We start from the raw sequence: 57,671 nt of genomic DNA, 5'->3' as shown, positions 1-57,671 counted from the left end.
ACCAGTCCGACGACCCGTCAGGGTCGGAGTCGCACCACTGCTTGATCAGCTTGTTGTCCGAGGCCCGGTAGAGAGCCTTGTGGATCGACTCGGTACCAACAGGCGTGTCGTACTTGAGGTTTCCCCACTCAACATCAAAGCCGAACCAGGAGTGCGGGGCAGCCCGCAATTTTGTCGGAGGGCCGATCGCTGCTGCGCCCGCCCGGCTGCCTACTGCGCCGCTCTGCACCTCGGCCTTGGGCGCTGGCTTACTGCTCCGCAAGACCTTGCGTCCGGGAAGGCTGATGACCGCGCCCGGCTCCTTGGGCGCACGCAGCGCATTGACTTGAGCCCGCCGCTCCTTGAGCGTCATCCGGCGCTCCGGCTTCAGCGGCTTCGAGGTGCGCACACTGTCTGCGGCCACGACCGCGGTCGGAGAGTCCGGTGCTGCCGAGGCCCGCTCCCCGGTTAAGCCGCCTCCTGCCACCAATGTGGCCATCGCGGCGACAACCGCTAAGGCGCGGCCCCCAGACAGACGTAATCGCACAGCATCCTCCCCAGTCGGCGCAACAAGCTGCTAGATCCTTCCAGAGATCGCCCATGCAGCAAGAGCCTTACAGGAAAGTGCATTTGAGATGACCCTCACAAGCTGGTGCGTACAACCTTCCGCGCGTCACCGGTGTCAAAAGAGATCGTCTTTGCCCGCTACGAGTGAGGAGCTATGAATGCGGCATGGCAACAAATCGGCCAGCGAGTGCCGACAGAGAAACCGATCTCAGGTCGCGCTGGGGGGTGTCCTGCTCGGGAGCGTCTGCTCCATGGGGATTGTTCCCGCGCACGCGGGGCCGGTAGGGCATCCGGACGGCGCCTCCCCCCGGCCGGCCCAGGTGCGCACCATCGAAATAGGCCACGGCACCGGGCCTGAAGGGGTGTTGCGTCCCACAGAAACCGAGCCCTTCTCGATTATCGGTGCAGCGTGGGCCGGCGAAAAGCCACTCGACGGCCAGGCCCAGGTACGCGTTCGAGACGCCGTGACAGGAACGTGGTCGGGGTGGAGCAATCTTCATGCCAATGCCCAGCAAGGCCCCGAAAGAAGAGGAGCCAAGCTCCCCGTTTCGGGACAGACAGCACCATTATGGGTCGGCTTGTCGAACGCAGTTCAAGCGCGAATCACATCGACAGGTACGGGGACAGGCAAGGAACTGCCGGAGAAGATCAGCCTCACCCTGGTCGACCCGGGAACTGCCGTTCCGCCTGAGCAAGGCCCGACGAGGGCCCGCCCAGCGGCGGGGGATCGGCCCGAGACAAACACCCTGGCGGCAGCAGCGGCTGTCGCCAAGCCCCCGATCACCAGCCGGGTCCAGTGGCAGGCGGACGAGAACACCACCCAGCCTCCCACCTTCGGCACCGAGACCAAGGCCGTCCTTGCCCATGCCGCGGGCGGCACGAATGACTACAGCTGCGCCGATTCCCTGGCGCTGGTGCGGGGGATCCAGGCGTACCACATGGCAGACCCCGATCACCTGTGGAGCGACATCGGGTTCAACTTCCTCATCGACAAATGCGGCACCATCTTCGAAGGCCGCGGCGGCGGCATGGACAAGCCAGTGACCGGCTTCCACACACCGGGCTTCAACACCGACACCGTCGGCGTCGCCCTGCTGGGCGAGATGGGCACGAGCCGCCCCACCCCCGCAGCCCTGCAGTCGCTGGCCCGGCTCGGTGCCTGGAAACTCGGCCTGTCCGGACACGACCCCGCAGGAACGGCCACGATGACGGCCACCGCCTCCAACGGCAAGTACGAAGCCGGCGAGCAGGCAACCTTCCCCGCTCTGGCCAGCGCCTCGGAGGCCATGACCACCTCCACACCCGATGAGAACCTGAACACCCAACTGCCTTACGCACGGGCATATGCGAAAAGCCCTGCTGCGAACGCAGCGGCTCCCACCGCCGATGTAAACCGCGACGGCGTCAGCGACCTGGCCGTCGGAGCCCCGCAGGCCACCGTCGGCACCCTCAAGACAGCAGGAGCGGTCACCGTCGTACCGGGCAGCAAGAGCGGCCCCGACAGCGCAACCAAGCACGTCCTGACCCAGAACGCGCCCGGCGTCCCCGGCACCGCCGAAACAGGGGACGCCTTCGGCGCCGACAGCGCCTACGGCGACCTCAACGGCGACGGCCACGCCGACCTGGTCGTGGGCGCCCCGGGAGAGAACGACGCCGACGGCCACAGCGACAGCGGCTACGTCACCGCCCTGTACGGCCCAGGCCTCAACAGCGGAGACGGCTACAGCCTGGACACCGCCGCCCGCGTCAACGACGCACGCCTGGGGGAAGCAGTCACGGTCGGCGACTTCAACAGCGACGGCAAAGCCGACATCTTCGCCCTCGCCCCGGGCACCCCCGCCACCTGGTGGGTGCGCGACAGCGCCACGGGCGCGGCAGTGAGCAACTCCCTGCTCACCGCACCCGGCACGATCAAGCACCCCGACGCCGCCAGCGGCGACTTCAACCAGGACGGCTACGCCGACGTCGCCATCACCTACCTCGGGCCCGACAGCACCGGACGCATCATGCAGTTCCAAGGCTCTCCAAGCGGCCTGAAACCGGGCGCCGTGCTCTCCGCCAAGGGCGGCCGCTCCATCGCCGCCGGCGACCTCAACGGCGACGGCTACACCGACATCGCCGTGGGCCAGCCCTACCCCGTCGAGTCCGGCTCCACGACAGGGGGACAGGTCACCGCCTTCTACGGCTCCTCCAGCGGCATCACGGTCAGTGGTGCCACCTCCAGCGACCAGAACAGCGCAGGTGTGCCGGGGGCAGCCGAATCCGGCGACGCCATGGGCTCTTCCATCGCGGTCGGCGACGCCAACTTCGACGGCAGTGCCGACGTCCTGGTCGGATTGCCGAATGAGGACATCACCCGGGCTGAGGTCGACCGCAAAGACGCCGGCGCTGTCCTGCTCCTTCCCGGCAGCACCAGCGGCCTGACCGGCACCGGCTCCCAAGCCTTCAACCAAGACACCCCCGACATCACAGGCGACACCGAGGCGGGTGACCGCTTCGGCTCCGCGGTCTCTCTCGCTGACTTGCGTGGCAACGCCTGGGCTGACCTCGTCATCGGCGCAGAAGGCGAGAACACGGGGGACGGCACCGTCCTGCACCTTGAGACCGCTGCCACCGGCATCAACCCTGCCAGCGGTACCTACTTTGGCCCAAGCACGCTAGGCCTGGCCGCCGCCGCACATGCAGGCCAGGCCCTGGCGCCCTGACCTCTCTCGCGCCGAGGTAGGGACGGGCCGACAGACAACACCGGACCCCGGCGGCCGCCGGGGTCCGGAAACGGGTCGTAGCGCCTCGTCCTGCACACTCCTGCAGCTGATCAGAGTGCCGGTCGGCGAGAGCCGCGAGAGGCCACTGCCCGTGCGCTTCGAGGCGTGCCGTCTGCCCTAAGGTCCTCTGGCGCGTGAGTGGGTGGCCGGTCTCCCTCGCAGCCGCCAGCAAACCGTGAACTGACAGTCATTGGCGCAGTGCGCGCGGTGTTTGTGGGCTGCCTGGCGGTCACGTCCAGGTTTCCACCGAGGTGAAGGGCGGTCCTGCCGTAAGAGCAATGTGTGCTGGGCCAGCGCCACGCGCAGAATCCGCCAACTCGTCGGCGGGCATGCCTGGGCAGCCAGTCGGCTCGTGCGGTGTGCTGCACGGTCTCGTCAGAGTTCTCACCGGCACGGCCTGTTGACTCGTTCACTTTTGGAACGTTGTTGACCTGTCCGTACGGTGATGCGCGGGTTGCGTACTGCGGGCGTGAAGGTTCTCGGCCACCCGATGACCCCGGCACCGGGCTGGGGAAACCCCTCGTGAAACCATCTACACCGTGGGTAGCGTGAGTTACCCCAGGCACTTCAGACCACCCAGGAGTTCAGACGTGAATCGCCGTTTCCTGTCCATTGCGGTCGCCATCACCGCAAGTACCACGCTGCTGCTGACGGGTTGCAGCTCGGGCAGCGGTGACGACGACACCTCCGACAAGATCAAGGGCGCCGGGGACGGAGACAAGGACGCCTCGGCGTCCGCCGGCCCGTCGGCGAAGCCTGACGAGGCCAAGCGGCCGGAAATCACGCTGCCCAAGTCTTTCCAGGTCGCCTTCGATGGCTGGACGAACAGCGATCCGAAGCTCCAGGCCATCATGGACGACGGCAAGCAGCAGCTCCTGGCGTCCTACGCAGCGATCACCGAAGGCAACCCTGAAGCCGAACCTCTGGCGTTCTACAACAGGGGCGAGGCCCTGGCCACCGGCAAGAAGTGGATCAGCGGGTTCACTGACGACGCCTTGACCCTCATCGGCAAGACACGAACGTACAAGCCACAGGCCAGGATCAGCCCGGACGGCTCGGGCACACTGTTCTACTGCTCCGACGAGAGCAAGGCATCCACACAGAACCGCAAGACCAAGAAGGTCACCGGAACGCCTGCCGACAAGGCACAGGTGCTGTACCGGACCAAGCTGCGCAAGAACAGCCAGGGCGTATGGCAGACCACCTTCGTCTCGACCACGCAGGGCGGTTGCCAGTGACGCTGCGGAGCAGAATCGTCACTGCCCTGAACGGGGCCGCTCTGGCTGTGGTGCTGCCCCTGGCGACGGCACACCCAGCGGCAGCGATCGGAGAGGACGACGGCCGCAACCCCACCAAGCCCGGTCACACCGCGGGGGGCGCCGCAGGGAAAGAGCTCTACTCGCAGGTTGGGCAGTCCAGGATCGTCATCAAACAGTCCGGCGGCGGCCCGGCGAAGTCTTCCACCGGCACGCTCGCGCCCGTGGACCCCAACTGGCGGCCTCCCGCGTGCTGGTACGAACCGGTCGCGACACCCGAACAACTCAAATCCGCGGTTGAGGACATGAAGGGCACGCACAAGTTACTGCCCGTCAACTCGCAGCGACGATGGTCCGAAGAGCTGCTTGCTGACACCTACGACAAAGGCGAGCAGACCTTCTCCGCCGAGGCCACGAAGAACTACAACCTCGGCAAGAAGGGGATGTTCTGGCGAGACGTGGTCCGCAAGGGGCACGAGGAGGACATTGAGGCGATGGACTGCTCACGGACGATGTTCTGGCAGGACGCCAACTCCGTCCCCGACGATCCGAACGCCCCCACCCCTGAAGTGCTCGCCGCCTACGCCTACGACAGGATCCGTGTCCCGGACACCAAGGTCGAGCTGAAGCCGCAGGGCACGTCGACGGTGAAGCTGCCCACCTGGATCTGGCTGGACAAGGCCGTTTTCAAGGACGTCACGGTGCGCGCCGAGCTTCCCAACACCCCGCTGTACGCGGTGACGACCGCGAAGCCGGTGGCCCTGCACCTGGACCCGGGCACCGAGGAGGCGGCAACCTTCCCCGCCTCCGGCGATTGCCCGGTCAACGAGGACGGTTCCATCGGCGCCCCGTACGCCAAGGGCGCCGCCAAGCAGGACCCGCCGTGCGGCATCGCCTACCGACGTGCCACGGACGCTGAGCCGTACCAGCTGAAGGCCTCAGTCACCTGGGAGATCGGCTGGAAGGGCACCGGTGAGGCGCAGGGGGAGCTGCCAAACGGGACCTTCGAGACCACCCAGGACATCAACGTCCAAGAGATCCAGTCCATCAACCGCTGAACAACGATTCACAGCAGGTGCCCTGATGACACAGGGCGGATACACCGGGGGATTTGAACCGTGTCCCATAGGCCGTCGGACTGGCATGTGCTGGATCTGGAGAAGGATCCGACGCCGGGTGATCCGCACCGGGTGCGGTCGCTGGCGAAGAACCTCCATGACTTCTCCGATGACGTCGGCAGGGTGTTGCGGGACATCAAGGGGATGGCGGGCGACGAGGCCATCCTGAAGTGGGTGGGCAAGACCGCGGACGCGTTCACGGAGAAGTTCGAGGACGCGCCGGACAAGCTGAAGAAGCTCAAGAAGAGCTACGAGATGGCCGGTGACGCGCTGTCCGCGTACTGGCCCGACCTGGAACGCGCCCAGACCCTGGCCGACAAGGCCCTGGTCAAGGGCCGCGAGGCACAGGCGGACTTGAGCAGCGCCAAGACGCGGCTCTCGTCTGCCGACTCGTGGGTGGACAAGGCGGGCAAGGAAGCCGACAAGTACAAGGACAAGCCCGGCGGCGGCAAGGACGTGCCCAAGCCGGATCCGGACAAGGTCAAGGCCGCCACCCGCAACGCCCACTCCGCCGAGAAGGCCCAGAAGTCCGCACAGGGTGATGTGGACTCCGCGCAGAGCGCGCTGGACGCGGCGAAGAAGATGGCCGACGACGCCCGCAAGATGCGGGAAGAGGCCGCGGGCACGGCGAAGAGGAAGATCGACGAAGCGTCCGACGCGGGGATCCAGAACCGCAAGTGGTGGGAAGAGGTCGGCGACTGGGTCTCCGACAACTGGGACACCATCGTCGCCGTCTGCAAGGTCGTCGTCGCGGTCGTGGGTGTGATCGCGATGATCATCGGCGGGCCGATCCTGGCCGCGATCGTTGTCGTGGCCGGAGCGATCGTGCTGGCCGACACCTTGAGTAAATACGCGAAGGGCCAGGCAGGCCTGATGGATGTCGCGTTCGCGGCACTGGACTGCATCCCGGGTATGAAGGGCATCACCACCGCCGCGAAACTCGGCAAGGGCCTGAAGGGGTTGAAGGGCGGGCTGAAGGGCTTCAAGTCGGCCCGTACCGCGCTCAAGGACGGCGCGAAGGGCGCCTTCGACCGGGTCAAGAGCAAGATCAAGGGCTGTGGCGACCCGGTCGACGTCGCCACCGGGCAGATGTTCCTGGCCCAGACCGACCTCACCCTGCCCGGCACGCTCCCGCTGGCCTTCACCCGCCGGGCCGCCTCGGGCTACCGCACCGGCGGCTGGTTCGGTCCGACGTGGACCTCCACGCTCGACCAGCGCCTCGAAGTCGACGAGGACGGCGTCGTGTTCGTCACCGAGGACGGCATGCTCCTCGCCTACCCGCACCCCGAAGGCCCCGACATGCCAGTCCTGCCCGGGACCGGACCGCGCTGGCCGCTGGCTCGCCTGGACGACGGCGGCTACCGCATCACAGAACCCGTCACCCGACACTGCCGGTACTTTGCCGCCCCCGTCGATGACGTGGCACACCTGACGCGAATATCCGACCGCAACCACAACACCATCGACATCGACTACGACGCCGAGGGAACCCCACAGGCCATCCGCCACAGCGGCGGCTACAAGCTGAACCTCACCGTCGACGCCGAACGCGTCACCGCGCTCAGCCTGGCAGGCGCGGGCGACGATGGCGCCGACACCGTGATCAAACGTTACGGCTACACCGACGGCAACCTCACCACCGTCACCAACTCCTCTGGCCTGCCGTTGCAGTTGACCTACGACGAGCGCCAGCGCATCACGGGCTGGGAGGACACCAACCACAGCCACTACACGTACCACTACGACGACCAAGACCGCTGCACAGCCCAGGGCGGTGAGGCCGGACACCTTGCCAACACCTTCACCTACGACGGCGTGGACCCTGCCTGGCCCGACTGCCGCATCACCCACGTCACCTCAAACGACGGCGCCACTTCCCGCTACGTCATCAACGACGCCTGCCTCGTCGTCGCTGAAATAGACCCCCTCGGCGGCACCGTCGTCACCGAATACGACGCACGCCAGCACGTCGTCGCCTCAACGGATCAGCTCGGGCAGACCACGAGACTCGAGAACAACGAGCTGGGCATGCCGGTGAAGGTCCTGCGGCCCGATGGCGGCACCACCCGCTTCGCCTACAACGACCTCCACCTCGCCACGGCCGTCCAACTGCCCGACGGCACGTGCTGGCAGTACACCTACGACGAGGTCGGCAACTGCACCGCCCTGACTGACCCCAACGGGGAGACCACGCGCTACACCATCGGGCCCCACGGCGAGATCCAGGCCGTCACCAGCCCGCTCGGCGAGCGTGTGGAGGCCACCAGCAACGCCGCCGGACTGCCCCTGAGCATCACCGACCCCTCCCACGCGGTTATCCACCACGCATACGACCCCTTCGGGCGCATCCAGGCCAGCACTGGCCCCGGGGGAGGGGCGACCCACCTGACGTGGTCGGTGGAGGGACAACTCCTGTCCCGCACCCGCCCGGACAACACGACAGAGACCTGGGCCTTCGACGGTGAGGGCAACTGCATCCGCCACACCGACCCGCTCGGCGCGACGGTCCGCTCCGAGTACAGCCACTTCGACCTGCTGACGGCCCAGACCAGCCCGGACGGCACGCGCCTCACGTTCGCCTACGACAGCGAACTGCGGCTGACCGCAGTCACCAACCCGCAGGGCCTGACATGGGCCTACCACTACGATCTGGCCGGGCAACTCGTCGGGGAAACCGACTTCGACGGCCACGCCAGGACCTACGCGTACGACGCGGGCGGACGGATCACCCGCAACACCAACGCCGCCGGGCAGACCGTCACCTATCGCTACGACACCACCGGCCAGATGGTCGACAAGGCCATTGAGGGCCAGGCCACCACCTTCGAGAATGACCTGTGCGGCCGCCTGCTCAAGGCCACCAGCCCCGACGCCACCTTGGAGTTCCGGTACGACGCTGTCGGCCGTCTCGTCTCAGAGACCGTCGACGGCCGCACCCTGGCCACCTCCTGCGACGCCGCCGGACGCCGCACCTGCCGCACCACACCCGCGGGTATCACGACCGCCTACTCCTACGACACCGCCGGCAACTACGACGCCCTCACCGTGGCAGGCCGCATCTTCTCTCTCCAGCACGACGCCGCAGGCCGCGAAATCCAGCGCAGCCTGGGCGACCGTTTCACCCTCGCCTTCACCTGGGACGGGCAGAACCATCTGGCCGGCCAGACCCTCACGGTGCCCAGTGCCACCCGCCCGCAAATCCAGCGGACCTTCACCTACCGCGAAGACGGGCACCTGACCGCCATCACTGACCAGGACAGCGGCCGTCGCACGTTCACGCTGGACCAGGCCGGGCGCGTCACCACCGTCAACGCAGCCAACTGGAGCGAGGCCTACGCCTACGACGACGCAGGCAATCAAACCCACGCCTCCTGGCCCGACCAGCACCCGGGAGACCAGGCCCAAGGCCCACGCGCCTACCGCGGAACACGCCTGACGAGCGCCGGCGGCACCCGCTACGCCTACGACGCAGCCGGACGAGCCATCCAGCGCCGCAAGCGCCGCCTATCCCACAAACCCGACCTCTGGCGCTACACCTGGGACGCCGAAGACCGCCTCACCTCCGTCACCACCCCCGACGGCACCCGCTGGCGCTACCTGTACGACCCCCTCGGACGCCGCATCGCCAAGCAGCGGCTCGCTACCGACGGACAAGTCACCGAGGAAACCCGCTTCACCTGGGACGGCAGTACCCTCACTGAGCAGTCGACCCAGGTCACCGGATCGACCGAACTGATCACCCTCACCTGGGACCATGACGGGCTGGCACCCCTGTCGCAAACGGAGACGAAATCCCTCGCCCAGGCGCCACAACAGGTCATCGACCAGCGGTTCTACGCCATCGTCACCGACCAGATCGGCACCCCCACCGAGCTCGTCGACGAGCAGGGCAACGTTGCCTGGCGTGCACGCGCCACACTGTGGGGTACCACCGCCTGGAACCAGGACGCCACGGCCTACACCCCGCTGCGCTTCCCGGGCCAGTACTACGACCCTGAAACTGGACTGCACCACAACTACTTCCGTCACTACGACCCCGAGACGGGCCGTTACCTCACCCTGGACCCCCTGGGCATCGACCCGGCACCGAACCCCGCCGTCTACGTCGACAACCCGCACACTCAGGCCGACCCGCTGGGGCTCTCGCCCTGCAACGAGGCCGATGTCACCTGGGGCGGCCGTGTCCAGTACGGCGCGCCCGGCCCGGGCGGCCGCGCCACCGGCATGCGTGCTCGCCTCGAGTCCGACATGACGGGCGGGACGACGAGCCCTCCCGACAAGGTGCCCGGCTACGAAAAGTACAAGAAGCTCAACAAGACGCATCTGCTCGGCGCCCAGATCGGCGGCTCCAACAAGGACCTGCGCAACTTCGTCACCATGCACCGCAACGCCAACTCGCCGGTGATGAAGAAGGTCGAAGACCAGCTCAGAACCGCGGTCGATGCGGGTGAGACCATCGACTACAAGGTCACACCCATCTACCGGACCAACGACCCCAGCGATGTCGTTCCCGTGGGACTCACCCTGGAGGCACAAGGCAACCGCGGCTTCTCCTTCACCCCCTACGAAGGCGGCAGCAGCACCAACAGCGTGACCATTTTGAACGTCCCCAAGCCCAAATAACTACCGCACAGCGAAAGGATGCCGACCCCGATGCACCCTGCCGTGGAACGCCTTGCCGCACTCGTTCCTCCCCCCGGCCCCCGCCGCCCGCGCGACTGGGCCGCCGCAGAGCAGCGCCTGGGCACCGCCCTGCCGCAGGACTACAAGGAACTTGTCGAAATCTACGGAGGCGGGGTCTTCGACGAGACCATCTGGCTCCTGGACCCCGCCTGTCCGGATGAGGACTACAACCTCCTCGACCAGGCCACGGAGCGTGCCGAGACCCTGGCCAACTTGTGGGAGACCGAAGCCAAGCCGGCGCAACTGCAAGACGGCGCTCAGGTCCTGCCCTGGGCCTACATCGAGGGCAGCGGCGCCATGCTGTACTGGCTGCGCCGGGCGGAGCAGAAGCCCGATGAATGGGCGGTCATGTTCAATGAGGGCCGGGGCCCGGAATGGGAGTACCACCCACATCAGTGCGCGCCGTTCCTGTTGTCCGTCCTGACGGGAGAGGCGGACACGGTGTACTTCCCCGACTTTCCCCCCGCTGAGCACCAGTTCGATTCCAATGACGACATCCTCTGAACCCGTGGGGCCGCACTGTGTCCGACGGGTGCAGCGGGGCCGCCTGCTGGGCTCATCGAGTGGAGGCTGACCGTCAGCCTCAGGGTGTGAGTCGACCGGGGCGACGGGATCACGGGCATGGGCCAGCAGGGGGCAGCGTCCGGAAGGCTCCCTGGGTAGCTCAGGGCTACTGCGGCAGTTGCCAGTACGTTTCGCCCGCCTCGAGATCGCGGCGCCAAGACGCCAGCGTGCGGGCGTGGGTGAGTTGGTCGAGAAGGTCCTCCAGGGATGAGGGGGCGCTCGCGCAGAGCCGGGCGAGGGTATCGGTATCGGCGCTCCCGTGGCCGGTCTCGGTGTGCACCGCCAAGACCAGAGAGGCGAGCTGAACAGAAGGCGGAGCCTTACGCGGGACTGCCAGGGGGGCAGGGCGCAGGGCCCAGTGGGCGGCACGCGCCCGCTGCTCACGGCCGGGCGCCTGGGCCAGGACCGCGACGTCCAACAGCTGCGCTTCCACGGTCCCGTGCCGACGGCGGATGCAGCGCAGCCAGCCGGCGTGCTCAAGTTCATGCCAGGGGGTCGCGCAGGAGGCCAGGCGCATGCCGCGCAGGAATCCCTCCGGCAGGCCGACGCGCCCCTGTCGATCGGTGCGCAGTGCGCATTGCAGGGCCAGGAGGCGGGCGCTGGGGGAGGAGAAGCGGGGCAGCGCTGAGGCCAGGTAGGTGAGCATCTCCCTCACGCGCACGCGTTCATCTGCCCCCGGTGTCCGGGCGATCGGGCGGCCACGCGGTCGGCGGGACGCCGCAAGGGGCGGGGCGACGGGGAGCAGGGCTTCGGGGACCACCGCGGCGTGCGCGGTCGCGGTCGCGGCCGCGCACGCATCGGCCAGGCGCCACAGGCGCCCGCCCTGGGCACGCATCAGCACCAGCCGCACGGAGCCGGAGCAGCCACGGTGGCGGGGGTGCCATCGACAGCCCTGCTCAAAGCACTGGCAGGTCTGCAGATGTGGCGCCAGCACGTCATGCCGGGCGTGCTGGGCCAGGTGGGCCAGCGCCGTCGAGCGTGCCGAGCCAGCCGCAAGAGGCCGCGGGCCAGGACGGCAGCGCGGGCACACCAGCACCGGGCCGCCCGCCTCGGGCCGCAGCTCCACGGTCCAGATGCGCCGCACCCTCACGTGCGTTGCGCCAAGCCTCATGGGTGCGTTCCTCCCGCCTGATCCGTGCTGGTCTCGGCTGACGACCGCACACGCTAGTGCAGACCTCTGCCCCCTCGGTGGATCGCCGACCTGCGGAAATAGGGCAGAGGTCTGCACTGACAGGGCAGGGTGCTGCACCTTCGGATGGTGGAGTGACGATCTTCCCGCCCGACCCGAACCTCACCGCGCTGCGCCTCGAGCTCGCGCGCCTGAGGGCCGAGCGGGGATTCACCTACGACTAACTGGCCGAGCGCAGCGGCCTGGCCCGCCGCACCCTCATCGAAATCGAGCAAGGCCGCACCGTCGGCAGCCTCAAGACCTGGCACGCGCTCGCCCATGCCCTCGAGGTCCCCGTCGACCGCTTGCTGGGCACCCTCTGCGACGGCCACACCCCGCCCGGCGTCTGACCCCGCAACCGGCTGCCGCACCCCCGCGAACGCCACCCGAACGGGTAACCACAACCGAACAAACACTTCATCTCTCGGGTGCATGTTCCCCTTCGCTGGGCCATTCGCAGGAGACACCGCCGACACCGACATGACCGCGGCGCGCCGCCTGGCACCTTCCCTCCCATGCACCCCCGCTCCACGGCCTCACCCCGCCACTGGGACGGCACGCCGCTCACGGCCCGCCCGCACCGCTCCCTGCGCGTCGCCGCCACCAGCACCAGCCGCCTGCTGCGCACCGGACAGAACAGCCGCTGCCGCGCCTGCGGCAACCGCATCGAGTGGTACCAGCGCGACGACCACCGGCCCATCGCGCTGCACCCGGCCGAGTTCACCACCGCCGACGTGCCCCCCTCCAGCCGCTGGCACCTCAGCTGCGGCATCGCCCACCGCCACGGCGACAACAGCGCCTGGTGCCGCACCCCGCACGCCGTCCTGTGCCCGCACCGCACCCCCACGACCCGGCTCACCCCCCGCCTGGCCCAGACCCGCTGCCAACTCGCCGTGCGCACCCGCACCCTGATCGACGCCAGCCTGTTCGCCCCGCCCGCCGCCACCCCCGGGCCCATCCCGCCCGAGCAGACCGCGGACAGCCACCCCGCCCGGCCCGTCGTCCAGCTCCTCTACACCCGATACCTCGCCGAAGGCCCCCTGAACGCCCTGCAGTGCGTGGCCCAGACCCGCACCCGCCACCGCTGCCCTCACCCCGTCCTGCACCCGGCAAGCCCGGCTGGCATCTGGGCCCTCCTGCCTGCCAACCCCAGCCCTCGCCACCGGCAACTGGCCCTGCCCGGCGGACTCATGGCCGTCTACGACCTCAGCCGCCTGCCTTACGCCGAACAACTGCGCTGGCGCAGCCAACGCTGTCCCGCCCATGCCGCCGTACACGCCGCCGCCGACCTGGCCGTGGCAGCCTGGCAGGTCTTCGACCCCCTCCTGCACCACCGCCACATCCACTCGCACCTGCCCGGCCCCGTCCATCGGACGGCACCACGGCGCGGCAGGGCCTGTCCGAAGCCGACCCGGCCGCCCCATGCCGGCTGAGCACCGCCCCGCAGCCAACAAACAGGACCGCAAAGACAGCGCACCCCCGCAACACCACCCCGCTCTCCAATCCTCCCCACACGGAGCACCACCGTGCTGACCCTGACCGACGAGCAGACCGCTGCCGCTGACGCCTTTCGTGCCGGAGACCACATGGTCCTCCAGGCCGGCGCCGGAACCGGCAAGACCACCACCTTGGCCCTGCTCGCCCAAGCCACCCGCCGCCGCGGCCGCTACCTCGCCTACAACCGGGCCATCGCCCGCGACGCCGCCACCCGCTTCCCGGCCACCGTCACCTGCAAGACCGCCCACGCCCTGGCCTACGCCGCCCTCGGCCACCGCTACACCCGCCGCCTGAACGCCCCCCGCCGCCCCGCCGGACAGATCGGCCACGCCCTCGGCATCACCCAACCCGCCCGCCTGGGCGACCGCGAGGTGACACAACGGACCCTCTCCTACGCCACTCTGCGCACCGTCACCCGCTTCTGCCACTCTGCCGACCCCGCCATCACCCGCCACCACGTACCCCGCCTGCGCGGACTGGAAGACCCCGCCCAGCATGCCCAGCTCGCCCGCACCGTTGTCCCCTTCGCCCACCGAGCCTGGGCCGACCTGCAGCACCCCGCCGACGGCGTCGTCCGCTTCGAACACGACCACTACCTCAAAATCTGGGCCCTCACCCAGCCCACCCTCCCGGCCGACTACCTGCTCCTGGACGAAGCCCAGGACACCAACCCCGTCGTCGAACAGATCTTCCTCAGCCAGCGCAGCCACGCCCAGCTGGTCATGGTCGGCGACTCCGCCCAGGCCATCTACGGCTGGCGTGGCGCCAAAGACGTCATGACCGGCTTCGACGGCACCGCCCTGACCCTCTCCCAGTCCTTCCGCTTCGGCCCCCGCCTCGCCACCGAAGCCAACCGCTGGCTCCACATCGCCGATGCCCCCCTCCGCCTGACCGGCACCGACACCATCCCCACCGAACTCGGCCCGCTCACCCGGCCCGACGCCGTGCTGTGCCGCACCAACGTCGGCGCCCTGGCACAGGTCATGACCTTCCTCACCTGTGGACAGCGCGTGGCACTGGTCGGCGGAGGAGAGAGCCTGCGCGCCCTGGCCCTGGCCGCCCGCGACCTGAAGGAAGGACGCCGCACCGCCCACCCCGAACTGGTCCTGTTCACCTGCTGGGGCGACCTGCAGGACTACGCCGCCCACGACCCGGCGGGCAGCGACCTGCAGCCGCTGGTCGACCTCGTCGACACCCACGGCCCTGAGGCCATCCTCACCGCCGTCGCCCAACTCGCCCCCGAGGAAAGCGCCGAGGTCATCGTCTCGACCGCCCACAAGGCCAAAGGCCGCGAATGGGCAAGCGTGAAGATCGCCGACGACTTCACCCCACCCAAGGACAGCGAGGAGCGCGATGACCAGGGCCAGCCCCTGCCCGGCCCGATCGACGACGGCGAGGCCCGCCTCGCCTACGTCGCTGTCACCCGCACGCGCCGCTGCCTCGATCTAGGCGGCTTGTCCTGGATCCACGACCGCACCGGTGCGCCGCGCGCGGGTGCCGGCGGCCCGACCGAATAGACATGCCTGGCATGCCGTGCACCAGAGCAAGGAGCCGTTGGTATCGGGCAGCGCACTGCCGAGCTTGAACTCGGGGGAGGCGTTGCCCGTCGCAGGGGCGCCCATTGCCCTCACTCCCGGAAGCTGGCTGCTAACTGTGCGGTTGCTTTTCATGGCCGGGCAGTTCAGGTCGCTGGCAGGTCGGGCCCGTTCCCATGTCCGCCGCCACTGCCATGCCCGGACAAGCTGAGGTTCCAGTGGTACCGGCGCGGGCGTTGCGCCGGGCAGAATCGCTGCATGCCTGGTGACGAAACATCGGCGCTGCCGACGATCTGGCGACTGCCCTTCGAGCTGGCGTGGGAGGCGTTTAGGGCTGGCAGCCGGCCTATCGGAGCTGTGCTGATCAGTCCTGATGGTGAGACGGTGGCCAGCGGGCGGAACCGCAGCCAGGAGGCAGTTGCCCCACCTGGGCAGCTTGCTGGGGCAGCTATTGCCCACGCGGAGATCAATGTGCTGGCTCAGATGTCGTACCGGCGCCGCTATGAGGACCACGTTCTGTTCACCACGCTTGAGCCGTGTCTGCTCTGTAGCGGCGCTCTCCTTCACGCGCATGTTGGCACTGTGGTCTACGCCGCCGCGGATCCGTTGTGGCGCGGGATCGAGCAGGTGCCCTCCGTGAGTGGTGCCATTGCAGCACGCTGGAATCGCCGGGAAGGGCCTGTGCAGGGGCCTCTCAGCGTGTTCGGCGCGGTGCTCATGCGCCTCTGGACTCTCCTTCACATGCCGGAGACGCGCGAGCCGGCACGCAGTGACGGATTGACCGCACTGGCGCGGCAGTGCCTTGCCACGCCCGGCTTCGCCGAGTCCGAAACGGTGGAGACCGCCTACCAGCTCGCTTTGGCGCGGATCGCGGACGTCGCGCACTAGTGGGTGGCCTTTTGCCCGAGGCAGTGGGGCCTTATCGGGTCAGGCGTCGGTGCACGGGACTGGACTGCGCCGATGGATACGACGGCCACCCGTATCTTGACCCGGCGGCGCCCTGAACGTGCCTGGCCTGGCCCGAGAGGGCGGCGCAGTCCCCCCCCCCTAGCAGGGGCGAGGCCAGGTGCCCATGTCGGACAGGAGAAGAGGGAGTTGGCTTTCCTCGTGTACGGCGATTCCGGCGCGTTCCATGGCTGGAGCGAGCGCCAGGTCCCAGTCAGTGGGGTGGGGGGTGCCGTCCAGGGGGAGTCGCTCTGATGCGGCCGGGCTGGTGAGGGCGGTGCGGTAGTCGGCGGCGGTCATGCGCCATGGGCCGATGCCAGCGGTGTAGATGCGGGTGGCGATGGCGAGGCCGGGCCAGTCGAAGTCCCCGTGGTAGATGACGTGGGCGCCCTCGATGATCAGACGCTCGAGCAGGATCCAGGCGGCGTGTGAGGGATTTCCGGACGTGCAGATCAGTGGCGACGTGGTCCCGTTGCGCACCGCAGCCTGGACAACTTGCGGGTTTTCGCATGCGAAGACGGTCACGCCCGGGCGGGTCAGAGGATCCCGTGTTGCGGGGGCAGAGCGGAGCTCTTGAACCGTCAGGTGGGTGGCGAGGCCCAGCTCGGTGCGCTGGCGCAGCATGCGGGCCCAGGGAGAGGCGCCGGGCGGGGTGAGGTGCCAGGTGAGCACGGTGGAGGACAGCAGATCGGTGGTGACGCCGGCGCGTTCCCTGCGCAGCACCCCCACCCCGGGAACCTGCTGCAGCAGCCGAGCCAGCCCCGCCGCAGCCGCCTGCGGCTCCGGACGGCCCCCCACCAGGACCGCCACCGGCCCGGGAACGCTGCGCAGCACCTCCGCCAACCGCTCCAGCGCGCCGGGGTACAGCCACCCGGCATCCACCGGCGCACAGAACACCACCCGCGGGTCGCCGAGCCGGCGCACCCGTGCCGCGGCCGCTTCCAGCACGTCTGCCGCCCCGGCCGCCACGTAGCCCGTCGGCGTCAACGCCGCGTCGGCGAAGGCGAGATGCGCCGTCATCAGCTCTTCCAGTCGGTCATGGCCGAACAGTGGCGTCGGGCCCTCGTCGAGCCCGGGAAACGGCGCCTCCTTGGTCGCGTACGCCAGCTGGTAGCGGGCCTCGTCGACCAGCAGCGGAGCCACGAACCCGGCTTCGCGTAGCCGGACGGCCTTCGTCAGCGCCCCCTTCCCGGTCAGCACCAGCCCGCTGGCGGCGGCGTCCACCCAGGGGCGGATGCGGGCCTCGCGCCGGGAGCCGACCTGCAGCAGCACGCGATCCGCCACAGCCGTGGGAACCTTGCCGAGCGCAGAAGATGGAGCACGCGCCGTCATGCCACCCCCAAGAAGGTCACTGTCAACGTGCCTTAATGTAACCGGAGTTGACTCCGGGCGGGTCGGTCACCTGAGCCAACGAAAGCGTCGGCCTGGGCCCCATGTTCGCCGCGGACCATCATGGACGCATGGTCGTCTACGGGCAGCTTTCTCCGTGACGCCTGGCGCTGCCCCGTAGCCCCTGGGGCAGGGGAAAATGCCCGCGATGCGTAATCCAGCCAAGGCGCACCCGCGTCCAGGCGCGCCGGGAAACGCGCCGCGTGCAAGCCGAAAGCCCACCGGACGCTGGATAAACTGCCGCAGTGGAACAGAGCGGCGCCCGCAACAGTGACAACTCCCTAGAACGGCAGGGGCAGGCGGCCCTGTGGACGGCACCAGCCGCCCCTCCCGCCGACCTTCCCTTCCCTGTAGCGCTGCTCTCGCTCGGCGCAGTGCGCGGTCTGGGCAGCAAAGGACTCAGGGCGCTGGTCCACGCCCACCGGGACAACGTCGGACGCCTCTGGGAGCTGCCCGACGACATGGTTGCCGCCGAACTGGCCCGGTTGAAAGTCCCCTCGGCGGCCAAAATCGCCCAGGACATCACTGCCCGCCGCCCCGAGCTCCTCACCACGGGCCGGCGTGAGGCGGCGGAGCTCGCTGAACGGGGCATCCACGTCCTGGGCCCATCCACGCTGCCGGAACGTTTGGCAACACTGCCGCACGGGCCCCTATGGCTGTTCGTCGAAGGCGACAGCCAGGCCCTGTCCCGGGGACCGCACATGGCGGTCATCGGCACCCGCCAGGCCACCCCCGACGGTGTACGCGCCACCGAAGCGGTCGTCCGCACCATGGCCGCCTACCCGGTCACGCTGGTCTCCGGCCTCGCCAACGGCGTTGACGCCGTCGCTCACCAGGCCGCCCTGCGTGACGGGGTGCGCAATGTGGCCTTCCTCGGGCACGGCATCGACATTGTCTTCCCGGCCGAAACCGCTGACATCCGGGCCCGGATTGTTCACTCCGGCGGCGCTGTCGCCAGCGAATACTTGCCCGGCGAGCACTACCGCAAGGCCCAGTTCGTCCAGCGCAACCGCCTTCAGGCCGGCCTGGCCGATGCCGTCGTCGCCGCCGAAGGGCAGAGCACCGGAGGATCCGCCCACACCGTCCGCTTCGCTAGCACCTACCAGCGTCCCATCATCGGCCTGTCCTGGCCCGGCGCCGGGGACCTGGCCGACGCCATCAGCAAAGAACCCACCGGGCAATTGATCGACATCTTCACCACGGACGGACGCCGCGCCTTCGACGCCCTGTGCCGCAGCATCGCCGACGCCTACGGACACGCCACCTTCTCCCTGAGTCTGGTCGAGCGCCAGCTCATCCGCGAAGCCGAACTTCGCGCCGTACCCCCCCAGGACCTGGAACGGCTACGCCAACGCCTGAACACGCTGTTGACCCGGAAGGACGGTGACGATGGCCGTTAAAGCCGTCATCTTCGACTACAAGACGCTACTGCGCGGCTCCGAGACCACGACGGCCGAAGCGGCCCGCATGCTGCATGACCTGACGGCCCGCGGCCTGACCTGGTGCCTGTTCACGACCGAGCCGCTCTCGGCCCCCCAGCATCAGCAGATGAAGACCCTGGGATACCCCGAGCCCGCCCTCACCATCGACCAGGGACACATAGCCAGCGGCAAGAGGCGCGGCTCGCCGGACTGGATCGACGCCGTAACCGGGCCCCTCAACCTGGAACGCCACGAACTGCTTTACGTCGGCGCCACCAGCATGGACTGGCGTACCGCCATCAACGCCGGGGTCATGTACCAGCACGCCCGGTGGACCGGCACCCTGCCCGGCGGAGTCACCGCGCTCGTCGCCGCCACCCCGCAGGCCGTCACCGACTTCCTCACCGTCTTCCTGGAGGAAGAACCGTCCTGGTCCCACCGCATCGACCAGGACAACTGGTCCCTGCGGTCCCTGCTGCCCGCCAGCGCCGTACTGCCTTCCACCAGCCCTCAGAACACCTTCAGGCTGCAGGACGTCTTCACCTACGACAAGCCGGTCAAGATAGGAGAGTCGGACGCACGCAGCGTCCTGATGCTCTTCGTCATCGCCAACGCCTATCTCGAAGGCCTGGTGCCCTCCACCCCCTACTTCTGCGTCTACCCGAGCAGCAAGAAGGGACGCGTGAGCAAGCAGCTGCAGACTTACCTCGAGCGCGCAGCCAAGCTCTTCCACGGCTACTACCGCGACGACCTACTGGTCCGTGCCGTAGACGCCCCCGACACCAGTCTGGAACGGTGGAAAGCAAGCCAAGGCCGCCCCGCCCAGACGGTATCCATCGCCACCCAGGCCCAGACCGTCCACCTCGGCCCCAACTACCAAGGCAAGCTGGCCAAGAAGACGATCGTCGTCCTGGACGACTTCTCCACCAACGGCATGTCGATGGAGTGGGCGCGCCTGCTGCTGACGGCAGCAGGCGCTCAGCGCATCGTGATGCTGACCGTAGGCAAATACGGCACCCAGCACCACCGCTACGTACCCAAGTCCCAAGGGGATCTGCACCCCTTCGGCATCAACAGCCTGACCGAACAGGACTTCACCTCGACTGTCCTGTACCCGGACCGTGATCTTGAGGCCACGAGTCGCCTCTATCAGCGCATCAGTGACGCTCTGGGTGACGACACGTAACCGCGACCGTCCCACGGAGGCCAGGACGCATCCAGCACGCGAACTCGACCGCTGGTTCCGGCCTCGCAGAGAGCACGGGCCCGGGCGCCGCACGAGAGCGACGAACCCGCGCGGCGCCGGTGCCCCGTGCCGCCGGCTCGATCCATCGGCCGCAGCGCCTTGTTGAGGGCTTCCGGCGCCGGACAGGTCAAGCCCGCGGTCGATACGCTGTGCGCCCGATCGTCGTCGCCCCCGCGCCGTCCCTTGGGCCTGGCGTCGCCAGCCGGGGAGGGTCAGTGACCGAAGTGCTGCTGCCAGTGGGCGCGTGCGTCGCCCATGGTGCGCAGCGCCGGGTCCAGGAGGTAGATGCCGTTCTTGAACGGGCGGAATCCCACCGATTCCCACACCGCTGCGATCTTGCCCTGTGCGTGGTCGAACGCCGTGTCGTCACCGTCGGCGAAGTCCCGGTCGGTCGGGGCGGGTTCGCAGGCCACTGCGCAGCAGCCGTCCGCCAGCCGCCGGATGGCTTCCGCCGCGGCCAGCGCGCCCAGCCCGAAGCCGCGCCACTCGGGCTCAAGGTGCACCCGGTCCATGATCAGCAGGTCGCCGGTCGGCATCTCGATGGCCTTCTCGAACGCCTCGGACCAGTGCAGGCCCGGCGTCATCGCGTACTCGGGATCCGTGCACACCGCGAGGATCTTCTCGAGGTCGCCGGAGTGCGCGTCGGCGGCCTCCCAGGCCGGATCGTGGGTGAAATCGCGGATCCGCGCGAAGGCCATGTGCCCCAGCCGCACGCCGGTCCGGGCCGTCGCGCAGTCCCGCTCGGCCGTGCAGTCGGGGCACTCCTCGTCGTCGTGGAGGCGGACGATGTCGACGAACCACTCTTCCAGGGTGTCGTCGAATTCGATCGGCACCACCGGGTGGTTCATCCGGAATCGCAGAGTCATCTGCCAGGTGCTGAAGGGTAGTTCGCCGACCGAGCGGCGGGGCGTGTAGGTCATTCAGCTCACGCTAGCGCCGCCCACTGACAACGGAGCCGGACGGCCGCTCCGGCCCAGGGTGCCGCCGAAGATGCCGTCAGCCCCGGGGGGAAAAGCGCCAGCGGGCAACGCTCCCTGCATGCGCGGCGCCGGCTCTTTCCCGACCGCCGCAGGAGGGCGCACCGCGGGGCGACGGCAGGGGAGACACGGGGCAAACACCTCTCTGTCTTTGACACCCCGTCACCCCACCCCTAATGTCGAGTAGAATCAAATATCTAAGCTAACTCGATTCGAAGTGCCGGAGAGGGGACGAGGAGTGTTACTGACCACCGGTCAGGCGGCCCAGGAGCTCGGCTGCGCCATCACCACCCTGCGCCGCCTGATCCATGCCGGACTGCTCCCCGGCCTCACCCGCCACGGCGTACGCGTGATGATCCCACTCGACGCCGTTCAGAGCCTGGCCGGCCGCACTTACGCGCCTCTCGGCCACGTGGAAGCGGACGAAATCGCCGTCCTGCGCGTGGGTGCCGCCCGCCCCACCGGCGAGAGCGAGGGCGAGTGGACCGGGTTCGCGGCCTCCCTTCCCCACGAAGCCCTGCTCAAGGCGCTGCGCGGCTGGTGGCGTTGCGACGCCGCAAGCGTCGCCGCCGGCGGCATCATGCCGGTCACCGTCGCCGGATACGTGGTGGCCGTACTGATGGGACTGGAAGAGTGGGAGAGCAACACCCAGGGGCGCCGCGCCTTCCCGCACGCCCGCCTGTGCGGATACGTCACCGACCTCGTCGCCCCAGCCAAAGAGCTGACCGTAACCACCGCGGGGGAGCGACTCCTCGCCGACCGCCTGCTCGGGACCCGGCTGCCCTCCCAGTCCAGCGGACCCATCGCCTACGTCGCCACCCGCCCCACCGGCTGACCCGCCGCCCCAAGCCAAGGACCCTGATGGACGCACAGAGCTACAACGCCGCTCTCACCGACCTGCGGGCGGTACGCGACGACATCAAGAAGGCGCAGACGGCGCTCGCCAAGCTGGAGACCGAACGCGACAAGCAGATCGCCCGCCTGGCCGCCTACGGCAAGGCCAAGGCCGAACGGATCGCCCCGGCCGCCGGGTTGAGCCTGGCCGAGGTCGTCGCCCGCGCACCCGCCCTGGCCCCCCAGGCCCTAGCAGCCCCTGCAACGCAGTCTCCGGCGCCCGCAGACCCGGAGCCAGAGGCCGAGACCGCGGCCGCATCGCCCCCGCACGTACCCCAGCCCGCCGCCGCTCCAGCGGCGACCGGCCCGGCCACTAAAGCCCCGCAGACGCCTGCGCCGCCTGCGGCCCCGAACGGGTCTGAGGCCGCGCCCGCGCGGGAGGGTGAATCGCGCGCCCTACCTTCGATCCCCGACGGCGAGGCGGGTGACGCCTGGTTCACCCACACCAAGAACCTGGCCTCGACCCGTCCCAACTTCACCCAGCAGGCCCGTTCCACCGTCTTCCTCGACACCGACACCGGCATCCTGGTCCACCGCAACGAGACCCACCGCCTGGACCTGGGCGCCCGGTCGGCGGCCGACCTGCTCACCGCGGTCTTCCATGTGCTGCCCGAGGGCGTCGAGCGCATCTACATCACCGCAGGAGCCCCCTGGCACCGCGACGCGGAGCGCCACCCCTACCTGCGCGACGCCGTCGCCGCCTGGCTCAACGCGCCCGCCCCGGGCTGGCGCACCGACACCGGCCGCGGCCGCGACCGGATGGCCGGCCACTTCGTCCACGCCCGCCACCCCGTCGCCCGCTACCTGCGCGACGACGAAACCGCGCATGTCGAAATCCGCTCCATGGGGGAGTGGTTCGACCTCGATGCCGGCGACGACCCCGCCACCGCCCGCGACGCCTTCGTCCTGCTCTGGCAGGCGCTGCGCCGCCACTGGGACGACGCCGTCGTCATGGGCTCGCCCTCGCAGACCGGCCGCGACCTGTGGACCCGCACCATCCCCGCCCGCGGCCAGCACTCCGAGGGCTACCCCGTCCTCTCGGAGGAGCTGCGCGGCCTGCTGCACGCCACCGCCGGACAGGGCCGCAACGAACTCCTGACCCCGCCCCGGGTGCCCGAGACGCTGCCCCAACTCGTCGAATACGACCGCACCTTCGCCTACGCCAAGCACACCTGGAAATCCCCCATCGGCACCCCCCGCCGCATCACAGGCCGTCAGTTCGCCGCCTGGTCCGACAAGGAGCAGGCCCGCGCCCTGTACGGCTGCGGACACTGGCACATCCGCGCCACCGTCCCCGACACCTGGGACCACGTCGGCCTCCTGCCGGCCCCCGCCCCCGGCGACCGCGCCTGGCACTACCCCGCCACCCCCGGCGCCACCTTCACCACCTGGGCCGGCGGACCCGAAGTCCACACTGCCCTGACCAACCCGCTCACCCCCTGGAAGATCGAAGTCCTCGACGGCATCCTCTGGGACGACGGCAAACCCCTCGACGACTGGGCCAAGAAACTCAAAGAAGCCTGGTCCAACCTCACCGCCCAGGCCCACTACCAGCAGGACCCGCAGCAGGCCCGCGCCGCACACCTCGCCTCCCGTGCGATCCGCGCCATCCTCCTGTACGGCATCGGCTCCTTCGCCCAGCGCCCCCGCATGGTCACCGGCACCACCCCCCGCACCCAGGAACGCGACGTGCCCGCGGACGCCGAAATCATCGGCTTCGACGACGAGTTGATCACCTGGCAGAAGCCCACCGGCTTCAGCCGCGACCCCAACGCCCACCCCGAATGGGCCGCCGCCATCTGGTCCGGCGCCCGCGCCGCCCTGCTCACCCAGCGCCACCGCACCGACGACACCTACGCCGGCGCCCTGCACGCCGCCCCCGGCACCGTCATCGCGTTCCGCACCGACGCCCTCTACCTCACCCAGCCCCAGGCCTGGCCGTATCACCAGCAGCCCGGCGACTACCTCAAAAAGGGCCACCTGGACGGCCCGCTCGCCGCCCCCACCAGCGAAGAGGAACTCCTCACACTGCGCGATACCGGACGCGCCGCCCTCACGCCCGCCCCGACCACGGCCGGTGCCTGATGCCCCCACGCAAGCGTCGCCAACAGCCCGCTCCCACGCCCGAGTTGAACGAGGCAGCCCAGCTCGCCGACCAGCTCCAGCAGGTCGGCTACACCAAACGCGACATCGCCCGCATCATCGACCGCGACCCCTCCCTGGTCTCCCAGTTCTACACAAAACACAAGGGCGCCGCCTTCGTCCCTGCCCTCCGCCAGGTTGTTCAGGCCGTCACGGCCGGCGGCATCACCGACATCCCCGAACTCACCGCCCTGGCCGCACGCCACACCACCCGCCGCACCACCGCCAAGGGCAGCCGCGCCCGCGTGCGCAGCAAGGCCGTCCTGATCACCCCCACCGGCACCGGCACCGGCCGCGTCGCCGCCCAGGCCATCGCCTCCGGCTCCGCCCGCCTGCGCCCCCTGATCGCCGAAGCCGCCAGCCGCGGCCTCAAACTCGCCTTCACCGTCCGCCTGCACCAGAGCGGCTACGTGATGCCCTCGGGCAGCCGCACCGACTCGCCCGGCATCCGCCGCGACGTCGTCCAGCGCACCGACCACACCGAGGAACGCTCCTACGGCTCGGCCGCCACCGGCGGCTTCGACGCCACCGACTTCGCCCACCGCGTCGACGCCGCCGCCGGAGACGTCACCGCCGCCGTCCAGCAGTGGCTGATCGAGACCGGACGCATCCACCCGGGCGCCCACATCGTCCACCTCGAAGTGCGCACCTGGCGGCCCCGCTGATCCTTTGCCGAAGACCGTAGGGGAAACGGCATCAGCCTGTGGCGCTGGAGCCCATGCGTCCAGGCCCGCGCCGGCCGGGACGCATGGGCCCAGTGAGCAGAGCATCATGTACGGATGCACAACGCGCAGGATCCATCCTCCCGGCAACTGCCGGCGCGGCTGCATGCCGTCGGGCCCGGCTGGCACCGGCTGCTCGAGGAGCTCCACGAGCAACTCCACGCCCAAAACCCCGGCTACCAGGTCGGCGACCTGAAAGAGAAGCTCGGTGCGCTACGGATCGAGATCGCTGAAGTGCCCGATACCGATCGCTCAAAGGTGCAGGCACTCGTCATCGAAACCGAGATGCGATCGACTGCCATCTGTGAATTCTGCGGAGCGTCCGCGTGTCGCCGACGTCGCAACGACGCCGCTTTCGGCTGGATCAAGGCCGTGTGCGACTCCTGCCATGCCGCATGGTCACGACACGAGATCATGATCGTGTGCGGCGACGTCCGCCACCGCCTGCGTCGGGGCGCGTAGGAACGCCCCGGCACCGGCGGCCCTGCAATCCAGCTCCCTGAGCCTGACAGCCCTCCGCCGCCTCGAGGGCCGGTAAACTGGGAAGTGAAGACCCTGGATTCGTCCCTGGCAGCCCCCGGAAAGAGGCAGGCCATACGCCCAGGGTTCGGACTTCTCGAGGCCGCCCGACATCCGCCGGGCGGCCTCGTTGCATACCTGCGCTCTGCCAGCGCCGAGGGCCATGGCCGCGCGAGGTGTGTTGCAGACCTGCACGCGCAGTACCGGGCAGCCGGGCGGAAGTGGATCTGCTGCTGCCGTGGTCCGGACGCGACCTGGCACGGCCGCGTCCGGACAGCGCAACTCGTGGAGTCTGCTCGAGTGCCGAGATGCGCCTGTCGGGGGGAAGTCTCACGCGCGGCACGAGTGGTCTCTCGACCCGTCGTCGAGGGTTGTCTTCGGTGGGTCGCGCAGTTGCCAGCAGACCTCGCCCTCGGAGCGGATGTCGTGCCAGGAGGACAGGAAGCGTGACCTGGTCAGCAGGTCGAGCAGGTCGTTGAGTTGGTGGGGTGTCTGTCCGCACAGGTGCGTGAGGAGGTCCAGCTCGGCCGTTCCGGTGCCGTCGGGGCGGGTGTGTGCGGCCAGGACGAGCGCGGCGAGCCGGGCGGCGCCGGGCAGCGTACGGGGAGTCGGGCAGCGGGGGAGCGGGCGAAGTGCCCAGTGCGCGGCCCGAGCGCGTTGTAGGCGTTGGGGCTGGGCCTGCATCGCTGCGTCGAGCAGGCGGGCCCGCACCGGACGTCGGGTATCAAGGTGCAGCCAATGGGCGTACTCCAACTCCTCCCACAGATCGATGCGTTGGTGCAGTCGCATGCCGCGCAGCAGCCCGGCGGGCAGGCGCACCTCGCCGCAACCATTGGTGCGTAGCGCGCACTGCAGGGCCAACAGGCGGGTGCCGGGGGAGCAGGACTGGGGGAGGGCCGAGGCGAGATAGACGAGCGTCTGGCGCACGCGTGCCTGTGCGTCGGCGTCCGTGAATTCGGTGTCGTGCAGCGCCGGGTTCGGCCGGGAGCGAGGGCCTGCTGCGGGGGAGCGGTGCGTGCTCTCGGGGACGAGGGCGGTGTGGGCGGTCGCGGCGGCGCAGGCGGTGCAGACATCGGCCAGACGCCATCGAGTACCGCCGTGATCCCCGGTGAGGGCGAGGCGGATCGGGCCGCGGCAGCCGCGATGGCGACGGTGCCAGCCGCAACCCCGATCCCGGCACTGACAGGTCCGCAGGTGCGTGGGCAGCATGCAGCTTTGTGCGTGCCGCGCCAGATGCGCCAGCGCGGACCTGCGTGCACGCCCGGCGGCCAAGGCTTCGCCGGGCGAGGGACAGTGGGAGCAGCTCAGTGCCGGGCCGTGCCGGTGCGAGCGCACCTCCACCGTCCAGACCCGCTGCACCGTGTCATGGGTCAAGAGCCTCATCGGGCCCGTGGTCTCCGTTTCTGTCCTGCGCCGCGGGCCCGGGCCCGGCGTCGTCGAATGTCACCCCTTCACTAGCAAAAAGTGCAGATCTCTGCACTGACGGGGCAGAGGTCTGCACCATCGGATGGTGGGGTGACGATCTTCCCGCCCGACCCCAACCTCAACGCGCTGCGCCTGGAACTCGCGCGTCTACGGGCTGACCACGGGTGGACTTACGACGAACTCGCCGGCCGTACCGGCCTGTCCCGCCGCACCGTCATCGACCTGGAACACGGCCGCACCACCGGCACCATCACCACCTGGCACACGATCGCCCACGCCTTCGGTGTTCCCCTCGACCAGCTCCTGGGCGCCCTGTGCTCCGGCCACACCCCGCCCGGCACGCCCCAACCCTGACCCGCCCCGCCCGCCCCCGTGGAAGGCCGGACAGCGCCACCCGAAAGAGCGACTAGCGGGCGCATACCAGTTCCCCAACCGAACGGACGTTTCCGCAGGTTGGGCCGAACGCGCTACCTGTGCAGCCTTGCGTGGCTGTGGCCCGGTGCCGCCTGGCACCGTCGCAGCCATGCGCCCCCACCCTGTCGCCCGGATGCCGGAGGCCGGTTCCCGCCGGCCGCGCCACCTGCCCTGCACCACCCTCCACACCCCCGGCAGCCTGCCGCGCACCGGCCGCTGCCGTCGCTGCGGCAACCCCGTCGCCTGGCACCCGCGCCGTAACCAGCACCACATCGCTCTGCACCCGGCCGAGCTGCCCACCGCCCACGTGCCCGCGTCCTGGCGCTGGCACCTCAGCAGCGGCATCGCCCACCCCCACGCCGGCGGCCAGGCCTGGTGCCGCATCCCGCACACCGCCCTCTGCCCGGCCCGCACCACACCACCCGACACGGGCCGCCGCCTTCACGAACTGCGCCGCCAACTCGCCCTGCGCAGCCGCCGCCTCATCGACGCCGCCGCCTTCACCCCGTCGTCCGCACCCGCCCGCCCCGCAGCCGCCCCTGCCGAGAAGCTCCCGGTGGTCCAACTGCTCCTGGGCCGCTACCTCGCCGACGACGCCCTCGAGCGCATCCGCTGCACCGCCCGCACCGAACCGGGACACCGACACTGCCCGCACCCGGTGCTGAACCCGCAGGCCCCTGCCGGAGCCTGGAGACTGCTGCCCCTCCGCCACGAGCACGATGATGCGGCCCCCACGCCGAGCCGGCTCCTGGCCGTCTACGACCTCACCCGGGCCCCGGCCGGTGAGCAGCAACGCTGGCGCGCCCAGCTCTGCCCCCGTCATGCCACCGCCCGTCCCGACCTGAACAGGACCGGCTGGCAGGTCTTCACCCCCAACCGGCACGCCGCCCACATCAGCACCCGCCTCCCGCACGCCTCCGGCCGCACCCCGGCATGACCACCCGCTGCTATACCGAGGACATCGCCCCCGGCCACTGACCTCCGGCCAACCCGCTCGAGCCGCCGACCACGCGCACTGCGGCCTGACGACCGTATGACGCGCCAGGCATCAGCCCGGACACCGTCTCGAACTCGTCCTCCGCCGGGCCCTGGCCGACCACGCCCGCAAGGAGGACCGCCGTATCGACACGGCGGCGCGTCACCTGCCGGACAGCACCACACCCACCCGGCTCCCAGCCGCCGTCGCCCACGCCCCGACTTCGCCCCAAGGACCCGTCCCGTGAAGCCCACCGACGAACAGACCGCCGCCACCGATGCATTCAAAGCGGGCAAACATCTGGCCCTGCAGGCCGGCGCCGGCACCGGCAAGACCAGCACTCTGGCCCTGCTCGCCCACGGCACCCAGCGCCGCGGCCGCTACCTCGCCTACAACCGGACCATCGCCGCCGACGCCCGCACCCGCTTCCCAGCCACCGTCACCTGCAAGACCGCCCACGCCCTCGCCTACGCCGCAATCGGCCACCGCTACACCCGCCGCCTGAACGCACCGCGCCGCCTGGCCTGGCTGACCGGCCAGGCCCTCGGCCTCACCAAAGCGCTGCGCATCGGCAGCCGGGAGATTTCCCAACGCGCCCTGTCCAACGCTGCCCTGGGCACGGTCGCCCGCTACTGCCACAGCGCCGACGCCACCCTCAACAGGCGCCATGTCCCGCGCCTGCGTGGCCTCGAGGATCCCGGCCATCACGCCGAACTCGCCGACCACCTCGTCCCGTTCGCCCAACGCGCCTGGATCGACCTGCAGCACTTCGACGACAGCGCCGTCCGCTTCGACCACGACCACTACCTCAAGATCTGGGCCCTGACCCGGCCGGTCATCGACGCCGACTACCTCCTCCTGGACGAGGCCCAGGACACCAACCCCGTCGTCGAACAGATCTTCCTCGCCCAGCGCGAGCATGCGCAGCTCGTCATGGTCGGCGACTCCGCCCAGGCCATCTACCAGTGGCGTGGCGCCAAAGACGTCATGGCCGGCTTCGACGGCACTCACTTCACCCTCACCCAGTCCTTCCGCTTCGGCCCCCACCTCGCCGACGAAGCCAACCGCTGGCTCGCCCTCGCCGACGCCCCGCTCCGCCTAACCGGAACCGACACCATCCCCACCGAACTCGGCCCCGTCCAACGGCCCGACGCGGTGCTGTGCCGCACCAATGTCGGCGCCATGGCCCAGGTCATGCAGCTCATGTCGGCCGGGTTCCGCGTCGCCCTGGTGGGCGGGGGACAAAGCCTGAGCGCCCTGGCCCAGGCCGCCAAGGACCTCAAAGAGGGCCGCCGCACCCACCACCCCGAACTGGTCCTCTTCACGACCTGGGGCGACCTGCAGGACTACGCCACCTACGATCCCAGCGGCCGCGACCTGCAGCCGCTCGTCGACCTCGTCGACACGCACGGCCCCGACGCCATCCTCACCGCCGTCGCCCGCCTCGCCCCGGAAGACACCGCCGACACCACCGTCTCCACCGCCCACAAGGCCAAAGGACGGGAATGGGCATCGGTACGCATTGCCGACGACTTCGGCCCCCCGGCGCCGTCCACCGATGAACCGCAGCCCGCCGCACCACCGCCGGTCGACGACTCCGAAGCACGCCTCGCCTACGTCGCAGTCACCCGCACCCGAATCCGGCTCGACCGCGGAGGCCTAGCCTGGATCGACGACGCTTCCAATGAACCCCCGCTGCCAACCCCGAGCAGCGCCCGGCACTCCAGCTGACCCTCTGGAGGCGGTCGAGCAACGGCAACGACCATGGACGCTGAAGCAGAAGCCAGTGCACCTTGAGCAACGAGAAGGGCGAGGTGCATGGCACCAGGGCGTGGCCGCAGGCGAGGAGAGCGGCGGGCCCTGGTGGCCGATGCGGCCGCGAAGGACTTCTCGCAGCCCGATGGCCATACGCACCGAGGGCGGGCAGGCCCCATGGACCGCAGAGCCCGGGAACTCAGATCGGAGTCGTAGCAGCGGGTGCGGTCCGGATGGCGGCCGCGTTGCCGTACAGGTGCGCGAGACAGTCACACGGGCAGGCGCCGGAGCTGGACGGGACGCTGGACGACAGGACAGAGTGGGGCACGAGGGCCTCCTGCTACTCGTTGACTCGACATCACCGAGATGTTCAGGAGGCCCTTCTCCTGTGCACCGATGGCCACGTGACCATCTGAACGAGGCCCATCAGAACGCGAGTTCGCCCCACAGTCGGGCCGTCCGCTTTAGTAATCGCTTCTCAGGGCATTTCGGGCGGCAGCAGCCTGCGAGAGGCACTCGTCCCAGGTGTTCCGACGCCGACGCCGGCGTCGGGCTGTCATGGTCAGAGTGTGGGGGTGTGCTTGCGGCGTCGCCGGAGTTCACGTTGTGCCTGGGCGCGGGCGCATTCGCGTGAGCAGTATTTGACGCCCTGTGTGCGGTGTTGGCCGTACTCGGCGCGGCCGCGTTGGCGGACGAAGTTCTGTCGGCAGGTCTCGTTGGCGCAGCGGCGGATGGGGGCGTCCTCGGCGAGGTGGTTGTACAGCTGGAGGAAGGCGACCGACAGGATGCTCGGGTAGCGGTCGGCCAGGTTGCCGATGCCGATACTGAACGGCTTCAGGGCCGCGTTGAGGGTGCTGATCAGGTTGCCGATCCGCACGTCCAGTATGAGCCCGCGCAGGTGCTCCAGGTCGCGCGGGAACGTCACCGAGCCGTCGTCGTGTGTCATTTGCCACCGCGGCAGCTCTTCTTCGGTGGCCTCCGCGTCAAATCCCCTCTGTCGAGAGAGCTATGCGAAGGAGAATGTGAGGCCATCAGTAATTCGAACTCATTATCTAATTCCTGCATGCGGGGGGCGAGGGTGTCGTTCCGCTGCACCGACCAGCTCAGTCCTGTTCGCAGGATGGCTGGATCTCTTCCCACGCGCTGATACGGGGGAGTCGTGAACGCGTGGGTCTGCAGGTAGATCTCCTACGGCTGGCCGGAGAAACAGTGCAGGTTAGATCTGGTTGGAGCGGCCTGTGCGGCCGAGAGGCAGCCGAACGGTCTCGGCTGGCACCCACTGACGGTGGACGACACATTTACGACACACGCAACAAGGCGTGAACCGTCGAATTCCCGTGTTCTCCGCAGGCGTTGTCAGTGACGGCATCTATTTTTCGATAGGGGATCGGGGCAAGCGGCAACGAGCCCGGGGATGGGGGAGTAGTGGAACCAGGAGAAGAGAATCCAGTTGTCGGCAGCGCGGCTGACGCACGCGAAGCTGTCAGCTACCTGGTGCGGCCGGAGCACGACGAATACATCGCGATTATGGATGTGCTGGAGGGGTCGGTGACCGACCTCACGGTTGCCGAGGCCACCGCAGCGCTCGCAGCAGCCGGGCGGCGCTTGGACGTTCGTGTGGTGGAAAAGCGCCTGGACGCCCTCAAGGACATGGGCGCGGCCTCGATCCGAACCGATACCAGTCACGCTCGCCGCTACACCGAGATCCTGGCCCGGAACTGGCGCTACACCGCCAGCCCCGCCGGCCGGCACGTCCAGCGCTTCTACCGCCAGGTCCTGGCGGGAACGGCCACCGCGCGAGAGATTCCGATTGCCTCGCTGAACCGCATCGTGGTCCACCTCGAGCAGCTCGCCGAGACGCTCGGCGTGACCGAACCCGACACCGGCTGCATCGAGGCTGCCGTACTGGATGCGGTGAGCGTCGTGTTCACCAGCCACGACGACCTGGACGCGGCCCTGGTCGGAGCGGAGGACGCGCTGATCGGCCTCGCCGACCGGTTCGACCTGGACGAGGAACACACCAGTGACCTCAAAGGACTGCTGGTCGACTATGCCACCCGTGTGGCGGCCGAACTCGACTCCGGCGCCGCCCGGGCTGCCACGGCGATGACGAAGCTGCGGCCGTGGTTCGCCCTGCTGGCCCAGGCGGCCGTCGACGCCTCGCAGGCCCGCGACCTGATCGCCGCCGGCGCCCTCAGCGCCTCCCGCGGCGGCCGGATAGAGGACTGGGCGGGACTGTGCGCCTGGTTCGACGCCCGCAGCGGACGCGCCGCCCGCTTCTCACTGCGCCTGGTACGGGCTCTGCCGAGCATGCACGCCAACCTGCGGCGGCTGCACTCCTCGGCAGGAACGGCCTCCACCCGCACCCGCGCCCTGGCACTGGCCCAGGCTGTCCTCACCCCGCACATCGGGGTGCAGATCTTCCAGGCCGCCCTGGGGGACCACCCCTGGCGCAAGCTCTATGGCCAGGCCGACGAGGACGCCATGGGCCGCAACCCGTCCTGGCGCGGGGGACCTCAGGTCGTCGTACCGAGTCTGCTGCGCACTTCAGGCCGTTCCGGGCCACGCGGCAAAGGCGCCGCACCACGCGACGACACCACGGCCAAAGCCCAGGTCGCCGAGGCCAGGGCCCGCCGCGCGGCCGAACACCGCACCGCCCTTGCCGCCGTGCTGGCCGCGCTGCCCGGCCAACCGTTGGACGAGACAGCAGCCCGTACCGCCCTCGCCGCCCTGATGGCCGCCGCCCGCGCGAGTGCCACCGGCCCCCGGCGCACCGGTACACACGCCGGTCTGGCCTGCACCCTCGTCCACACCGGCACCGGCACCGGCACGGTGAACGCACCCACCTGGCGTGTGCTGCTGCCTGGCCGCATTCCCCTCTTCCACCGACCCGGCCAACGCCCCTCCGCGGTGGCCCTGGCCGCCCTGGCCGGCACCACCACGACCCATGACCCCTTCGCCCGCGCGACCCTGCACATCGCCCCGCACACACCAGACGCGGACCACCGGCCCGCGGCTGTCGATCCCCGGCAGGAGGGCGCAGCATGAACGCGACCCCGAACCTTCCCGCATCCGAACCGGCCGCACCGCAGCCGCGCCGCCGCAAGGCCTGGCGCCCCGAGGCCGACGCCGAGGTCGCTGCGCTCCTGCGCCGACTCGCGGCCACCTGCTGGCTCATCCGCGGGCGCCACGACGATCTCATCGCCGCCGTACGCCGCAACGAGCCCGCGCTGCGCTCCGCCGTCACACGGCTGGGATGGGTCCTCATCGTCGAACGGGACCTGGTCCGCCTGCGCAAGAGTCCACCGCCGCGCCCCCGGGAATGGGCCGCGGCAGGGCCGAGCCCTGCCGCCTGCTCCTGGTTCTTCCTGCTACTGGCAGCCGCCGAATCGATGCCACCGCGCACCGCCCTGGGCCACCTGGTCGCCCAGGGCCACGCGGCCGCCGCCGAGGCCGACCTGCTCACCCACCACGACATCGCCGAGCGGCGCGCGATCCTGGCCGCCCTGCACATGCTCGACGACCGAGGCGTCGTCGAATGCCTCGACGGCGATCTCGACCGCTACCTGCACGACGACCAGGCCCCCGTCCTGCTCGCCGTCCACCACACCCGCCTGGCCTACGTCATCGCCAACCCGGGCACCCTCGACCCGGCTGCCGACCCGCACGCCTGGCTGCAACAGGCGCACCGTGAACCGGATGCCGCCCGCCGGATGCGCCGTGCGCTCGTGGACGACACCTGTGTCCACACGGCACTGCTGGACGACGCCGAAGCCCAGTGGCTGAGCCAACGCGTGCGCGGCGACGACGGAGGCCCCCTCGCCGCAGCGTTCGGACTGGCGCTGGAACGCCGGGTGGAAGGCGCCGCGTTCGTGGTGCCCGACGAGGCCTACCGCCACCTGAACGAACTGGGCCCCATACCCTTCCCGGCCACCGGAACCATCGCCCACGCCGCCCTGCTCCTGCTCGACCACGCTGCCCTGCACGGCACCACCGACAACGGCCCCGGGCCGGGCTGGCGCGCTCTGCCCGCAAAGGGCGTGGTGCACGCACTGACCTCCTTCGGTGCAGACAACGCCGCGGGCCGAGGAGGGTGGAGCGCCGAATACGTGCAAGATCCCCTCTTGCTCGCCGACAAGGTCCGCGCCCTGCTCACCGGTCTCCATCTGGTCCAGCTGGCCCCTGCCGCCGTGCCCGCAGACGCAGAGGACGCCTGCGTGTGGTGGTTCGCCCCCACCACCGGCCGCTGGGCGCAGGAGAGCCCCGCCCGCCCCAAGCCCGCCCGCACCCGCACCAAACCGGCATCCTAACCCCGCGAACTGCCGCTGCAGCAGGGCCTGTTCAACACAGCCGACACCGACCGCACCACGGAGGGACACCCGGCATGAGCGACATCCTCGACCTGGACTTCTCCCAGCCGCCCGTGCCGGCCCCCAGCGGAAACACAGACCGCTTCGGAGGCCGCTGGCGACTTGTCGCCGCCGGGCTGTCGAACGTGTGGCGCTACGGCGACCTCGAACTGCCGTCCCCCTCGGGCCGACTGCTGCTGCGCGGCCCCAACGGCACCGGCAAGACCACCGCGCTGGAAGCCCTGTGGCCCTACCTGCTCGACCTCAACTCCGCCAAGCTGGCCGCCGGCAAAGCCCGTCCCACCACGCTGAAACTCCTGATGAGCGAAGGTGCCCCCGCCAAGGGACGCCGCTACGGGTACCTGTGGCTGACGTTCGCCGCGCCGGCCGGTGAAGCAGCCCCCGACACGTCCGTAGAACCGGCCGCAAGCCACGGCACCGTCAGCTTCGGTGTACGCCTGCAGTACTCACCCAGCTCCACGCCGGCCGTTCGGATCGTCCCTTTCACCCTGCCCGGCCAACCGCTCAAGGACCTGCCGCTGCGGGGCCCCCGCAACAGCGCCCTGGAGCTCGAGGAATTCACTGCCGCCGTCGAGAACGCCGGCGGACGCGTGTTCCCCGGTCCCGAGGAGTACGTCGAAGAACTGGCCTCCCGCATCTGGGCCACCACGTCCGGCGAACTGCGCCTGCTCGCCTCACGGCTGCGGGAAGTCCGCAACCCCACGTTGCTGGGCGAAGTCTCCGCGTCCGCGGCCGCCGACGCGCTGCGCCAGTCCCTGCCCGGTGTGGCCGAGGACGTCCTGACCGCGACGGCCGAGGCCCTCGCCGAATCCGACACCACCCGAGAAGCCTTCGAACGCGATGAATACGCCGCCACCCTCCTGCAGGACTTCGCGCAGGTGTGGACCGGACACGTCGTCGACGCCACCCGTGCCGCCCACGCAGCCGCAAGGGACGCCCACGGCAAGGCCGTAGACCGCAAGCGTGAACTCCGCAAGGCCACAGGCCGGTTGGAACACGCGAAAGCCGAAGCCGAGCAGGCGCAAGGCGCCGCCCACCATCTCGACAACGAGTCCGACAAGGCCCAGGCCGCCATCCGGGCCATCGAGAACACTCACGCCTACCGCTCCCACCAGCAGGTCATAGACCTGAGCAAGCGGCTCCGCGCCGAGCAGCGCGCCGCATCCGGCGGCTACGACAGCCTGCACACCGCCGCCCAGCAGGCCCGCACACAGACCCGCACCGGCCAGGCCGCCCTCGACGACATGAGCGGCGACCTCCAGGAGCTCGCCGCTGCAGCAGAGGCCGCCGGGGCGACACCCGTTGCCGTGGAGAGCCTGCTGGCCCACCATCCCCGCGGCCGCATCACCCGCCCGGTCGCCGACCGCGTCGCCGACCCCGGACCCGGCCTGACCCTCACCTACGACCGTGACGGCCTCGACCACGTCGCCACCGCCTGGCAGCACCGAGCTCAACAACACTGCTCCACCGCCGACAAGGCCCAACTGGTCCTGCGCGACCACGACCCGGTGGCTGCAGCCGAACGCACAGCCGCAACCGCACACCACGAGGCCAGCGGGGCCGAGAGCCTCTACGACGAAGCCAGCCAGGCCCACGAACGCGCCACCGCTGCCGCCCGCTCGGCCGCCGACCAGAGCCTGACCGCCGTCGCCCAATGGGCCCCAGACCACCCCGTCCTGCGGGGTCTGCACAACGAACCGGAACCCACCGCGGACGCCTCGCTCGCGTGGGACACCGATGACGTCGAAGCCCTCCACGACGCGGAACCCGCCACCGTCCGCGACCAGCTCAACACCTGGGCCGAGCAGGCCCTGCGCAGCGGTGAAACCCTCGCCGCCGAACACGAGAACGCAGCACGAGGACACCTCGCCACCGCCGCCAGCCACGACGCCACCGCCGCACAGCACCGCGCGGGCGCCCGCCACCTGCGCTCGGGACAGCTCTTGCCGCTACCCCGCCCTGCCTGGGCCGGAGAGGGCGAGGACGACACCGCCCTCGGCGGCGCCCTCGAATGGCACCCAATCCTCGACAACGCCGACGACCAGAAGGCGCTGCTCGAACTGGCCCTCGCCAGCGCAGGCATCCTCGGCGCCCACCTCCACTCGGACGGGGCCACCACCCGCACCTGGCACGTCACTCCTGCGGGCCCCATCCAGGAGCCGAACCTGACCGCGGTCCTCGACGCTGTTCCCACCCATCCGCAGGCCGACCTCGTCCACGCAGTCCTGCAACGCATCGCCCTGACAGACACGGCCGCCGCCCCCCACCAACACAGCGCGGCCCTCACCATCGGACGCGACGGCACCTTCACCGCAGGCCCCCTCACCGCGAACCCTGCTACTGCCCTGCGTGCCGTCCAGCAGGCGATTCCCGCCGCCTCACACATCGGCGCCCGTACCCGCCTGGCCACAGCACGCGCCAAGGCCGACGAACTCGACGCCACCGCACACGAACTCGACGCCAGCGCCACCCGCGAGCGCACGCTCGCCGCCGAGCGTCGACAACAACGCGACGCCCTCCGCGCCGAGGGACGCTCCTTCCCGCCGAGGGACGCACTGACCACGGCCGAGGCCGAACGCGTCCGCACCGCCAAAACCGCCAACGAATGCCGCATCGCCGCCGAGTCGCTGCGCGGCAAGGCCGAACACGCCACGGCAGAACACACCCGCCTGCACACCGCCTGGCAAACCCGCGCACGCAGCCTGAACCTGCCAGCCGACCCCAGCGACCTGACCGTATTGATCGACACATGCGGCGCCCACGCCAAGACCTTGCGCACCTGTGCCTCGCAGCTCTCCACCCGGCTGCTGCCCCGGATCCAGCGGACCGTGAAGGCCCTGCCCGATGAGGCAGACCTCGCCGAACGCCTCGGCGAACTCCAGCACACCGCCCAGGACCTGCACACCATCGCGCTCGAGACCGAGGCAGAACTCACCGAGGCCCAGTCGCACGGCGACGCCGCAGACGCGGCACGCCGCTACGAGGAGGCGAAGGCCCGGGCAGAAGACCTGCGCAGGCAGCACAAGCGGGCCACCGAACACGTCGTCGAGACGCAGAAGGACCTCGCCGGCCGCGAAAGCGACCTCACCACCGCACGAGACCGGCTCACGGAAATCCTCCCCCTCCAACAGACCACCAGTGCGCACCTGGCCACGCTGCTCGCCTGGCCGCCCCTGGCCCAAGCCCTCGGCGCCGAACCGGGCCTCACCACCCCGGGCACCGACCCGGCCGAACGCCTCACCGCCGTCGAGGCCCTCCTCGCCCACCGCCCCACCGCCTCCAAGAAGACCCTCGGCGACCGCTACGACGCCGTCCGCGCCGAACTCGTCCAGACCTGGACCGTCGCCCGCGATGAGCCGCCCGCCGGCCTCGAGGAGCTCGACACCTTCGTCCTCACCCACGCGGAAACCCGCTACTACCCCCTCGATGCCGCCCAGCGTGCCCAGACCCTCGCCGACCGGGCCAAGGCCGCCCTCGACGCCGCCGAAGCAGCCGCACTGCGCGACTTCGTCATCGGCCGCCTGCCCGCCGCCATCGGCACCGCCTGGGCCGACCTGACCGGCTGGAGGAAGGACGTCAACCGCAAGATGCGGGCCGCCAAGGCATCCTCCGGCGTCGGCGTGCAAGTACAGATCAACCTGCGCTCCGACCTCGACACCGCCACCCGCACCGTGTTCCACCTGTGCTGCGAAATCAGCGACGCACTGCGCACCGACGCTCAGAAGGAAGAAGTCGGCCACGCCCTCCAGGCCCTGCTGGCCGCCACAGACGGGACCACCATGGCGGAACGCCTCTCCACCGCCGTCGACATCCGCAACTGGGTCGACGTGCACTACCTCGTCGAACGGCCCGGCTCCGACGGCGCCCCCGTCACCAGCATCTGGGGGCCTCGCACCGGACTGTCCGGCGGCGAACGCCGCCTTGTCGTCCTGGCCCCCATGCTGGCCGCCATCGCCGCCAGCTATGACCGCTTCACCACCACCGGACTACGCCTGGTCCCCCTCGACGAAGTCCCCGCCGAAGTGGACGAACGAGGCCGCGAAGGACTCGCCCGCTACCTCGCCACACTCGACCTGGACATCCTGTGCACCTCCTACCTCTGGGACGGCGCACCCGGTGCCTGGGACGGCATCGACGCCCACGACCTCGAAGCCGCTCCCGACAGCACCGTGGTCGCCTTTCCCATGCAGATCCGCACGGACCAGCCCCTGCCCGGCGACACAGACCCTGCACCCCAGAGCGGGGGAGAGGCATGAGCTGCACCCTGTGCGACGGAGCATGCGAGGGGGCCGATCTGGCACCGCTGCTCGCGCCCGAACTCGCCTGGCTGTGGCAGGCCCTGGCTGCCGCATCCGACCGACGCGGCGACGAGTGCCTCACCGATGGCCCCACGGTGACCGTGACGGTGCCCGACGTCCCCGCCCAACGGGCCGCCGCAGCCGGTCTCGTCGACGGACGGCCCCTGGAACCAGGACAAAGACGCCGCATCAGCCTGGACCGGCTGGCGTCCGCGGTGGCGGTCCGAGGCACCCGTCTCACTCCCGGAGCCGTCGCCGCCCATGCCTGCGGCCGACGCTTGGCCGTCAACGCCCGCCGCCGCGCCCAGCAGACCGCCGCAGCCGACCGAATCCGCACCCAACTCGAACAGGCAGCGGCGGACCTGCCCCACCACACCCGCGCACGCGTCGGGCCGGACACCGCGTTCAGCCGGCTTCGCACGCTGGGATGGGTCACCCGGCTGCTCAATACGCCGGGCCACGCGAATCTGCTCAACCAGGCACTCCAGGTCGTTGCCCGGCTGCCCCCGGCGGGACAACGCATCGACCGTCGTCTTCTGGTCCCCGGCAACCCCCATGCACTCGACACAGGCCCCCTGCCCGCACTGGTGCTAGCCCTGACAGGCTGCGCCGGCATGCCTGCACGTTCGGGATGGGCATGCCTCGGAGTGGATTTCGACGACCTCCTCGGCGGACTCATCATCACCGGGGTCACGCCCCGCGGGTGGCGAATCCCGCCGGGCGCGACCTTCACCCTTCCGCCCCGAGAGCTGACCGCCATCGACTGGGAGCCTCCCCGGGACCCCGGCATGTGGGTCTTCGTCACCGAAAATCCGTCCGTCCTCGCCGCTGCAAGCAGCCAAGACCTCACCCAGGACGGTTCCGTGACGCCGCGGGTGATCTGCACGGCCGGCACGCCTTCCCAGCACGAATGCGAAGCCATCGGCGCCCTGTCGGCGGCCGGCTGGAACATCGCCGTGCGCGCAGACTTCGACCAGGCCGGCCTGGCGCACATGCGTGCCCTCCTTACCGCCGCACCTGACGCGGTCGCATGGCGGATGAGCGCAGACGACTACCGCGCGACCGTCCCGGAAGACGCCGAGGGAAAGGACACGTTGAACCTGCAGAGCGCGGACGCTCCGTGGGACGAGGAGTTGGTACCTGCGATGCTCCAGCACGCCCTGCCGGCCTACGAGGAAGGCCTCCTCGCCGCGCTGCTCACCGACATTGCGTCCGGTACACCGCAGATCCCTTCCCCCGGCTCGCGTATAGCTGAGCGGAGGCGGGCTCCCGCACAGCGTGGTCTGGGAAGCGGCCAGGAGGCGTAGGCCGACGGCTGCGCCGTGCCAGGGACGTACAGGGGACGGAGCGTGGCGGATCATCGCGCGCTCACGCCAGGTCGGCGAGATTGTGCAGGTCCTCGCGGACGAGGACGTCGCGCTCTGCCGGGGTGAGCCATCGTGCCGTCGATCCGCGATGGTCCTTTTCGACCCACAGCACGTCGTGCACGGTCTCTGCGACCGGCCGCAGGTGACTGATTACCGCCAGCAGTTTGTAGCCCCCGACGTGGTCGCGCAGGACCTGTAGGGCGCTCTCGAGGGACGCGGTGTCCAGGGTGCCGAATCCTTCGTCGAGGAAGAGGCTCTCCAGGCGGGTGCCGCTGCGGCCATGTAATTCCATCAGGGCCAGCGACAGGGCCAGGGAGGCCTGGAACGTCTCGCCGCCGGAGAGCGTGCGTGAACTGCGGGGGATGTTGCTGGCGAGGCTGACGACGTCGAAGTCGGCGGCGAAGCCGAGCCGGCCGCCGGAGAGTTGCTGAAGCAGCTCGCTGCCGTGCGCCAGCAGAGCACGCGTGCGCAGGTCGGTCAGGTGGCCCAGGAACTTCCCGTCCGTCAGGTGGGTGCTCACCGCTTGCCAGGCGGCCAGCTGGCGCTCCCCGGCGGCGAGCGCCTCGGTCAGCTGCTCCTTGTGCGGAATCTGGGACAGGGCCTCCTGCTCGTCCTGCCGGGCTCGCGCGGCCTCGCCGCGCAGCGTGCCGGCCCGGCTGCTGAGACTGTCCAGAAGTGTGGAGTCCAGCGGATCGCTCTCGCCGGGCAGCAGCAGCGCAGGGGAGTCGGGGTGGGCGGTGGCCACCTGCGCGGCGTGTGCGGACAACTGCTCGACCAGTTCCTGCGTTGCCGCCCGCGCCACGGTGCCGTGCTCCTCCAGCAGGGCCGTCAGCACCGTGTCGGCGGCTGCCAGGGCCGCCGCGCACTGCTGCGCCGCCGCGGCGTCGTCGGCCTCGACGGTGGCAGGCAGCACGGGACGCTGCTTCTCTTGGACGAGTTCGGCGGCGGTGGACGCGCTGTCCGCCCATCGCTGCAGTCGTGCCTCCAGCTGGTGCAACGGCGCGACGACTTCGCGCTCGCGGCGTCCGGCCAGCTCGCTCCGCTCGGTCAGCAGCGACTGCACGCGCGTGTGCAGCTGTTGCTGTTGCCGGGCCAGCCGGGCCAGCTGGTCCTGTTCTTCCTGTACGGCTCCGGCCCCGGCCTGCAGGTGGTCCACCGTGGGAAGCACCGAGGGCCCGGGCAAGTGGGCCTGCACGGTGCCGGGCAGTGCGGCCAGGGAGGCCAGCAGTCCGTCCCGCTCGTCCGCCAGGCGCCCGGTGGTGCGCTGCGCCTGCGTGCGCGCCTTGGCCAGGGCCCGCGTGGCCTCCTCCAGCGAGGCGCGCTCGACGTTCAACGACGCCCGGATCCGCGCCAGTTCCTGCCCGGTGTCGTCCGCCGCCTCCCGCAGCTGGGCGACACGGCCCCGGGCGTCCCGGAGCAGGAGGTCTCCCGGTTCCTCCCGCTCGGTGTCGATCGGTCCGGCCACCGCTGCGGCGAGGGCGCCTTCCAGCTCCTTGGCGTAGGCGGCCGGCCGCGGGTGGGCGGTGCACGCGGCGAGATCTTGGGCCTGTGCGCCTACCGCGGGCAGGGTTTCTCCGAGCCGGGATTCGGCTTCCCGTACCAGGCGCTCGCCCTCGTGCACCGCCAGTTGGAGCTGCTCGACGGCGTGCGTGTGCCGGATGTGCTCCCGCTCGGCGGCCGCGGCGCCGGCGGCGGCCGTCTCCAGTGCGGCGGCGGCCTCGGTGATGGCGGCGGCGTCCCGCGGGGGCGGCGGCCGGTAGCCCTCGGGCAGTGGCCGGGTGCACACGGAGCAGTCGTCCCCGGAGCCCAGGCCGTCGCCTGCGGTGTGCGCGGCCTCCTGGCGCCGGATGTCGTCGAGTGCCTGCTGAGCCTGCGTGTGCGCCCGGCGGGCCGCCTCCGGATTGTCGGCGGGCGCTTGCGCGAGGTCGGCGAGCTTGTCGCGGCTCAGGGCGAGTTCGGTGCGCCGCTGGGCGAGGGCGAGGGCGCTGCGGTCGGTGTGCCCCACGGCTGCGGTGAGCCGGTCGAGCGCCCGGGCGGCGGCGTCGGACTCCTTGAGGGCGTCCTGCGTCCGGCTGCTCAGGTCGGCGATGTGCCGTTCGGTGTCCTGCAGTTCGCCGGCGCGCCGGGCCAGGCCCGCCTCCTCCTCGGCCAGCTCGTCCAGCAACTGCGTGTGCGCCTGCGTCTCGTGGTCCAGTGCGGTGATCCGGGAGGGTGCCTCGCGTAGCACCTGGGCGGCCGCCGCGAGCGCGCCGGTGCTCAGGCCCGCGGCGTCGGCTCTTTCCTGCTGACCGGTGACGTCGCCGAGTTCGTCCGTGGCGGCCTTCTCGGCGGCGGTGTTGGCCTCCTGCAGTGCCTGCAGTTCGTCCTGGGCCCTGTGGACGTTCGCGGTGATGCGGTCATGGTCCGTGACGCGGCGTTCGTCGAGCGCGGCGGCGGCTGCGGTGCTGCGGCGGGCGTGCTCCGTGGCCTGCGTCGCCCGTGTCTGTAGCCGGCGCAGTGCGGTCAGCCGCTGGCCGAGGTCGTCGGCGCCGGCGGCGGCCGTCTCGTGACGGTCCCGGGCCCTTTGGGCGGTGGCGCGCGGGTCCTCGTGGAGGCGGGCGTCCTGCATCCGGGCCTGGCCGATGAGGTCCTTGACCCGGTCCTGGGAGGTGATGGCGAGCTGGCGCACGCGCTGCAGCTCATCGATGCCGAAGAGGGACTTCAGGATGCGGGTGCGGTCGGCATCGCCTGCGTTGAGCAGTTCGTCGAAGCGTCCTTGCGGCACCAGGACGGAGGACTTGAAGGTGACGTAGTCGATTCCGACGAGCCGGCGGACGGCGTCGTCGACGGGGCGAACGCCGTCGGTGTGCTTGCCGTCGGGCCCCGTCAGCCGTGCCTGGGTGGGGCGGGTGTCGTGGAAGACGCGGTGGACGCTCCAGGTGCGGTCCTCCACCGTGAATTCCAGCTCGACCATCATGGTGGAGCAGTCGTCGGAGCGGAGCTGGGCGACCCGGTCGGTCCAGGAGCACTTGCCGTACAGGGCGGCCGTGATGGCTTCCAGGACGCTGGTCTTGCCGGCGCCGGTGTCGCCGAGAATGCCGATGAGGGTCTTGCCGGTGAAGTCGATCGTGCAGGTGCCGGGGTAGCTGCGGACGCCGGAGAAGGTCAGGCGGAGGATCTTCACGGTGCACTCTCCGTTGCGTCGGCGGCGGGTTTGGTCCAGGGGGTGGCGAGGGCGCGGGTGAGCAGCTGCTCACCCGGGGAGGGCGGCGGGGCGGCTTCTGTGGTGTGGAGCAGTTCGGTGAAGGCGGCGACCACGTCGTCGGCGCACTGTCCGGGGGTGCCGGTGGTGGCGAGGTAGGCGCTGAACGCCGCGGGGATGTCGGGGTCTTCGGCGTCGGCCGCGTCGGCGCTCGTCAGGACGGTGGCCCGGGTGGCCGCGCAGTTTTCTTCGACGTCTACGAGGACGGCGTCGGGGACCAGGTCGGCGACCTGTTCGCCGAGCCGGGGGACGGGTTCGTCGCTGCGGATGGTCGCCTTAAGGTAGACGCCGCTGTACTGGTGCGTGGCGGCGCGGAGTTCGTCGAGGGTGCCTTTGAAGTGGGCCAGCCGCCGTCCGGCGTGGAGGGTGTGCGGGGTGACCAGGGTGCGCCGGCCGGGGCTCGCCTCGACGATGGTGACGCTCTTGGTCTCCTCGCTCTCGCCGAAGTCCATCTGCAGCGGGCTGCCGGCGTAGCGGGCGGGCGGATGGCCGCTGCCGACCGGCTGGGGCTTGTGGATGTGGCCCAGGGCGCAGTAGGCGACCGGGGGCAGGGCGTCGGCGTCGGTGGCGTAGGGCTCGCGCACCTCCCACATCCGCTCGCTGTGCCCGGGGACGGCGCTGGCCACGTACTGGTGGGCGGTGAACAGCAGCACGTCGGTGTCGGGGACGTATCCCTCGCGGAGACGGGCCAGCAGGCCCTCTTGCAGTGTGCGCAGGCCGGCTGCGTAGGCGCCCTCGGTGGTCCCGAAGCCGGGGAACAGGTGCAGGTAGCGGTTGGGGTGCACGTACGGCAGGGCGGCCAGGCGGATGCGCTCGCGCTTGTCGCGGCTTGTGAAGTCGAGTACGGCGCCCGGCTCGGTGTCGCCGCGGCTGTGCACGAACCGCAGGCCGCTGCCGTCGGCCTCCCCGTGCAGGCGGGCCAGGTAGTCCAGCAGGCGGAACAGCTCGGGGGAGTCGTGGTTTCCGCCCAGGACCACGGTGGGGGCAGTGCGGGCGAGGTTGTTGAGGCAGCGCATCGCGCGCAGGACGTCCTTGTGCGCGGGGCGGTAGGAGTCGAACAGGTCGCCGCTGTGGACGATCAGGTCCGGCTGCACGCTGTCCGCGACGGCGGTGATCTCGGCCAGCACGGCGTCGAACTCCTCGTCCCGTGAACGGCGTTGCAGCAGGGTCTTGCCCAGGTGCCAGTCGGATGTGTGCAGAACTCTCATGGAGGCTCTCCTCGGCGCAGGCAGGATCACCCGACGCCCGCTGCGGCAGGGGCAGTTGACGAAGTGACGAAGACTCTACAACAGAAAACACAGGAGAAAACTGGAAAACCCTGGAATGCGGTAGGGTGCCGCCATGCACGAGCACCTGGACGCACTCGAACAGCGCATGCAGCAGCTGCAACAGGCCATGCGAAGCGCTCAACTCGCCCGTGACAACAACCAGGTCAAGCAGCTGCGCGGAGAACTGAGGCGCACCCAGCAGGCATGGGACGCCCTCTTCGAGCAGACAGAGAACGAAGAAGACCGCAAGGACACCGGCAGCCCCGACCACACGCCCCGCGCCACCCCCGCGGAGCCGCAGATCCTGCTGCCCGCCCGCGAACAGGTCCACCAAGTCCTCACCCTGCTGGAAGTGCCCGCTGCCCCCAAACTCATCAGCACCGTCCACGAGGCCTTCTTCGCCGGCGCCCTGGCCCCCTCACGGCTGACCAGCCTGCGCCGCGACGAGGAACGCTCCTACCGCAGCGCCCCCGGCGCCCGCCCCTACTACCTGTGCCCGGCGCTCACCTCCGACCTCCTCTCACCCGCCCGCGGCCTGCTCACCGTCAGCACCTGGCCGCTGCAGGACCGCATCGTCGGCCCGCTCAGCGCCCGCGTCCACTTCCTCACCAGCGCCCTGAACATCGCCGACGCCGCCGAACGCCTCGCCCCCGACGCCCTGCCGCTGCCCGCCCGCCAACTCCTTGCCCGCTACGCCCAGAACATCCCCGGCGCCCAGCCCGCCACCCCCGAACCCGTCCCGGCCACCCTCCCCACCGACCTGGCCCTGCTGCGCCGAGCCGCCCGGGACGAACTCGCCCTCCACGCGCACGGCGACACCATCACCCGCACCCAGGCCGCCGCCCGGGCCCGCAGCCAACTCGACGACACGGCGCTGCTGTTCGGGGGATCCTTCCAGTCCGCCCGCCGCCTACGCTCCGCACCCTGACCGCCCCAACCCCACCCGCCCCTGCAAGGAACCCCTCGTGAGTCAGCTCAACGACCGCCTCGACGCACTGCGCGGCCCCGCCCCCGCCAAAGGACACGACGCCCGCACCATCGCGGCCCTGACTGCCAACCCCGGCTGCGCCCGGCGGGCCCTGCTGGACGCCGCCGGCATCGACAAGGACGCCATCGCCGTCCACCTGGGCAAACCCCGCCCACTCGCCAAATCCTCCATCGCGCTGCGCAGCGGCGCCATCTTCGAACAACAGGTCAAAGAAGACGGCGGCGCCGAACTCGTACGCCTGTTGCGCGACGTACTGAACCTGCCGCTCCCCGAGGCCGCACACACCGACCTCTCGGCCGTCGGCACCCAGGACGCCACCCTCAAAGTGCGCCACACCTACACCCGCAACGCCATCCTGGAAGCAGCCCGCTCCACCACCCCGGCCCGCACCCTGCTGGACCACCCCGTCCTGCAGCTGACCGTCGGCGGCCACCGCGTCTTCCTCGAACCCGACGTGGTCGCCTTCCAGATCGACGGCGTCTTCCACATCATCGAGATCAAGTCCTTCGCCGTCGTCGACGGACAGGCCAGCCCGGTGAAAGTGGCCGCCGCCGTCACCCAGGCCGCCGCCTACGTCCTCGCCCTGCGCGAACTCCTCGCAGAAGAAGGCTTCGACGCCGAGCGCATGGTCGCCCACGACGTCATCCTCGTCACGCCCCGCAACTTCACCCGCCGCCCCACCGCCAGCCGCGTCGACGCCCGCCAGAAGATCGACGCCCTCACCCGCCAGCTCAGCCGCCTCACCCGCGTCGAGCCCCTCCTTGAGCACGTACCCGCCTCCACCACCTTCGACCTCGCCCCCGGCCCGGACGAGCGGCCCACCCGAGACCCCAAGGACCTCGAGGCCGCCCTCAGGACCCTCCCCATCCGCTACACCCCCGCCTGCCGCCACTTCTGCGACCTGGCCTACGTCTGCCGCAGCCAGACCCGCGACGAGGGACTGATCGACGTCCTGGGCACCGACGTCCGCGACGACCTCGGCGGCGTCGACCACATCAGCACCGCCCTGCGCCTGGCCGACGACACACGCGCCCCGGCCGCCGACCAGAGCGACCTGGCCGCCGCCCTCCGCCACGCCCACACCGTCCGCGCCCAACTACGGGGGGCCGCATGACCCGCCTGTCCACCCTTCTGCGCCTCGAGGCGGCCGAGAAGGAAACCGCACAGACCGCCAGCACGATCCGCCACTTCTACCTCGCCGAGCAGCCCCTGGTCTTCCTGCCGCTCAACCGCTCCGGCACCGAAGCCAGCCCTCTGGCCGTCATGCTCGGCACCGACCCGGCCCGCCCCCACCTGCTCGTCGCACCTCCGGCCGGGCGGCCCACCGCATTCCTGCAAGAACTCGCCGACCACGTCCTCGCCCACATCGACGGCTTCCAGAACACCGAACACCTGCCCGTCAAAGGAAAGAGACCCGCCCGCCAGCGCCACACCCACGCCCCCCAACTCCTCGTCGCCAACCGCAAATCCCTCACCTACATCCAGCGACTGGGCCGCGCCCTGCGCTTCACCCCGCCCCCCGACGGCACCGAGACGGCCCACAGCACCGGCCGCCTGGGCCAGTGGCTCACCTTCTTCGCCGACCACGCCGAACACCCCGGCTCCGCCTTCCTGCTGGCCCTGACCGACCAACTGGCCACCCACTGGATCACCGGCCAGAGCCGCCTGGAAGACGAACACCTCGCCGCTCTCCTCGCCTGGATAGACCCCCCGCCCGGCACCACCGGCCTCGAAGCCGCCCACCAGGCCGAAGACCCCCAACTGCACCGCCCGGCCGGCCCGGCCACCGACCCCTCCTTCGACAGCCTCGAACTCGACCCCCTGCTGACGGCCTACAACGACGCCGCCCGCGAAGCCAACACCGGCGCAATGATCCGCCACACCGACCGGCTCACCACCCTCCTGCGCGAATACCTCGAGCCCACCTGGAATGACGCCTGGCGCGCCCTCGGCCTGCTGCGCACCCTGCCCCAGACCCAGGACGCCGAGCACCGCTGGGCTGCCGACCGCGACCGCTTCACCGCCTACACCGCCCACCTCGCCACCGACGGCCGCCCCCAGCCCATCAAGGACGACGCCGTCTCCGCCGCCCGCCGTCTGGCCCGCATGGAGCTGGCCCAGGGCGCCCTCGACGCCCACCGCGCCCTGGAAGACCCCTTCTTCATGGCCGAGCGGCGCACCACCGGAGAGGCCCTCGCTGGCGCCGTCACCGACGTCGACGCCCATCACACCGTCCCCGGAGCCAAGGGCAGACCCCTACTGCGCCCACGCCTGACCCTGCACACAGACGACCCCGTGCGCCTGGACACCGGGAACCTCCTCGCCGGGCCCCGCAACCCGCGCCTGCACCTGGCCGTCCGTGCCATCACACCCCGCGAGCACGGCACGGACCTCCTGCTGGAGATCACCACCCTCACCGGCACCGTGGCCAAGCCCCGAACCGACTCCGTCCCCGCCGTCGGCGACAGCCTGGAGCTGACCTTCGCCCCCGAATTCTTCCAACGCCCCCCGTTCCCCACCCGGGAGAACACCCCCTGGACCCACGGCGGCCCCCAGCACAACCACCCCGTCGCCGCCCTGGAGGAGACCGAGGAGCCCCGCCCATGACCCAGCCCTCGCGCGCAGACCTGGCCCACACGGCCGTCGCCGACGTCCTCACCGCACTGACCGGCACCGGCACGCGGCCCGTCGTCGTCGACTCGCCCCCAGGGGCCGGAAAGTCAACTCTGGTCGTCCGCGCCGCCCGCACCCTCGCCGCCGCAGGCGAACGGTGCATCATCGTCGCCCAGACCAACCACCAGGTCGACGATCTCCTGATCCGCCTCGCCGACCCCCAAGGCCCCCGGCTGCGCCTGGGCCGCCTGGCCGGACACAGCTACGAGGCACCCGAATCGGTCCTCGCCCTGAGCAACACCCTCATCAGCAAGGACATCAAAGACCTCCTCGCCTGCGACGTCATCATCGCCACCGCCATGAAATGGGCCTATGTCGACGGCCCCCACTGGCAATGGGCCATCCTCGACGAGGCCTACCAGATGCGCTCCGATGCCCTCCTGCTGATCGCCAAGCTTTTCGACCGCACCCTCCTCGTGGGCGACCCCGGCCAACTCGACCCGTTCTCCACCGTCAGCACACCCCGCTGGAACGGACTGCCCCACGACCCCATGAACAACGCGGTCACCGTCCTGACCAACCACAACGACGCCACCATCCACAACCTGCCCGTCTCTTGGCGCCTTCCCCCCTCGGCAGCCCACCTCGTCTCCCGGGCCTTCTACCCCTTCACCCCCTTCCACCCCGGCACTGCCCCCGACCAGCGCGCACTCGCCTACACCACACCGGGCCTGCACGACCCCTACGACGCAGCCCTCGACGAAGCCGCCCGCACCGGCTGGGCCCTGCACGAACTCCCGCCCCGGCACACCGCCCGCGTCGACGCCGAGGCCGCCCACGCCACCGTCGCCCTGGCATCCCGCCTGCTGATACGCGGAGCCGAAGCCGTCTGCGAGAACTACCCCCATGGCCGCCGCCTCCAGCCCGCCGACATAGCCATCGGCACCGCACACCGCGAACAGGCCCGCCACATCCAGCAACTCCTCAACCACACCCCCCACACCGGCGGGGTCCGCGCCGACACCGCCAACCGCCTGCAGGGGCGCGAATTCGCCGTCACCATCGTCCTGCACCCACTGTCCGGACGCCGCGACGCCTCCGCCTTCCACCTGGAGGCCGGCCGCCTGTGCGTGCTCGCCTCACGCCACCGCCACGCCTGCATCATGGTCGCCCGCGCTGGCATCGCCGACCTCCTCGACAGCCACCCCTCCAACGATCCCGTCCACCTCAACGTGCCCGCGAAATTCCCCGATGGCTGGGAAGCACACCAGCACGTCCTCGCCCACCTCGCCGACCACCGCGTCCGCCCCGCCTGACACCTCCAGGAAGCGCCCAACGCCCATGGCCCCCACCGAACTGACGCTGCGCCCGCACCAAAGGGACGCCGTCGTGGCCGCCACCCGCACTCTGCGCACCCATCCGCGGGCCAGCGTCATCGCCGCCTGCGGCACCGGCAAGACGCTCATCGCCGCGCGCACCGCCGCGCGCACCGCGCCCTGCGGCCGCGTCCTGGTCCTCCTGCCCACCCTGGACCTGCTGTCCCAGACCATCCGCTCCTGGCGCCAGGCCGGCCGCAAAGGCCCCGCTATCGCCGTCTGCTCCGCCCGCCAGGCCCTCGACCACCACCCCCTCGGCGCCGACGTCCCCCTCACCACCAACCCCGCCGAACTCGCCGCCCTCACCGCACAGGCCGGCACCGGACCGCTTACCGTCTACGCCACCTACGCCTCCCTACCCGCCGTCGTCGCCGCCCACCGCGACCACCACCAGCCCGCCTGGGACCTGACAGTCGTCGACGAGGCCCACCGCACCGCCGGACGCCTCGGCAAGGCCTGGGCCGCCGTCCACCACGACGACCAACTCCCCACCACCCGCCGCCTCTACCTCACCGCCACGCCCCGCATCTGGGACGACACCACCAACACCAACAGCAGCGGGGACGGCGGGGGACAGGGGGCCGCCTCCATGGACGACGAAACCCTCTTCGGACCCGTCGCCTACCGCCTCACCCTCTCCGACGCCATCGACCTCGGCCTGCTGGCCGACTACCAGATCCTCGTCCCCGTCATCACCGACACTGACCTGCGCGACTGGCTCGCCACCGGCCCCGGCGCCGGCATCGACGGACTACGCCTGGCCGGCCGCCAGGTCGCCGCCCTGCGCGCCATCCACGACCACCACCTGCGCCGCGTCCTGACCTTCCACCACCGCGTCGCCGACGCCCGCGCGTTTGCCACCACCCTGACCACCACCGCCGCCGCCCTCCCCGAAAGCCTGCGTCCCACCCATCTGTGGGCCGACTGGATCAGCGGCACCCACCCACCCCAGGTCCGCCGCCGCCTCCTCCTCGAATTCGCCTCCCACACCGCTGACACCCCGGCCGTCCTGTCCAACGCCCGGGTCCTGGGTGAAGGTATCGACGTCCCCGCGATCGACGCCGTCGTCTTCGCCGACCCCAAGAACAGCCCCGTCGACACTGTCCAGGCCGTCGGCCGCGCCCTGCGCCAACAACCCGGCGCCGGCAAGAAAGCCACCCTCGTCGTCCCCGTCTACCTCACCCCCGACGAAGACCCCGACGACCTCCTCGGCGCCGACGCCTACACCCCTCTGTGGCACACCATCCAGGCCCTGCGCGCCCACGACGACCGCCTCGAGGCCCGCCTCGCCGACCCCCGCACCCACCGCCCCACCGCACCTCCCGAGGACCCCGAGGCCTGGCTCCGCTTCGACCGCCCCACCAGGGCCGACGAAGTCGCCCTCGCCCTCTCCCTGCGCGTACTGGCCCCCAAGAGCGCCGAATGGCGCCGCGGCCTGACCGCCGCACGCCGCTACCACCGCACCTACCACCACCTCGACGTCCCGCAAGCCCACGAAGACGGGGATGGGTATCCTCTGGGCCGCTGGCTCACCTGGCAGCGCCGCCTCCACACCACCGGCGCCCTCGACCCAGCCCGCACTCACGCCCTCGACCGCCTCGGCATCATCTGGGACCCCCGACAACAGGCGTTCGACCGCGGACTCGCCCATGCCACCGCATACGCGGCCACCCACGGCCACCTCGCCGCACCAGTGGACGAAGTCCACGACGGCTTCCCTCTCGGCCGTTGGCTGGCCACCCAGCGGGCCCGCTCCTCCCGCCTGACCGCCCAAAGAACAGCGGCACTCACCGCCCTGGACCCCTACTGGAACCCGCTCTGGCCACTGACCTGGCAAAGAGCCTTCCACCACGCGCGCCAGCACAAAGAGAACCCCTCCGGCACTGTCAGACAGTGGCTGACCACACAACGCCCGGCCGACCTGCACCCAGAGCAGCGCCGCCTCCTCACAGAGCTGGAAGCAGGCCACGCTTCCACGCGGACCGCTCCCGTACAGGACAGCCCGCTGCCGGCACGCGAGCGTGCCTTCCAGCACGCACTCGCCGCTGCCCGTGCCTTCCTCGACCGAGAAGGACACCTCGATGTGCCGCAACGGCACATCGAGAACCTCGACGGGGAACCGATCCGTCTGGGCATATGGCTGAGCAACCTCAAACGGCGTCGCACGCACCTGTCGCCACAACGCCTGGCCGCACTGGCGGAACTTGGCCTGTGAACGCATAACGGGCAGCATCCCAAACCGAACCGCTGCCAGCGGGTGCCCTGAGCGGCGCTTGTGTCTGCGCGTGCACACAGGAGTCATGTGCGCCAACGGCGCCAGCGTGCGAACCACCCTGTCGGGGGTGACGAAGCCGAGTCCATTTCCACCGGCGGGGGCTGCAGCCCGGTCTCTACATACAAAGGGGTCGCAACGATCAGCCGGTGCCGCAGAGGCTCCGGCGGGAAGTTGCACAGCACCCGTGCATGCCCGCTCAGATAGCCGGCGGTCCGGTGGTCGGCATGCATCGCGAACGCGGAACGAGCCGCGAATTCCTGGTCATTCATCCCGGTGGAGTGCAGCAGACTCGGCAGCGACGTATCGCCCCCGGCCTCCCGGGCAACCAGATCCGCTGCCAGATCGTGCAGCCAGTCCGAGCCGGATCCCATCCTGCTGGGCGGATGTTCACGGTGGTCCCGCACATGCTGGATCGAGCCGCAGAGAAACAGCTGGATATGGCTGCAGAATTCGTCATCACGGTGCTTACAGCTGCCCTCTTCCAACGACCTCCAGGTGAAAACACCGTGGTCGCGAAGCCCCAGATCCCTTGCCGCCGCGCCGTAGAGGAAGCGCCCGCAGAACTCCAGCCAGGCGCCCGCGCCCAGCTCCTGGCAAGTTGCTGGCTTCTGAGTATGAGCCGTGCACTTCTCCCGAAGATGCGCCAAGACCTTCTCCAGCCGTCCGGCATCCCGCTCGGCGACCGCGGGCTCCACAACGTTCTCTGGGCCGAGCACGAGGCGGGCACTGATACCAAGTGCGCCGGCCTCCGCCTCCAGGGACCGGTGGGCCCTGCGAGGAGGCTCGTAGAAGTCATCCAACTTGGCCGTGGACAGATACTGCAATTCCCGCACGGGCGCCCCCACTCGCATGCCATTCCACCACTGTCGTGATGCTGGAGGTAATCTGCCCCGCCCGAGGCCTCGCGAGCCATCGCAGGAGGACAACGGCGGCGCACTCCGTGCATGCTCCGTCACCAGGGCGGCAGGGCCCCGGGGGAACATGCCAGGTCTGGACATCTGCTTCATCTCCCCGGGTGAGGCGTGGAGTAGCCGACCCGCGCTTCGGCACGATCCGGCATCTTTCTGCTGGGATACGAGCACGATGGAGGGCAAGCTTCGAACGAGGGGAGCGGTGGCGTATGGAAGCGGGGGAGCGGTGGGCGCACCGGATTGCACCGCATCACGGCCGGGTCGACGAGGTCGAGGTCGTCAAGGTCGGTACGCAGCGTCCACCGCGCGTCAAAGTGCGCTTCGTCGCCGAGGAGGCGGAGGGGCGCGAGGAATGGGTGCCCTCTGCCCGGCTGCGTGTGCGGTGGCACGACAGGGACGCCTGGCTGGCACGTGAACGGCAGTGGAACGAACTGATGAAGGACAGCCCAGACGACAACGATCCCGCCTTCCGGGCCGTCACCATCCTGTTCGACGAGCACCTGGCGGGCGAGGCGATGTCGTTCGGCGTCAACTCCCGCGACCGGGGCCTGCTCTACATCGACGATGCGCCCGCGCTGGCCGCGCTCCTCGACGTCTCCGACGCCTTCTTCCATACCGACCCGCGGGTCTCCACCGACGACGAGGGCTGCCTGACCGCTCCCTGGCCCGTCACCGTGCAAGTGGCCTCCCGCCTGGCCGCCGCCCGGGCCGACCACCTCGTGCCCCTTCTGGACGAGCGCGAACGCCAGGCACGCCAAGAGGCCATCTACGGCCACTACTACCGCGGCCGCGGCAAGAACCCCGGCACGTACATCAGCCCCGAGATTTGTGCGGAGGTCGACCGAGACTCCAAACCCGGCCGCGACCTCCTGCGCAGCTGGTGCGGCACCGACGCCGTGGAGAACTTCGAGGAGCTGAAGGCGCTGCGCAACGAAGTGCTCCGCATCGGCAAGCTCATGGAGCAGGCCATCGACTGCCTGCGCCAGAGAGGACAGACCACAGCAGCCGACCGCTTCGAACGCGACCTGGGCATTCCGCTCGACGTGCTGCGCCAGGCCCAGCGCGACGACTGACCCGCCCGGTTCATTGGCGTCACCGACAGGAACGGATCCGTGGCCACCACCAAGCTGAACGAGCGCCAACTCGCCGTGCTGCGCCGCATCTGTGACGGCGAGACCCCGGTCACCTCAAACGAATCCGGCCTCGTCACCACCGTCTACGCGCTGCGCAACCGGGGCCTGGTCACCACCCCGCAGGCCGACGGCCGATGGAGCGCGGCGCCCACCGACGCAGGCCGCCAACAACTGGCCCTGGCCGACGCCACCCGCCTTCCGGCCCCCACAGACGCAGTTTCGTCAGGAACAGCCGACGCCACCGAGCTGATCACCCGCCTCCAACAGGCCGACGGCACCCTGCGCATCACAGACCCCACTCCCGATGAACGGGCCCGCTGGCGCCGGGCCCTGCACACCGCCCGCGCCGACCACCTGGTCCCCGAAGGCCACCATCTGCGGCACACCGGCCGCGACAGAGGCGACATGGTCATCACCTTGCACCCCGGGACCTCGCCCGCACGCTCCACGCCTCCAGACGAAGCCGTCCCGGTCGCCGACGACCTGCCGCCAGAGGGCCTGCACCTCGCGGCCGCCGAGGCGCCCCTCCCGGTCTGCCCCGACTGCCAGCCACGCGCCCGCCGCATCCTCCACGCCCTGTGCTGCGCCGCCGAAGACAAGAACTACATGCTCAGCCATCCCGCAGCCGGCTCCCGGGGCAGCCTCGTGATCACCATCGCCGACAGCACCTTCCCGCTCACCTTCGACGAAGGCTCCTACGAGGCCCCCGATCCCAGCGAGGCGAAGTACGCCTGGCAGCGCGTGACAGCACGGACCGTGCACCCCTCTCACCAGCTCGACCTCCGCCTCGAGCACACCTACGCCCACCCAGGCCGCCGTTCGCACTGGGGAGACCGCCAACGCTGGCGCCTGGAAGACCGGCTCTCGGACCTGATCCGCGAGATCACCCACCGCGCGCACACCGAATCCGAACGGCGCCTGGCCCAGCAGCACAAAGCAGAAGAGACACGCCAACGCTGGCTGGCCGCAATGGGACAAGCGCGCACCGCCCTGGTGGAAGACCACCGCACAAAGATCCTGCGCGGACAGGTCCAGGCGTGGCAGGAAGCCACGGCTATCCGAGCCTACTGCGACGCCCTGGAAGACCAGCAGAACGCGACCGCTGGCACCACGGAAGCTGGCCGTGCATGGATTGCCTGGGCCCGCGCCCATGCCGACCGGATCGACCCCGCCCTCCAGGAACCGGAGCTCCCGGAACCACCGGCAGCCACCCCCGAAAGCCTGCGGCCCCATCTGCATGGCTGGAGCCCGTACGAGCCAAAGCGGACCTGACCACGCCACGGCAGCCCGGCCTTCCTCAGCACTCTGGGCGGAGCGCGCTCGTCCGACGGATGGGATGGCTCTCCGGCCGTCTGCACGCTGCGTCTGCCCCGCCCGGGTGTCCTGGTCGTAGAAGACTTCGGTGAGCGGGGTTCCTGGTACGTGACGACCCAGCCTGTGGACATCGAGCCCCCGCCCAGACAGCGCCGTTGATCAGGCACGGCAAATCGGGTGCAGTCTGCTACTTGCTGGCCCTGGCCAACGGGCGCGTGCTTGGGGACCGATTAAGGGGATAGGCGCTTAAGGAAGTCCGTCACGAACTTCTCTACCTCACCGATGCACCCGTCGTACGGGGGAGGAGCGCCGCTAGGGCAGGCGGGGCTGTTTTCTCGGGGGTGGGACGGCCGGGAGAATTTCCCAGAGCGGGCGGGTGCCACGGGCCCATTGTTCGAGCAGGTGCCGGTCGACCAGGTGCAGGCGCTGGCTGCGGGCGAAGTCCCGGGCGGGCTGCGAGATCCTTCCGTTGGTCACCATCACCACGACGTCGCCCTTGTGTACCGGTCGGCCGGTGCCGTTGAGGGTCTGCAGGTCCGGGGTGCCCACCGCCGCACCGTCCAGGCCCTTCCTGCGGTGCTTGCACTGGATCACCCAGAGGCGGCCGAGCGGATCATGCCCTTTCACGTCGGCGCCGAGGTCACCCCGGCCGCCGCAGCGCACAGCGTCACGAGAGCCGTCCCGAGCCAGCAGGTCACGTATCGCGTTCTCGAACATGCTGTGGTGCATCGCATCCAACTGACCCAGCGAGTAGACCAAGCCCTCGGTGCGCAGCTGCGCCGCTTGTAGCCGCTCCACGCGCCGATAGCCCCAGGCCGCCAGCGCGCCCACCGCCAGAACCCCGGCCACGATCAGCACCCACCAGTGCGCCCACACCCACTGCGCGACCTTGACGAGCAGCAGGCCGACCAGGACCAGGACGCCGAAGGCGACGTACATGTCCTCGTCACGACGGCGCCTTCGGCGGCTCACCGGCCCGCCCCGTCGAACACGACGCGATTGTGCCGTCGCCCGGGCCCAGTACGGCCAGGCCCGGCCGGTTCCCCATCGAGCACGGCGTCCCCCTTCGTCTGCAGTTTTCCCCGCCTCCGTTCATGACAGCACCCGGCACTGACAGCCACCCCGCGCTTGCTCCTGCCCGACTGAAAACCACCGTGTGCAGCCCAACTTCCTCCCAAGTAAGGGGAGTTGACGTAGATCGACTGTCAGTGGGCGTCGCTACCGTCGAAAGAGCCGAGGACAACCCGGACACCCCACCCCGGGGGACGCCACACCAACCCCCTTCACCGCGAGGACCCCACACCGTGCCCTACGTCCGTCCGCACGTTCGCCGAGACGGCACCCCCGTCAAAGGCCACTACCGCCGATCCCGCCCGCGTACCGCCGCGCCCATAACCACGACCGTGCCGCGCCGCCGCCCGGCCCCGCGGCCCCAGCCCGTGCCGACCGCTTACGTCCATCCCTACACCCGCACCGACGGCACCCGCGTGCGCGGGCACCACCGCATGATCAGCCCGCGAGCCGTCGCGACCGGCAGTGGTGGTGTCGTGCTGATCCTGCTTCTTCTGCTGGCCATGTCCGGCGGCGGAGGCGATGCCACCAAGCCGCCAACCACCAGCACCTCGCCGTCGCACTCCGAGCCGGCCGCACACCGCTGACTTGCCCGCGCACCAAGGGCCCCGTCATTTCGGACGGGGCCCTTTGACGTAGGCCTCAGGTGAACTTAACCGGGTACGACACGGTCGGGTCGGCTTCTTAGGGGCCTCCCAGCCGGGGAAGCGCACCGGGCAGACGCCCCGGCTGAGGCCTGCCCGATCCGGACTGTCTGGAGGAGCCGTTCATGCTGCCGAAGCCGAGCGCGACCATCGAGACGAACACGAAGATGGTCAGCTGCCGCCGGCCCGCTCACCCTCACGAGCGCCATGAAGCCCCGGGTGGTCCCCGTCTAAGCGATGCAACCGTCCATCAAAGCGCCGGGTACTGGCAACGCAGCCTCAAGCCTGATCCCAACCAGCGTTGCAAGCAGGGGAGTTGGTATTGCAAACGGCTGTCACGACCAGTAACGATCACGGAAGGCTCCGATCCGCCGACTGAGCCATCAAAGAGAGACGCTCAGGCTCCAGGGTAGGGGAGTGAACTCAAATCTTTGCGTAACGCCAGAGCTTTGACATCAGAGACACCGATCGACACCCACACTCCGGTCCACCCTGATGAGAGGGACACGACCGAACCCAGCCCCCACTGCAACAGCAGCAGAAAAGCCAAAGAAGTTGGCCCGCCAGGGCCAACACTCACACTTAACACACAGTCGTGCCGCCAGGCACGACGACAGCACACCTGACGGGCCGCCAGGCCCGTTCATACCCAAGGAAGACAACAAACCCTCAACACCACCGTCCTGCCGCCAGACAGGACACACCTTCTCGTCAGCGCAGGCTGGGCAGGCCTGCTAACTCTCACAGAAACCAAAGAAGTTGGCCCGCCAGGGCCAACACTCACACTTAACACACAGTCGTGCCGCCAGGCACGACGACAGCACACCTGACGGGCCGCCAGGCCC

The 57,671-nt window shown here is 70.1% G+C and carries 39 protein-coding genes and 1 pseudogene (1 of these 40 running past the window's edge); 30 read left to right on the top strand and 10 right to left on the bottom strand.

Annotation, left to right across the window (positions count from 1 at the left end; translation table 11 throughout):
• On the bottom strand, nt 1–403 hold the beginning of the coding sequence (locus AC068B_RS32665; protein WP_478675152.1) for a DUF6531 domain-containing protein. It extends 4,853 nt beyond the left edge of the window; only the first 403 of its 5,256 coding nucleotides appear in the window; the start codon lies at nt 401–403; its stop codon lies off the left edge, out of view.
• Between the two features lie 394 nt (nt 404–797).
• Between AC068B_RS32665 and AC068B_RS32660 the strand changes: the two genes are divergently transcribed.
• From AC068B_RS32660 to AC068B_RS32640, 5 genes are all read left to right on the top strand, one after another.
• Nucleotides 798–3,251 carry an FG-GAP-like repeat-containing protein gene (locus tag AC068B_RS32660; RefSeq protein WP_478675151.1) on the top strand — a complete coding sequence of 818 codons (2,454 nt, stop codon included), beginning with the start codon at nt 798–800 and terminating at the stop codon, nt 3,249–3,251.
• Between the two features lie 650 nt (nt 3,252–3,901).
• Nucleotides 3,902–4,549 carry a hypothetical protein gene (locus tag AC068B_RS32655; protein WP_478675150.1) on the top strand — a complete coding sequence of 216 codons (648 nt, stop codon included), beginning with the start codon at nt 3,902–3,904 and terminating at the stop codon, nt 4,547–4,549.
• Nucleotides 4,504–5,625, top strand: a complete 1,122-nt coding sequence (locus AC068B_RS32650) for a hypothetical protein (protein ID WP_478675149.1) — start codon at nt 4,504–4,506, stop codon at nt 5,623–5,625. The genes AC068B_RS32655 and AC068B_RS32650 overlap by 46 nt, the downstream gene beginning before the upstream one ends.
• A gap of 60 nt (nt 5,626–5,685) precedes the next feature.
• Complete coding sequence (locus AC068B_RS32645) at nt 5,686–10,308, top strand: DUF6531 domain-containing protein (protein ID WP_478675148.1); 4,623 nt, start codon at nt 5,686–5,688, stop codon at nt 10,306–10,308.
• A gap of 30 nt (nt 10,309–10,338) precedes the next feature.
• Nucleotides 10,339–10,872 (top strand): SMI1/KNR4 family protein, encoded by a 534-nt coding sequence (locus AC068B_RS32640; protein ID WP_478675147.1) that lies wholly within the window; start codon nt 10,339–10,341, stop codon nt 10,870–10,872.
• A gap of 166 nt (nt 10,873–11,038) precedes the next feature.
• Here the strand turns inward: AC068B_RS32640 and AC068B_RS32635 are convergent, their stop codons facing one another.
• The gene (locus AC068B_RS32635) at nt 11,039–12,043 is read right to left on the bottom strand and encodes a hypothetical protein (protein WP_478675146.1); all 1,005 of its coding nucleotides are present in this window, start codon (nt 12,041–12,043) and stop codon (nt 11,039–11,041) included.
• A gap of 152 nt (nt 12,044–12,195) precedes the next feature.
• Between AC068B_RS32635 and AC068B_RS32630 the strand changes: the two are divergent.
• The 4 genes and pseudogenes from AC068B_RS32630 to AC068B_RS32615 all read left to right on the top strand — a co-directional run bounded on the left by AC068B_RS32630 (nt 12,196) and on the right by AC068B_RS32615 (nt 16,020).
• Nucleotides 12,196–12,450 (top strand): annotated as a pseudogene (locus AC068B_RS32630) (helix-turn-helix transcriptional regulator).
• A 165-nt stretch (nt 12,451–12,615) separates the two neighbouring features.
• On the top strand, nt 12,616–13,533 hold the full coding sequence (locus AC068B_RS32625) for a DUF6083 domain-containing protein (protein ID WP_478675145.1): 918 nt from the start codon (nt 12,616–12,618) through the stop codon (nt 13,531–13,533).
• Nucleotides 13,534–13,629: 96 nt separating this feature from the next.
• Nucleotides 13,630–15,114 carry a UvrD-helicase domain-containing protein gene (locus AC068B_RS32620; protein ID WP_478675288.1) on the top strand — a complete coding sequence of 495 codons (1,485 nt, stop codon included), beginning with the start codon at nt 13,630–13,632 and terminating at the stop codon, nt 15,112–15,114.
• A 276-nt stretch (nt 15,115–15,390) separates the two neighbouring features.
• On the top strand, nt 15,391–16,020 hold the full coding sequence (locus AC068B_RS32615; RefSeq protein WP_478675144.1) for a nucleoside deaminase: 630 nt from the start codon (nt 15,391–15,393) through the stop codon (nt 16,018–16,020).
• A 159-nt stretch (nt 16,021–16,179) separates the two neighbouring features.
• Here the strand turns inward: AC068B_RS32615 and AC068B_RS32610 are convergent, their stop codons facing one another.
• Nucleotides 16,180–17,361, bottom strand: coding sequence for a DUF2399 domain-containing protein (locus tag AC068B_RS32610; protein WP_478675143.1), 1,182 nt, complete (start codon nt 17,359–17,361; stop codon nt 16,180–16,182).
• A gap of 350 nt (nt 17,362–17,711) precedes the next feature.
• Between AC068B_RS32610 and AC068B_RS32605 the strand changes: the two genes are divergently transcribed.
• Both AC068B_RS32605 and AC068B_RS32600 read left to right on the top strand, forming a co-directional pair.
• Nucleotides 17,712–18,866: a DNA-processing protein DprA gene (locus AC068B_RS32605; RefSeq protein ID WP_478675142.1), complete on the top strand. Its 1,155-nt coding sequence runs from the start codon at nt 17,712–17,714 to the stop codon at nt 18,864–18,866.
• Nucleotides 18,856–20,073 carry a hypothetical protein gene (locus AC068B_RS32600; RefSeq protein ID WP_478675141.1) on the top strand — a complete coding sequence of 406 codons (1,218 nt, stop codon included), beginning with the start codon at nt 18,856–18,858 and terminating at the stop codon, nt 20,071–20,073. The genes AC068B_RS32605 and AC068B_RS32600 overlap by 11 nt, the downstream gene beginning before the upstream one ends.
• Nucleotides 20,074–20,345: 272 nt before the next feature.
• Here AC068B_RS32600 and AC068B_RS32595 read toward each other — a convergent pair whose 3' ends face one another.
• Nucleotides 20,346–21,053: a hypothetical protein gene (locus AC068B_RS32595; RefSeq protein WP_478675140.1), complete on the bottom strand. Its 708-nt coding sequence runs from the start codon at nt 21,051–21,053 to the stop codon at nt 20,346–20,348.
• Nucleotides 21,054–21,348: 295 nt separating this feature from the next.
• Here AC068B_RS32595 and AC068B_RS32590 point away from each other — a divergent pair, with 295 nt between their 5' ends.
• The 4 genes from AC068B_RS32590 (at nt 21,349) to AC068B_RS32575 (ending at nt 25,330) form a co-directional block, all read left to right on the top strand.
• Nucleotides 21,349–21,945: a helix-turn-helix domain-containing protein gene (locus AC068B_RS32590; protein ID WP_478675139.1), complete on the top strand. Its 597-nt coding sequence runs from the start codon at nt 21,349–21,351 to the stop codon at nt 21,943–21,945.
• A 26-nt stretch (nt 21,946–21,971) separates the two neighbouring features.
• Nucleotides 21,972–24,089 (top strand): hypothetical protein, encoded by a 2,118-nt coding sequence (locus tag AC068B_RS32585; protein WP_478675138.1) that lies wholly within the window; start codon nt 21,972–21,974, stop codon nt 24,087–24,089.
• Nucleotides 24,089–24,811, top strand: a complete 723-nt coding sequence (locus AC068B_RS32580; RefSeq protein ID WP_478675137.1) for a helix-turn-helix domain containing protein — start codon at nt 24,089–24,091, stop codon at nt 24,809–24,811. Before AC068B_RS32585 ends, AC068B_RS32580 begins: the two co-directional genes overlap by 1 nt.
• A gap of 114 nt (nt 24,812–24,925) precedes the next feature.
• Nucleotides 24,926–25,330 carry a hypothetical protein gene (locus AC068B_RS32575; protein WP_478675136.1) on the top strand — a complete coding sequence of 135 codons (405 nt, stop codon included), beginning with the start codon at nt 24,926–24,928 and terminating at the stop codon, nt 25,328–25,330.
• A 387-nt stretch (nt 25,331–25,717) separates the two neighbouring features.
• Here AC068B_RS32575 and AC068B_RS32570 read toward each other — a convergent pair whose 3' ends face one another.
• Nucleotides 25,718–26,596 (bottom strand): hypothetical protein, encoded by an 879-nt coding sequence (locus tag AC068B_RS32570; RefSeq protein ID WP_478675135.1) that lies wholly within the window; start codon nt 26,594–26,596, stop codon nt 25,718–25,720.
• Between the two features lie 306 nt (nt 26,597–26,902).
• Between AC068B_RS32570 and AC068B_RS32565 the strand changes: the two genes are divergently transcribed.
• The 3 genes from AC068B_RS32565 (at nt 26,903) to AC068B_RS32555 (ending at nt 29,933) form a co-directional block, all read left to right on the top strand.
• Nucleotides 26,903–27,166: a helix-turn-helix transcriptional regulator gene (locus AC068B_RS32565; RefSeq protein ID WP_327667972.1), complete on the top strand. Its 264-nt coding sequence runs from the start codon at nt 26,903–26,905 to the stop codon at nt 27,164–27,166.
• A gap of 169 nt (nt 27,167–27,335) precedes the next feature.
• Nucleotides 27,336–28,163 (top strand): DUF6083 domain-containing protein, encoded by an 828-nt coding sequence (locus AC068B_RS32560; RefSeq protein WP_478675134.1) that lies wholly within the window; start codon nt 27,336–27,338, stop codon nt 28,161–28,163.
• A 282-nt stretch (nt 28,164–28,445) separates the two neighbouring features.
• A complete protein-coding gene (locus AC068B_RS32555; RefSeq protein ID WP_478675133.1) occupies nt 28,446–29,933 on the top strand; it encodes a UvrD-helicase domain-containing protein in 1,488 nt (495 codons plus the stop codon).
• Between the two features lie 586 nt (nt 29,934–30,519).
• Here AC068B_RS32555 and AC068B_RS32550 read toward each other — a convergent pair.
• Nucleotides 30,520–30,903, bottom strand: coding sequence for a hypothetical protein (locus AC068B_RS32550; protein ID WP_478675132.1), 384 nt, complete (start codon nt 30,901–30,903; stop codon nt 30,520–30,522).
• A gap of 479 nt (nt 30,904–31,382) precedes the next feature.
• Between AC068B_RS32550 and AC068B_RS32545 the strand changes: the two genes are divergently transcribed.
• From AC068B_RS32545 to AC068B_RS32530, 4 genes are all read left to right on the top strand, one after another.
• A complete protein-coding gene (locus AC068B_RS32545) occupies nt 31,383–33,005 on the top strand; it encodes a DUF2397 family protein (protein WP_478675131.1) in 1,623 nt (540 codons plus the stop codon).
• Nucleotides 33,002–34,267: a DUF2398 family protein gene (locus AC068B_RS32540; protein ID WP_478675130.1), complete on the top strand. Its 1,266-nt coding sequence runs from the start codon at nt 33,002–33,004 to the stop codon at nt 34,265–34,267. Before AC068B_RS32545 ends, AC068B_RS32540 begins: the two co-directional genes overlap by 4 nt.
• A 74-nt stretch (nt 34,268–34,341) precedes the next feature.
• Nucleotides 34,342–38,583 carry an SbcC/MukB-like Walker B domain-containing protein gene (locus AC068B_RS32535; protein ID WP_478675129.1) on the top strand — a complete coding sequence of 1,414 codons (4,242 nt, stop codon included), beginning with the start codon at nt 34,342–34,344 and terminating at the stop codon, nt 38,581–38,583.
• The gene (locus tag AC068B_RS32530; protein ID WP_478675128.1) at nt 38,580–39,932 is read left to right on the top strand and encodes a DUF2399 domain-containing protein; all 1,353 of its coding nucleotides are present in this window, start codon (nt 38,580–38,582) and stop codon (nt 39,930–39,932) included. Before AC068B_RS32535 ends, AC068B_RS32530 begins: the two co-directional genes overlap by 4 nt.
• Nucleotides 39,933–39,993: 61 nt before the next feature.
• Here AC068B_RS32530 and AC068B_RS32525 read toward each other — a convergent pair whose 3' ends face one another.
• Both AC068B_RS32525 and AC068B_RS32520 read right to left on the bottom strand, forming a co-directional pair.
• Nucleotides 39,994–43,155, bottom strand: a complete 3,162-nt coding sequence (locus AC068B_RS32525) for an AAA family ATPase (RefSeq protein ID WP_478675127.1) — start codon at nt 43,153–43,155, stop codon at nt 39,994–39,996.
• Nucleotides 43,152–44,441 (bottom strand): metallophosphoesterase family protein, encoded by a 1,290-nt coding sequence (locus tag AC068B_RS32520; protein WP_478675126.1) that lies wholly within the window; start codon nt 44,439–44,441, stop codon nt 43,152–43,154. Before AC068B_RS32520 ends, AC068B_RS32525 begins: the two co-directional genes overlap by 4 nt.
• A 133-nt stretch (nt 44,442–44,574) precedes the next feature.
• Here AC068B_RS32520 and AC068B_RS32515 point away from each other — a divergent pair, with 133 nt between their 5' ends.
• Genes AC068B_RS32515 through AC068B_RS32495 form a run of 5 tightly spaced genes read left to right on the top strand, consistent with a single transcriptional unit; the run spans nt 44,575 to nt 51,693 of the window.
• Nucleotides 44,575–45,429 (top strand): hypothetical protein, encoded by an 855-nt coding sequence (locus AC068B_RS32515; RefSeq protein ID WP_478675125.1) that lies wholly within the window; start codon nt 44,575–44,577, stop codon nt 45,427–45,429.
• Nucleotides 45,430–45,466: 37 nt separating this feature from the next.
• Nucleotides 45,467–46,603, top strand: a complete 1,137-nt coding sequence (locus AC068B_RS32510) for a hypothetical protein (protein ID WP_478675124.1) — start codon at nt 45,467–45,469, stop codon at nt 46,601–46,603.
• Nucleotides 46,600–48,096: a hypothetical protein gene (locus AC068B_RS32505; protein ID WP_478675123.1), complete on the top strand. Its 1,497-nt coding sequence runs from the start codon at nt 46,600–46,602 to the stop codon at nt 48,094–48,096. The genes AC068B_RS32510 and AC068B_RS32505 overlap by 4 nt, the downstream gene beginning before the upstream one ends.
• Nucleotides 48,093–49,418, top strand: coding sequence for an AAA domain-containing protein (locus tag AC068B_RS32500; protein ID WP_478675122.1), 1,326 nt, complete (start codon nt 48,093–48,095; stop codon nt 49,416–49,418). The genes AC068B_RS32505 and AC068B_RS32500 overlap by 4 nt, the downstream gene beginning before the upstream one ends.
• Nucleotides 49,419–49,443: 25 nt before the next feature.
• Nucleotides 49,444–51,693 carry a helicase associated domain-containing protein gene (locus tag AC068B_RS32495; RefSeq protein ID WP_478675121.1) on the top strand — a complete coding sequence of 750 codons (2,250 nt, stop codon included), beginning with the start codon at nt 49,444–49,446 and terminating at the stop codon, nt 51,691–51,693.
• An 83-nt stretch (nt 51,694–51,776) separates the two neighbouring features.
• Here the strand turns inward: AC068B_RS32495 and AC068B_RS32490 are convergent, their stop codons facing one another.
• Nucleotides 51,777–52,586: an SAVMC3_10250 family protein gene (locus tag AC068B_RS32490; protein WP_478675120.1), complete on the bottom strand. Its 810-nt coding sequence runs from the start codon at nt 52,584–52,586 to the stop codon at nt 51,777–51,779.
• Between the two features lie 287 nt (nt 52,587–52,873).
• Between AC068B_RS32490 and AC068B_RS32485 the strand changes: the two genes are divergently transcribed.
• On the top strand, nt 52,874–53,737 hold the full coding sequence (locus AC068B_RS32485) for a hypothetical protein (protein ID WP_478675119.1): 864 nt from the start codon (nt 52,874–52,876) through the stop codon (nt 53,735–53,737).
• Nucleotides 53,738–53,776: 39 nt separating this feature from the next.
• The gene (locus tag AC068B_RS32480; RefSeq protein WP_478675118.1) at nt 53,777–55,069 is read left to right on the top strand and encodes a hypothetical protein; all 1,293 of its coding nucleotides are present in this window, start codon (nt 53,777–53,779) and stop codon (nt 55,067–55,069) included.
• A gap of 354 nt (nt 55,070–55,423) precedes the next feature.
• Here the strand turns inward: AC068B_RS32480 and AC068B_RS32475 are convergent, their stop codons facing one another.
• Nucleotides 55,424–56,050 (bottom strand): restriction endonuclease, encoded by a 627-nt coding sequence (locus tag AC068B_RS32475; RefSeq protein WP_478675287.1) that lies wholly within the window; start codon nt 56,048–56,050, stop codon nt 55,424–55,426.
• Between the two features lie 500 nt (nt 56,051–56,550).
• Between AC068B_RS32475 and AC068B_RS32470 the strand changes: the two genes are divergently transcribed.
• Nucleotides 56,551–56,769, top strand: a complete 219-nt coding sequence (locus tag AC068B_RS32470; RefSeq protein WP_478675117.1) for a hypothetical protein — start codon at nt 56,551–56,553, stop codon at nt 56,767–56,769.
• Nucleotides 56,770–57,671 lie beyond the last annotated feature (902 nt).

The sequence above is a fragment of the Streptomyces sp. NPDC042371 genome, assembly GCF_056437465.1.
This window is presented reverse-complemented; position numbering and strand designations above follow the sequence as displayed.

Coding starts and splice junctions, on each gene's coding strand:
- AC068B_RS32520 (WP_478675126.1), bottom strand. CDS start 44,441: ATGAGAGTTCTGCACACATCCGACTGGCACCTGGGCAAGACCCTGCTG.
- AC068B_RS32595 (WP_478675140.1), bottom strand. CDS start 21,053: ATGACCTACACGCCCCGCCGCTCGGTCGGCGAACTACCCTTCAGCACC.
- AC068B_RS32550 (WP_478675132.1), bottom strand. CDS start 30,903: ATGACACACGACGACGGCTCGGTGACGTTCCCGCGCGACCTGGAGCAC.
- AC068B_RS32515 (WP_478675125.1), top strand. CDS start 44,575: ATGCACGAGCACCTGGACGCACTCGAACAGCGCATGCAGCAGCTGCAA.
- AC068B_RS32640 (WP_478675147.1), top strand. CDS start 10,339: ATGCACCCTGCCGTGGAACGCCTTGCCGCACTCGTTCCTCCCCCCGGC.
- AC068B_RS32540 (WP_478675130.1), top strand. CDS start 33,002: ATGAACGCGACCCCGAACCTTCCCGCATCCGAACCGGCCGCACCGCAG.
- AC068B_RS32495 (WP_478675121.1), top strand. CDS start 49,444: ATGGCCCCCACCGAACTGACGCTGCGCCCGCACCAAAGGGACGCCGTC.
- AC068B_RS32580 (WP_478675137.1), top strand. CDS start 24,089: ATGCCCCCACGCAAGCGTCGCCAACAGCCCGCTCCCACGCCCGAGTTG.
- AC068B_RS32575 (WP_478675136.1), top strand. CDS start 24,926: ATGCACAACGCGCAGGATCCATCCTCCCGGCAACTGCCGGCGCGGCTG.
- AC068B_RS32560 (WP_478675134.1), top strand. CDS start 27,336: ATGCGCCCCCACCCTGTCGCCCGGATGCCGGAGGCCGGTTCCCGCCGG.
- AC068B_RS32570 (WP_478675135.1), bottom strand. CDS start 26,596: ATGCTGCCCACGCACCTGCGGACCTGTCAGTGCCGGGATCGGGGTTGC.
- AC068B_RS32625 (WP_478675145.1), top strand. CDS start 12,616: ATGCACCCCCGCTCCACGGCCTCACCCCGCCACTGGGACGGCACGCCG.
- AC068B_RS32585 (WP_478675138.1), top strand. CDS start 21,972: ATGGACGCACAGAGCTACAACGCCGCTCTCACCGACCTGCGGGCGGTA.
- AC068B_RS32635 (WP_478675146.1), bottom strand. CDS start 12,043: ATGAGGCTTGGCGCAACGCACGTGAGGGTGCGGCGCATCTGGACCGTG.
- AC068B_RS32485 (WP_478675119.1), top strand. CDS start 52,874: ATGGAAGCGGGGGAGCGGTGGGCGCACCGGATTGCACCGCATCACGGC.
- AC068B_RS32650 (WP_478675149.1), top strand. CDS start 4,504: ATGGCAGACCACCTTCGTCTCGACCACGCAGGGCGGTTGCCAGTGACG.
- AC068B_RS32535 (WP_478675129.1), top strand. CDS start 34,342: ATGAGCGACATCCTCGACCTGGACTTCTCCCAGCCGCCCGTGCCGGCC.
- AC068B_RS32600 (WP_478675141.1), top strand. CDS start 18,856: ATGGCCGTTAAAGCCGTCATCTTCGACTACAAGACGCTACTGCGCGGC.
- AC068B_RS32530 (WP_478675128.1), top strand. CDS start 38,580: ATGAGCTGCACCCTGTGCGACGGAGCATGCGAGGGGGCCGATCTGGCA.
- AC068B_RS32505 (WP_478675123.1), top strand. CDS start 46,600: ATGACCCGCCTGTCCACCCTTCTGCGCCTCGAGGCGGCCGAGAAGGAA.
- AC068B_RS32475 (WP_478675287.1), bottom strand. CDS start 56,050: ATGTACGTCGCCTTCGGCGTCCTGGTCCTGGTCGGCCTGCTGCTCGTC.
- AC068B_RS32660 (WP_478675151.1), top strand. CDS start 798: ATGGGGATTGTTCCCGCGCACGCGGGGCCGGTAGGGCATCCGGACGGC.
- AC068B_RS32615 (WP_478675144.1), top strand. CDS start 15,391: ATGCCTGGTGACGAAACATCGGCGCTGCCGACGATCTGGCGACTGCCC.
- AC068B_RS32500 (WP_478675122.1), top strand. CDS start 48,093: ATGACCCAGCCCTCGCGCGCAGACCTGGCCCACACGGCCGTCGCCGAC.